Origin of the sequence: Clostridium paraputrificum AGR2156 (assembly GCF_000424025.1) — a bacterium.
GTDB lineage: Bacteria > Bacillota > Clostridia > Clostridiales > Clostridiaceae > Clostridium > Clostridium paraputrificum.
Genome location: NZ_AUJC01000008.1, coordinates 1 through 57,671 on the forward strand (window position 1 = coordinate 1; position 57,671 = coordinate 57,671).

The window sequence follows — 57,671 nt, forward strand, 5'->3', positions numbered from 1 at the left end:
TTAGGAAAGATAAATATTCTAAAGGTAGATAGTGCTGATGAAAATATTAAGTTACCAGGAGCAGTGTTTGAAGTTAAGGATTTCCAAGGAACTGTAGTAGATACAATAACTACTGATGAAAACGGAGTAGGAACGTCAAAAGAACTTCCATACGGAAGCTACACAGTAGCAGAAGTAAGTGCACCATCAGGATATGAATTATCAGAAGAATCTAAGAATGTAACAATAGATTCAAATGGACAAATAATAGAGTTAACATTTGAAAATACAAAGATTCTAGGTAAGATAAATATTCTAAAGGTAGATAGTATTGATGAAAGTATTAAGCTATCAGGAGCAGAATTTGAAATAAGAGATTTAGAAGGTAATACTTTAGATACTATTATTACAAATGAAGAAGGAGTAGCTAATTCTATACAACTACCTTATGGTAGCTATATTGTTATAGAAACAAAGGCACCAGAAGGATATGTTTTAAGTGATTTTTCTGAAAATGTTACTATAAATAATGAAAATCTTGAGATATTATTGAAGGTAGAAAATATAAAAGAAGAATTATTACCAGAAGACCCTAAAGAACCAGAAGTACCTTCAAAGGAAGATAATGAAAAAGAACCTGTAAATACTGGTGACGAAAGTGGTAATATTGGAGGCTTAGGCTTAATGTCACTACTTTCCTTAATAGCTATGTTGTTAATGCATAAGAAAAAATAAATAATTAAATTTAAGTCATGAAGGATATAAAATTCTTCATGACTTTCTTTGTTAATTGTATAAAAATATATTCTTTACACAAAATATAAGTAAACAATAGTATAATTTAATATCTTGCAAAGGAATGAGATTAATTATATTATAAAGTAAGAGATTATAAACGATTTTAAATAATATTAAAATAAAGCAATAAATTATAGAAAAGGATAGGAGAATAAATTTGCAAAAGTATAAGAGCATAAAAATTATCCCTTTAGGGGGACTTGGAGAAATAGGAAAGAATATAACTGCATTTCAATATGATGATGAAATTATAGTTGTTGATTGCGGGTTAGCTTTCCCAGATGAAGATTTATATGGAATAGATTTGGTTATTCCAGATATAACATTCCTTAAAAGAAATAAGGACAAGGTTAAAGGTATATTTATAACACATGGACATGAAGACCATATAGGAGCCTTACCTTATATATTAAAGGAATTAAATGTACCAGTGTACGGAACTAGATTAACTTTAGGATTAATTGAAACTAAGCTGACAGAGCACAAAATGTTAAATGATTGTACTTTAAATGTTGTTGAACAAGGAGAAACTGTAAAACTAAACAACTTTAAAATAGAATTCATAAGAACAAATCATAGTATAGCTGATAGTTGTGCTTTAGCTTTACATACTCCAATAGGAGTAATTATTCACACTGGTGATATAAAGGTTGATTATACACCTATAGATGGAAAGGTTATCGATTTAGGTAGATTTGCTGAATTAGGTAAAAAGGGAGTTTTACTTTTAATGGCAGATAGTACAAATGTAACTCATCCAGGTCATACTATGTCAGAAAGTTCTTTAGGTGAAACCTTAAACAGGTACTTTACTAAGGCATCAGGAAGAATAATAATTGCAACCTTTGCGTCAAATATTCATAGGTTACAACAAATAATTAATGCTTGTGAACTTACAAAGAGAAAGATTGCATTTAGTGGGCGTAGTATGGAGAAAATATCTGAAGTTGCTATAAAGCTTGGATATTTAAATATACCAGAAGGTATGTTAGTTGGTTTAGATGAAGTTAAAAATTATGCAAATGATAGGATTACTATTGTAACTACTGGTAGCCAAGGAGAACCTATGTCTGCCTTAACAAGAATAGCTGCTGGAAATCATAGAAGTATTCAAGTTGAAAAAGGTGATATGGTAATAATATCAGCTACACCAATACCTGGAAATGAAAAGTCTGTTTCCAATATAATTAATGAATTAAGTAAAAGGGGAGCAGATGTAATTTATAGTTCGATGGAAGCTATACACGTTTCAGGGCATGCTTGTGAAGATGAATTAAAGCTAATCCATGCTTTAGTTAAACCTAAATTTTTCTTACCAGTCCATGGTGAGTATAAGCATTTAAAGAAACATGCTCAACTTTCAGAAATAATGGGAGTTAGACCAAACAATATAGCTATTCTAGAAAATGGTGATGTGTTTGAATTAACTAGAAGATGGGGTAAAGTTGTAGGAAAAGTACCATCGGGAAGAATATTAATTGATGGTAGTGGTGTTGGAGATGTAGGTAACATAGTTTTAAGAGATAGAAAATCTCTTTCTCAAGATGGAATTATTACAGTTGTAGTTGCTATAAATAAAGAAAGTAAAAGCATTACATCTGGACCTGACATAATTACAAGAGGATTTGTTTACGTAAGAGATTCTGAGGAACTAATGAAGGAACTTAGGAATATTGCAACAGATTCAGTAGAGAAATGTCTTGATAATGATATTACAGAATGGGCAGAAATAAAGAAAAATATAAGAACTGATATAAATAGTTATGTTTATGAAAAGATAAAAAGAAGACCTATGGTTGTGCCTGTAATTGTAGAAATCTAATATTAAAAGGAGTTTAGCTTTAATGTTAAACTCCTTTTAATATATAATAAATTTTGATATAATTAATAAAAAATATGTGAGGTTAGAAATGGATTATATATATAACATGGATATTACTATTTTAGATTGGATTCAAAGTGTTTTTAAGTGTACTTTTTTAGATTGGTTTATGCCTATTGTAACTTCTTTAGGGAATGCAGGTATAGTTTGGATAATTATTTGTGTATTACTTCTTATTTATAAAAAAACTAGAAAATATGGAGTTATGATGGGATGTGCATTGATTCTATGTTTATTAATAGGTAACTTATTTTTGAAACCAGTAGTTGCTAGAGTAAGGCCTTTTGATATTAATACAGCCATAGATATTTTAATTAAGAAGCCTTTAGATTTTTCTTTTCCATCAGGACATACAATGTCTTCATTTGCAGCTGCTACAGTTTTAATTTATATGGATAAAAAAATTGGAGCAATTTCATTAATTTTAGCTACTATAATTGGATTTTCTAGATTATATTTATATGTGCATTATCCATCAGATGTAGTTATAGGATTATTAATAGGTGTTTTATTAGGAATAATAAGTATTAAATTATGTTCTATAATAAAGTATCAAAAAAATAACGTTTAAACTTAAAGATTGATAAAAATACATAGAAATGCCTAAGAATATATTTACTTTTTTCTTATAACAGAGTATATTATAGAAAAAAGAATAAAGAAAGGATAGAGTATATGGGTAGGCAAGATAGAATAAGCAATGGAGCTTATAATGGAATGTACCGTCCTGAGTTTGAGCACGATAATTGTGGGATTGGTGCTATAGTAAATATCAAGGGCTTAAAAACACATGATACTGTTGAAAAAGCCTTGAAGATAGTTGAGAATTTAGAGCATAGAGCTGGCAAAGATGCCGAAGGTAAGACTGGTGATGGAGTAGGAATATTACTTCAAATATCACATGACTTCTTTAAAGAAGCAGTTAAACCTTTCGGCATCTTTTTGCGTTCTGAGAGAAGTTATGGAATAGGTATGTTCTTCTTCCCTCAAGATGAGCTTAAGAAAAATCGTGCAAAGAAGATGTTTGAGGTTATTGTAGAAAAGGAGGGGTTAGAATTTTTAGGTTGGAGAGAAGTTCCTACAGTACCAGATGTTTTAGGAAGTAAGGCAAGAGAGTGTATGCCTTGCATTATACAAGGATTTATACAGAAACCTAAAGATATTAATGAAGGATTAGATTTTGATAGAAAACTTTATATTGTAAGAAGGGTATTTGAGCAAAGTAATGATGACACTTATGTTGTTTCTTTATCAAGTAGAACTATTGTTTATAAAGGAATGTTTTTAGTTGGGCAATTACGCTCATTCTTTTTAGATTTACAAAATCCTTTATATAAGTCTGCAATAGCTTTAGTCCATTCTAGGTTTAGTACAAATACAAATCCAAGTTGGGATAGAGCTCATCCAAATAGATTTATGGTTCATAATGGGGAGATAAATACGATTAGAGGTAATGTGGATAAAATGCTTGCTAGAGAGGAAAACATGGAATCTACATACTTAAAGGATGTGATGGACAAGATACTGCCTGTAGTAAATAGAGGTGGTTCTGATTCTGCAATGCTAGATAATACATTAGAATTTTTAGTAATGAGTGGCATGCCATTACCTTTAGCAGTTATGATAGCAATTCCAGAACCCTGGGAAAAAAATAATACAATAAGCAAATCCAAGAGAGATTTTTATCAGTATTATGCAACAATGATGGAGCCTTGGGATGGTCCTGCATCAATATTATTTAGTGATGGGGATATAATGGGAGCAGTTCTTGATAGAAATGGACTTAGACCTTCTCGTTACTATATAACAGAAGATGATTACTTAATTCTTTCATCAGAGGTTGGAGTATTAGACTTAGATCAATCCAAGATAGTTTTAAAGGATAGATTAAGACCAGGAAAAATGCTTTTGGTGAATACAAAAGAAGGTAAACTTATAGATGATGATACATTAAAGGAATATTACGCATCAAGAAAGCCTTATGGTGAATGGATAGATAAAAATCTTGTAAGTCTTAAAAAGTTACAAATACCTAATAAAGGTGTTTTGGAATATTCAAAGGATGAAATAGCAAGGCTTCAAAAAGCTTTTGGTTATAGTTATGAAGATATAAAGACATCTATATTACCTATGGCTAAAAATGGTAGTGAACCTACAGCTGCTATGGGAATAGATAGTCCATTAGCTGTTCTTTCTAAAAAACATCAACCACTATTTAACTATTTTAAGCAACTCTTTGCTCAAGTTACCAATCCACCTATAGATGCAATTAGAGAAGAAATTGTAACTTCAGCATCAGTTTATTTAGGGGAAGATGGAAATCTCCTAGAAGAAAAAGGAGAAAACTGTAGAGTATTAAAAATCCACAATCCAATATTAACTTCTACAGATTTATTAAAGATTAAAAATATAAATGCTCCTGGATTTAAGGTGAAGGTAGTACCATTAATTTATTATAAAAATACATCCCTTAAAAAAGCTATAGAACATTTATTTATAATGGCAGATAGGGCTTATAGTGAAGGAGCTAATATACTAATACTTTCAGATAGAGGGGTGGATGAAAATCATGTTGCAATACCTTCATTATTAGCAGTTTCTTCACTTCAGCAACACTTAGTAAAAACAAAAAAGAGAACATCTTTAGCTATGATTCTTGAAAGCGCAGAGCCAAGAGAGGTTCATCATTTTGCAACATTATTAGGTTATGGTGCAAGTGCTATTAATCCTTATTTAGCTCAAGATAGTATTAAGGAACTTATAGAAGACAAGCTTCTAGATAAAGACTTTTATGCAGCAGTTAATGATTATAATGAGGGAATTTTAAAGGGAATAGTAAAAATAGCATCTAAAATGGGTATTTCAACTATTCAGTCATATCAAGGGTCACAGATTTTTGAAGCTATTGGTATAAATGAAGATGTTATAGAAAAGTACTTTACAGGTACTGTAAGTAGAATTGGTGGAATATCTTTAAAAGATATAGAAGAAGATATTGATGCATTACATTCTAAAGCTTTTGATCCATTAGGGCTTAAAGTAGATTTAACATTAGATAGTTTTGGAAGTCATAAATTTAGAAGTGATAAAGAAGAACATTTATATAATCCTAAAACAATACATCTTTTACAAGAAGCTACTAGAAAAGGTGACTATAGTTTATTTAAAGAATATACTCATTTAATAGATAATGAAATGAGTGAAGTAAATTTAAGAGGGCTATTTGACTTTAAATATCCATCTAATGGGATTCCTATAGAAGAAGTAGAAAGTGTAAGCTCAATTGTTAAGAGATTTAAGACAGGAGCTATGTCTTATGGATCAATTTCAAGAGAGGCACATGAAACTTTAGCTATTGCTATGAACAAGCTTGGAGGTAAGTCTAATTCAGGTGAAGGTGGAGAAGATTTATATAGACTTAATATTTGTGAAGATGGATTAAATAGATGTTCTGCTATAAAGCAAGTTGCATCTGGAAGATTTGGTGTTACATCTAGATATTTAGTGAGCGCTAAAGAAATTCAAATTAAGATGGCACAAGGGGCAAAACCAGGTGAAGGTGGTCATCTTCCTGGTGGAAAGGTATATCCATGGATTGCTAAAACAAGACACTCTACAACAGGAGTTGGACTGATTTCACCACCACCACATCATGATATTTATTCAATTGAAGACTTAGCGCAATTAATATATGACTGTAAGAATTCTAATAGAGATGCTAGAATATCAGTTAAATTAGTATCAGAAGCTGGGGTGGGTACTATAGCTGCCGGTGTAGCAAAAGCAGGGGCACAGGTAATACTTGTATCAGGTTATGATGGAGGGACAGGAGCAGCACCTAGAAGCTCAATTTATAATGCTGGACTTCCATGGGAACTTGGACTAGCTGAAACTCATCAAACTCTTATAATGAATGGATTAAGAGACAAAGTAATACTTGAAACAGATGGTAAGTTAATGAGTGGTAAAGATGTTCTTGTTGCAGCACTTCTTGGGGCAGAAGAATTTGGGTTTGCAACAGCACCACTTGTAACTATGGGATGTGTAATGATGAGAGTATGTAATTTAGATACTTGTCCTGTAGGTATTGCAACTCAAAATCCTGAACTAAGAAAGAGATTTAGAGGTAAACCAGAGTACGTTATTAACTTTATGGAGTTTATAGCAAAAGAGTTAAGAGAATATATGGCTAAACTTGGGGTTAGAACAGTAGATGAATTAGTTGGAAGAACAGATTTATTAAAGGAAAAATCAGTAATATTAAAAGAAAAGGGTAAAAATATAGATTTAACTAGAGTATTAAACAATCCTTATACATCGGAGAAGATTGAATATTGTAAAAAGAGTGTTTATGACTTTGGATTAGAGAAAACAGTAGATGAAAGTGTTTTATTAAAGGAATTTAAGGATGCTATAAAGAGCGGGAAAAAGAAAACAGTAACTCTAAATATAACTAATATAGACAGAACATTAGGTACAATTTTAGGTTCTGAAATTACAAAAAATAATGAAGATGGACTAGAAGAAGATTCGTTAAAGGTTAAATGTAATGGAAGCGGTGGGCAAAGTTTTGGTGCATTTATACCTAAAGGATTAACATTAGAGATTGAAGGGGATAGTAATGATTACTTTGGTAAAGGGTTATCAGGTGGTAAGCTTATTATTTATCCTCCAAGAGAAGCTAAATTTAAGAGTGAAGATAATATTATAATAGGAAATGTTTCTTTATATGGTGCAACTAGTGGTAAGGCATTCATTAATGGTGTTGCAGGGGAAAGGTTCTGTGTAAGAAATTCAGGAGCAATTGCTGTAGTTGAAGGCGTAGGAGAGCATGGCTGTGAATATATGACAGGAGGACGTGTTGCTATACTTGGAAAGACAGGTAAGAATTTTGCAGCTGGTATGAGTGGCGGAATAGCCTATGTATTAGATGAAGATAGAGATTTATATATGAAGCTTAACAAGGAGCTTATTGTATCTGAAGAGATTACTTCTAAGTCTGATGCTCAAGAGTTAAAAACTATGATAGAAGAGCATGTTAATGCTACTAACTCACCTAAGGGTAAGGAAATTTTAGAAAGCTTTGAAGAATACTTACCAAAGTTTAAGAAGATTTTACCTAAAGATTATGATAGAATGCTAAAATCTATAGCCTCATTCCAAGCTAAAGGCTTAAGCTATGAGGAAGCACAAATAGAAGCTTTCTATGAGAATAAATGTAAATAGGGAGGTATTGTCTATGGGTAAGTCAACAGGTTTTTTAGAATATAATCGTGAAACAAGTGAGGAAATTTCAACTTTAGAGAGAATCAAAAACTTTAATGAATTTCATATCTCACTTTCTAATGAAAAACAACAACTTCAAGGTGCTAGATGTATGGAATGTGGAGTTCCCTTTTGTCAATCTGGTATTTTAATAAAGGGGGCAGTTACTGGCTGCCCACTTCATAATCTTATTCCAGAGTGGAATGACTTGATTTTTAGTGGAAACTTTGATAAGGCCTATGAAAGATTATTAAAAACTAATAACTTTCCCGAATTCACATCAAGAGTATGCCCAGCACCCTGTGAAGTAGGTTGTACATGTGGACTTAATGGAGAGTCTATATCTATTAAGGAAAACGAAAGGTGCATAATTGAGAATGCTTATTTAAGTGGATTAGCAAATTCCAAACCACCAACTATAAGAACAGGTAAGAAGATTGCTATAATAGGTTCTGGTCCTTCTGGTCTTGCAGCAGCAGATCAATTAAATAGAAGAGGGCATAGTGTAACTGTTTTTGAAAGAGAAGATAGAATTGGTGGACTTTTAACGTATGGAATACCTAACATGAAGCTTGATAAGAGTGTAATTGATAGAAAAGTTAAGGTTATGGAAGAAGAAGGAGTAATATTTATAACTAATACTAATATTGATACTAAAGCTAAGGCTTCTAAGATTTTAAAAGAATATGATAGTGTGGTTTTAGCTTGTGGTGCATCAAACCCTAGAGATATTAAAGTTCCTGGTAGAGAAGCTAAGGGTATATATTTTGCAGTAGATTTTTTAAAGTCTACAACTAAGAGCCTTTTAAACTCAAACTTACAGGATGGAAATTACATTTCAGCAAAGGGAAAAAAGGTTGTAGTTATAGGTGGTGGAGATACAGGAAATGATTGTGTAGGAACATCTATAAGACATGGAGCAGTATCAATACTTCAGTTGGAGATGATGCCGAAACTTCCAGATGAGAGAACAGAGGATAATCCATGGCCAGAGTGGCCTAGAATTTTAAAGACTGATTATGGACAAGAAGAAGCCATAGCTGTCTTTGGAGAAGATCCAAGGGTTTATCAAACAACAATTAAAGAATTTATAAAAAATGAAAAAGGTGAGCTTTGTAGATTAAAGGTTGTTAAACTAGAAGCTAAGAAGGATGAAAAGTCTGGTAGATTAAGTATGGTGGAGATTCCTTCATCAGAATATGAAGTTGAAGCTGATATGGTTTTAATTGCAGCAGGATTCTTAGGTTGTGAAGAAAAGGTAACTAAAGCATTTGGTGTTGAATTAAATGAACGTACTAATGTTTTAACGGCTAAGGATTCTTATAAGACAACATTAAAAAATGTATTTGCAGCTGGTGATATGCATAGAGGACAGTCTTTAGTTGTATGGGCTATTAGAGAAGGTAGAGAAGTTGCAAGAGAAGTGGACTTTAATCTTATGGGATACACTAACTTATAATAAAAAATATAAATAGTGCTGAAGTAATAACAGAAGAAGTATTTATAGGTAAGATAATTAAAATTATAAATATTAGCTAGAGTTGACCTTAGCGTAGTTAAAAAAGCCAATGATCTATTGATTATTGGCTTTTATTTCTTTTTTAAGTATAAAAGTATGTAATAACTTGGCTATAATAAATATAAGAGGTGTTAGTATGAGAGGAAATCTAAGAAGAGTTATCTTAATGATATTTATTGTGATTATGAATATGGGAATTATAGCATGTAATATAACAAAGGAAGAAGTTGGTTTTAGTGATAATGAAATCAATGAGGGGTTAGATGTTATTAAAAATTCATTTAAATATGAGAATGATAGAAATGAAGAAGAGTTTAAAAAATGTTACACAGAAGTTTATAAAGATACAAATTTTATGTTAACCAATATTAATAGTGCAGAAATTAAAGAGGTTGCTTTATTAAAAGATAAGAGAAACTACCATAATTATTTAAATGATGGTAGAGGAAATATGAGGAATATTGATATAAACAATGTGATAATTTTTAGGGTGAAATATGATAAAAAGTATGTAGATGACTCTATTATGCCAATTGATAGTGGTATTGACGAAAAAGGATTTATTTTAATAAGAGAGAGTAGTAATTCTCCTTGGAAAATAGATGGAACTGGAGAACCATATTTCTGTGAAGATGAAGAAATATTACTGTAAAGTTTATGCTGTTTCTTAACGAGAATATATTATACTTACAAGTGAGGAGAGGTAATATGACTAGTGATATTTTATTAGAATCAGGTACTGGAGAAGTAGAAGTAATCGAATTTAGAGCTAACGACGTTAATTATGCAATAAATGTAATAAAGGTTAAGGAAATTATTGATATGCCAGCAAGTGGTGTAACTAAAATGCCTGAAAGCAAAAAAGAAATAGCTGGATTAATTTTATGTAGAGATGAAATACTTCCAGTAATTGATTTGAAATATATTTTAAATAGAGAAAAGTCTAGCGAATTAGGACAAAGATTAATAGTATGTGAATTTAATAAGGTTAAGGTATCATTTAATATTGATGATATTATAGGAGTTCATCGTATTAAGTGGAGCGAGATAAGAAAGCCAAATAATATGTTTGATGAGTCATTAGCAGTTGGAAATATTGTTTTAAATGGAAAAATTATAGTTATGTTAGATTTCGAAAAGATAGTAACAGATATTAGTCCTAAGTCTGGTATTAGTGAAGATAGACTTGTTTCTGTAGAATATAAGGATAGATCTGACCTTAAGTTAGTTTTAGCTGACGATTCCCCATTAATTAGGAAGCTGTTAAAGGAAACTTTAACTAAAGCAGGATTTACAAATATGAAGATATTTGATGATGGAGAACAAGCTTTAGACTATCTTGAAGGATTAAAGAAAGACTTAGGAAAATCCTTTGTTAAAGAAGTTCAACTTCTTATTACAGATATTGAGATGCCACAAATGGATGGATTAACTTTAACTAGAAAGGTTAAAGAAGATGAAGTGTTAAAGAGATTACCAGTAATTATATTCTCATCATTAATTACTGATGATTTAAGGCACAAAGGAGAATCTGTTGGAGCTGATGCTCAATTAAGTAAGCCAGAGATAGAAGAACTTATAGGAGTTGTAGATCAACTTTTAGGTATATAAATTAAATAACTAGCAGTTTAGAAGAGAAATAAAAATTATATTTCTCTTCTTTCAATTATATAAGGATTAACAAATGTTTTATTGAATAAAATATTAGTATAATATAAAGTGGAGATGATATTATGGTGGGATTTATTGTATCAGCTATATTAATTATAGGTGGAGTTATCATGTATCTTTTTCCTTCAAAAAATTCTAATTGGGTATATGGGTATCGTACAAGGTTATCAATGAAGAACCAAGATACATGGAAGGTATCACAGAAAATTGGTGGATTTAGTATGATAGTTTTTGGTATTATATTTCTAATTATCACTTTGGTATTGGAATTATTTTTAGAAAATTTATTTGATGAATTTTTAGTTATTATATTATTAATAGGATCTATATTAATGTTAATATTTGATGAAATGTATTTAAGAAAAATATTTAATAGGGATGGAAGTAGGAAGTAATACAAAAAAATAAAAATTATAGTGTCATCACAGAACACAAAAATGTGGTATGGCTGAAAAAAGTGACCTCTTGGCTAAAGCGTTCAAGGTCACTTTTTTATTTTAAATTAATTTGTAATGCTTAAGTGCATTAAAGATTCCATCATTATTAATATGAGTTGTAACATAAGATACTAATGGAAGTAGTGCTTCATTACTATTCCCCATTGCAATACTAGTATGTGCGTATTCTAGCATTGATAAATCATTGGTACTATCGCCAATAGCAAAAGTGTTTTTATGAGGAATATTTAAATGATTAATTAAAAACTCAATTCCTGTTGCTTTAGAAAAACCTTTAGGTACAACTTCGTAGAAATCATCACTTCTTTTTATAAAGTCAAGCTTATCTTTATGTTTATTATAGAAGCCTTCAAAATTACTGTCTTGGTTTAAGAAAATCACAAATTTATCAAAATAAAGTTCATCTAATTGAGAAAGTGATTTGAAAGAAAAACCTTCTTCAGCTAAATCAACAGTAAGTTTTAAAACTTCTTTATGTTTTATAGTAGATTTTTCTGGAAAGTATATAAAGTCCCTTCCTTCACCTATTGCATCTAATTTAAACTCTTTAAAGTCTAATGCAATTTCTTTTGAAAGGGCATGTCCAAGTTCGTTGTCTAATAAAACTTGTCCATCGCATTCTATATAAGTTCCGCAACCACAAATATACCCATTAAAGCCTGAGTTCTTAATTAATTCAGGTAGTATAACTTTGGTTCTCCCAGTATTAATAATAGCTAAATGACCATTTTCTTTAAGTTTTCCTATTGCTTCTAGTGCACTCCCTGGTATTTTATTTGTTTCCTCATCTAAAATTGTTCCATCAATATCAAAAAATATTATTTTTCTATCCATAGTTTTCTCCTATCTTTTGTTATATATAAACTAATTATAAATAAAAAAAATGAAATTTTCTATTATTTATTTGAAACAAAATTGGATTAATATACACTAATAATATGAGAGGGGGATAAGATGGAGGATTTTAATAAGCTTTATAAACTTTACAATAAAAAAATTTATAGTTATCTTCTCTATTTATGTAAGGATTCACTTGTAGCAGAGGAGTTGTTACAGGAAACCTTCTATCTTGCTATTAAAAATATAGAAAAGTTTAGAGGAGAATCTATGGTATCTACTTGGATATACTCTATTAGCAAAAATGTTTACCTTTCATGGCTTAGGGATAAAAATAAGAGAAATCATATACATGATTATGATTTTAATAATAAATTAGTACAGCAGGATAAAAGTGATGAAAGAATTATACAGGAGGAAGATCTTAGAGATTTATTTAAGCTTATAGACAGGATAGAAGAACCATATAGAGAAGTAATTTTAATGAGGTCAGTAAACAAGTTATCTTATAAGGAGATAAGTGAAATAATGAAAAGAAAAGAATCTTGGGTTAGGGTTGTTTTTCATAGAGGAAAAGTAAAACTTAAAGCTTTAATTGAGAATAAAGGGGAGATATAGTATGAGTATGGTTGACTGCAAAGTTATTAGGGATTTAATGACTTTATATATAGATGGATTATCTTCTGAAGAGAGTAATGAAATAATAGAACATCACATAAAAAAATGCAGTGAATGTAATGATTATTTAAATAGTTTATCAGATGAGTGTTTTTTAGATAAAAATGTAGTTGATAATTATGAGGTTGACGATAAGGTAGAACAGAAAATAGTACAGGATATTAAGAGGAGCAATACTAGTAAGCTATTAATTTATTCTATAGTTGGAGGAGTATTAGCAACCTTATTAACCTCTGGAAGTTTAATATTTAATGGATTTTTCTTGTTACCTCTATTTGGAGCAGTTATATATTTAAAGTTTAAGAATAAACTTATAGCACCAATTTCAATATATATTATTCAATTTCTAAACCTATCAATTGAGATGGTGATTGATTTAAGCATTCAAGATGAGAATATAGGGGTTACTCTTTGGGATTATATAAGTTATACCTATGGCAATGCTATATTTGCACTATTTTTTATGGGATTCACCTTTATAGGTGTTGTTATAGGAATATTAATAGAAAAAATTTTTTTAGATAAATAGGAGGTAAAATGAAAGTAAAATTTAATCTTAAAAAGATAATTTATTTTGTTATTTTAGTTGGAATATTAGCTTTACTATTTTCTATATATAATGCTTTTAATAGTAATCCCATAAGTAAGGGAATTGCTAAAAATAAGCTAAATAAATATATAGAAGAGAATTATAGTGACAGGGATTTTATAATAAAAGATGTAAGATATAATTTTAAGTTTAGTGAGTATTACGGAAGGGTTATATCAACAGAGGAAGGATTAGATTACAATATAACCTTAAGTAAGAATGGAAATATTATAGACTTATACAAAGAAAATGGATTTATAGAGGATGTTGAACTTAATAATAGGTTTAATAAAAAGATTGAAGAGGATTTTAAAGAATGGTTTAAGGATAAAGTTTCTTTTAATAAAGATGGAAATAAGAATGATTATTTATTTGCATATTTCAATATAATCCAAGGAAAATACAAGGATAGAGATATCCAATATTCTAAGGAGCTAGATGATAAATTCTTGATACAATTAAATATACATGATGAAAAGGATGGAGATTATAGAGATAGGTTTGTGGATTTAGCCTCAGAAATTATTAAGTATGCAGAGAGTAATGGATATAAAGGTCTTAGTGCAATATCAATAAGTACGTATATAAATGATGTTGAATATTCAATTTTAGTTAAAAGAGATGAATTTTCTAAAGATATGGAAGAACTTTACAATAACATAGTAAAGGGTGGCTATGAGGTTAATAGAAATTCAAAGGGTGAGCTACAATTTAAGTATATTGAAAAAGAAGAAAAGAAATAAAAGACTAATTATATTAATTGTATATTGTTTTGTGTAAATGGTATAATTTATTTGGGTAAATAAAGATTTTGGAGGGGATAATATGGATTCTGGTATTTTTTTGATGGTGATTATATTGGGGGTTGCACTAAATGTTGCAGTTTTATATTATGTATTAAGTTATATACCAAATAAGCTAAAGGAAATTGAGTTTAAGCAAAAGGCGTATTTTGAAGAAATGAAAATAAGATTAGATAGGCTTGAGGATATTATAAAAGAAAATAAAAACTAGGATAAAAGAAGGAGATAATTAACTCCTTCTATTTTTATTTGGAGTATAAAAAGTAGACACATAGTATATAAGATATAGAATTTATGTGTGTAGGAAGGACTATAATCATATAAATTAGGAGAAAGTAGTATAGAAAATATTTTTATTATTGAACAGGAGATGAGAATATGAAAAACTTCGATTTAGGAGCTACATACAATGAATATTTGAGCTTAGCAGATGAGGAGCAAAGAGGAATAATTGATAGACTTAATGAACAAAGCCAATTAATTAATAAAGATTTACATAAGGTAAGAAATATTAAAAATAAACTTAATATACTAGTTTTTGGAGAACCATGCTGTAAAGATGCTGCAACAGAAATACCTTTTTTACTTAAATTAAGTGAACTAAACAAAAATATAGAAGTTAAGTTCTTAAGAAGGGAAGGAAATGAGGAATTATTAGAGGAACTTTCAGGGGAGAGAAAAGTTCCAACATTTTTAATACTTGATGAAAAAGGTAATACTGTAAGAAAATATATTGAGTTTCCTATTGGGGTTAAAGAAATTCTTTTAAATACCGAGAAGGAAAAAGTTCAAGATATTATAGATAATATGAGAAAAGGTAAATACGATGACCTTATTCAAGAGGATATTATTAGATTTCTAACAGGAGAAAATTATAGATATATTAACTTTACTAAATAAATTTAAAAAAATAATTTATTGACTATTGACTTTAACGTTACGTCATAGCTTATTCTATTTTTAGGAGGTGATTTTATGGAGTATACCGTAAAAAGTTTAGCGAAGTTAGCCGGCATTAGCAGCAGAACTTTAAGGTACTATGATGAAATTAATTTATTAAAACCCTGCAGGGTTAATTCTTCAGGTTATAGAATTTATGGTGAAGAAGAGGTAGATACTCTTCAGCAAATTATGTTCTATAAAGAAATGGGGTTGCCTCTAGAAAAGATTAAGGAAATAATTTCGAACAAGGATTTTAATCAAAAGAATGCTCTTATAGCCCATAGAAATAAGCTTAAAGAGGAGCAGCTTAGAATAGAAGCCTTATTAAGAAATGTAGAAAAAACAATAAAGTCAATGGAAGGTGATTTAGTAATGTCTGATAAAGAAAAGTTTGAAGGATTTAAAAGAAATCTTATAGAAAAAAATGAAAAACAATATGGTAAAGAAATTAGAGAAAAGTATGGTAATAAGGCTGTAGATGAAAGCAATAGAAGAATATCAAAGTTAAGTGAAAGTGAATGGAATGACTTAGAGAGTCTTTCCAAGAAAGTTAATGAAAGCATAAAAAAAGCAATGATATTAGGAGATTCTAATAGTGAAGAAGCAAGAGAAGCAGTTAAGCTTCATAAAGCATGGCTTGATCATTATGGAAATTATTCCAAGGAAGCTCATATTGGGCTAGGTGAAATGTATGTCTATGATGATAGATTTAAAAAGTATTATGATGATAATGTTGGGGAAGGTGCAGCAGAATTCTTAAGAGATGCTATAAAAAATTATTATAACCAATAATATAAAGGTGGTTTATAATGCTGCCTTTTATATAAACAAAAGAGGCATAGATAAAATCTATGCCTTAAAAAATAGGGTAATGAGGTAATTTTAATATGTATTAAAATGTTTCATTTAAATTATTGACTCATTATTAAATTTCTAAACATAAAAAAATAAAATTTTATGCATTAGTCGGTGGAGTATAAACCCTGCTAGCTAGTTCATCATCCATTAAGTATAATGCAGCAGGATTTCCTTCAGATCTTCTTACTTTCTTAAGTAAAGCATTAAAGCTATTTTCTTCTTCAACTTGCTCATCTATAAACCATTTTAGTAAGCTCATAGTAGCATGTTCTTTTTCATCATGAGCAATATCAGCTAGGTTATATATTTTCTTAGTTACGAGTTGTTCATGCTCGTAGCCCTTTTGGAATACATCAATAACACCATCATATTTAGCTGTTGGCATAGGAATTTGTTTTAATTCTACAACACCATTCTTTTGGAAAATATAATCATAAAGCTTCATTGCATGAGCTAATTCTTCTTGAGCTTGAACTCTAAAGAAGTTAGCAAATCCACTTAGATCAATAGATTCACAGTATCCTGCCATTGCAAGATAAGTATAAGAAGAATAGAATTCAAAATTTACTTGTTCATTAAGTTCATTTAATAACTTTTCACTTAGCATATGTTCATCTCCTTTAATCTTATGTTATACACAAGATTATTCTATATACATAATGGAGAAATATCAATTATTTTATGGAAATAAAATTAATATATGAAGAAATTATAGTATAATGTATACTATAAAAAAATTTTGGAGGAGTAAAATGAAGCACGATTTCCTTTTAGATAAATTTGAAGGCTTTAGTAAAGCATTAGCTAAAACATTATTTGATGTTAAAGAAGATGTAGATCCAATACAGTTTGATAATCTATCAGATAAAGACATACTTTATATAGTTTTAAAGAAACTACTTAAAGAAGGAGAATTTAATAAGGGAGAAGATTTATTCTATAAGGAGCTTTATAAAAATAAGACTCAAGAGTTTTATGAGTTAGGACAATGGTTCTATAATTATTTATTAAATCAAGATGATAAGTTACTTGAAGAGAAAAATTTTCCTAGAAGAGAAATATATCAAGGATTAGAAGATTTACAAGAGTTTAAATATAAATATTTGATAAAAGGATAATAGTATTACCTTATAGCTAGTTAAGCCACTTAGTAATAAAAAATCTATATTAGTGGTACTTTGATTTTAACTTTAAAATAATTAGAATAATAGTATAAGCACAAGGGAAAAAGAGGGGATCTTTACATGGAAAAGATATACAGACCAGTATGGGCAGAAATAGATTTAGATAAGATTGAGTTTAATATAAGAAATATAAAAGAGTTAGCTAAGGATAAAGAAGTCATAGGAGTTATTAAAGCAGATGCTTATGGACATGGTGCAATTGATATTGCTCCAGTTTTATTGAAAAATGGTGTTTCTAGATTAGCAGTGGCAACACTTACAGAGGCAATGGAGTTAAGAAGAGAAAATATAACTGCACCAATAATTATTTTAGGTTATACTCCAACAGAATTTGGTGAAGATTTAATTAAATATGATATAGAACAAACTGTTTATACCTTAGAAGATGCTGAAAGGTTTTCCTCTATAGCAGAAGATATAAAGGGAAAAGTTAAGGTTCATATTGCCATTGATACAGGAATGGGAAGAATAGGGTTCCTTCCTAATGAAGAAAGTATAGAGGATATAGTTAAAATAGATAAATTAAAAGGAGTAGATATAGTAGGTTTATTTACTCATTTTTCAACAGCAGATGAAGAAGATAAAGAATATACAAAAAAACAGTATAAAGTATTAGAAAACTTTTATGAAGAGCTAAATAATAGAGGAGTTAATATTCCATTTAAACATGCGGCCAACAGTGCTACTATAATGGATTTACCTAATATGTACTTAGATGGAGTAAGAGCTGGCATTGTAATGTATGGTTATTATCCTTCAAATGAAGTTAATAAAGGTAGATTAAAAATTAAGCCTGCCATGACAATTAAGGCTAAAATTGCTCACATTAAGACTTTAGAAAAAGGAGCTTTTGTAAGCTATGGCAGAACCTATGAAGTTAGTGAATCTACCAGGGTTGCTACTATTCCCATAGGATATGCAGATGGCTATTTAAGAGCTTTAAGCAATAAGGGAAAGGTTATAGTAAATGGTAAACTTGCACCTGTAATAGGAAGAGTTTGTATGGATCAACTTATGATTGATGTAACTCATATTAATAATGTTAAGGTTGATGACGAGGTTATACTCTTAGGAGAATTTGATGATATTAAATATAATGCTGATGATATGGCAAATGCTGTTGGAACAATAAATTATGAAATAATATGTATGATTAAAGGAAGAGTACCTAGGGTATATGTTAAAGATGGTAAGGTAGTTGAAATTAGAAATTATATTTAAATAAAGAGTAGAATAATTAAAAACTTAATAGAATATTTTTAAGAGGAATTAGAAATAATTTCTCTTTTTTGATTTCTGGGAAAATATTTGATTTTTAATGTTTGACAAAAGATAAAAAAAGATGTACTATTGTATTAAGCTATTAATACAATAGTACAAAGGGAGTGAAAAAATGGCTTGGGAATTAAAAAGTGACAGACCAATTTATAGTCAGCTTATGGAATATATCAAAATAAGTATTGTATCAGGAAAATACAAACCAGGTGCAAAGATGCCATCTGTAAGAGAATTAGCTAGTGAAGCATCAGTAAATCCCAATACAATGCAAAAAGCCTTAACAGAGTTAGAAAGGTTGGGGTTATTGTTTTCAGTAAGAACAAGTGGAAGATTTATTACGGAGGATTCAAAGATGATTGAAGAAATGAAGTGTAATCTTGCTAAAGAAGAAATACAAGCTTTTTTAAAGAAAATGGAACAAATAGGTTTTACTAAAGAGGAAGCTATAGAAACAATAAAAGAAATTGCAGAGGAGATGAAATAATTGGGGGAAAATATTCTAGAGTGTAGAAATCTTGTTAAATCCTATGGTAATAAACTTGCCTTAGAAGGAATTGACTTATCTATGAAGAGGGGTAGAATAGTAGGACTACTTGGCCCTAATGGAAGTGGAAAAAGTACTTTAATTAAGTTAGCAAATGGATTGTTAACACCAACTAGTGGAGAGCTTCTTATAAATGGTAATAAACCTGGGATAGAGACAAAGAAGATAGTTTCTTATTTACCTGAGAGAACTTATCTTGCTGATTGGATGAAGGTATCTGATATAATTAACTTTTTTAAAGATTTTTATGAAGATTTTAATGTTGAGAAAGCTTATGATATGCTATCTAAGTTGAATATTAATGCTAATGATAAGTTAAAGACAATGTCAAAAGGGACTAAGGAAAAGGTTCAGCTAATACTAGTTATGAGCAGAGAAGCAGAACTTTACTTTTTAGACGAACCAATAGCAGGGGTTGACCCAGCTGCTAGAGATTATATATTAAATACTATTATTTCAAATTATAATGAAAATGCAACAGTAGTTATATCAACTCACTTAATATCTGATATTGAACAGATTTTAGATGATGTAATTTTTATTTCATATGGAAAGATATATTTATCTAAGAGTGTTGATGAGATAAGGGAAGAAGAAGGTAAGAGTGTAGATGCCTTATTTAGGGAGGTGTTTAGATGTTAGGAAAGTTATTAAAGTATGAATTTAAAGCAACTGGAAGATTAGTACTTCCTTTATATGGAGCATTATTAGTATTTGCTCTAATAAATAAGATTTTCCTTGAAACAGAAATAGGCTTTGGTAGAGCATCAGGAACTATCGGAAATATAGCATCTCTTATAACTATGTTTGTATATGGATGCATAATGGCAGCAGTATTTATAGTGACATTTTTTATAGTGCTACAAAGATATTATAAAAATCTTTTAGGAGATGAAGGTTATTTAATGAATACTCTTCCAGTTCCTGTATCTAAAAATATATGTAGCAAATTAATTGTTGGTATAGTATGGAATATTTTAAGCGTTATTGTTGCAGTTATATCGATAGTAATTTTAGCCTATTACCCAGGTATGATTGGTAATGCTTTTGAGTTTATGGGAGAAGTATGGAGAGTTGGAATAAGTGAGTTTGGATTTAGAATTCCTTTAGTAATATTTGAAATTATAGTATTAGGTATTTTATCTTGTGCCTCTTCAACTTTATTACTTTATTCATCTATGTCAATTGGACATTTAGCAAACAAGAGAAAAATACTTTGTTCATTTGGAGCATTTATAGGAATAAGTATGATAACAAGCTTTGCTACATCAGTATTTAATACATCATTGATAAGTTACAATTATGGTTTCGAATTTATGGAGTTTCAATGGATTCTATTAAAAGTAGCAGCTAATTTAATTATTACTTCTGCAATATATTTTGTTATATCTAGCTATATTATGAAAAATAAATTAAATTTAGAGTAGTGTTTAAGATAGTATATCAATATGATTTTTGATATACTATTTTTTTATGCCATAGTAAAATATAAAATGATAAATAAATTAAGTACTATTTACAAATACTTATTTTAGGTAGCTTAAGGAGTGTACAAAAGATGATGTCAGATATGATTAAAAAATGGGATGAAGATATTTTATATTTAATAAACAAATATTGCAGAAATAGATTTTTAGATAAGGTTATGCCATTTGTAACATCTCTAGGGAACTTAGGGATGTTATGGATTATTCTTGCTATATTAATGATTAGGAAAGTAGATTATAGAAGAGTTGGCATTATAGTATTGGTAACATTAGCTTTTACAACAATTATGGGGGAAGGAATAGTAAAGCATATTGTCAAAAGAAAAAGACCATTCATAGGCAAGAAAAATAAAGAATTATTAATAAAAGAACCATCCTCATTTTCTTTTCCATCAGGTCATACAGCATCTTCTTTCGCAGTAGCTGTGGTTTTTTTGAAAAGTAATAGTAGTATTAGCACAATTATAGTATTAATAGCTCTTGCTATTGCATTTTCAAGACTATATTTGAAAGTGCATTATCCATCAGATGTTATTGGGGGGATAATATTAGGTTTAATTTGTGGAGGAATTGTATTTAATTATCTTTATATTTAGAAAGAAGATGATATATTTGAGTAAACCTAAAGTAGTTATAAGTAAATGCCTTGGATTTTCCAATTGTAGGTATAATGGTGGAACTGAAAATAATGAATTTGTAACTAGATTAAAGGATTATGTGGATTTCATCACAGTATGTCCAGAGATAGGTATGGGGCTAGGTACACCAAGAGAAGCTATTAGAGTTGTAGAGATAAATGGAGAAAATAGATTATTACAATCTAAGACTAAAAGAGATTTAACAGAAAATATGAATGAATTTGCTAAGGATTTTTTATCAAGTTTAGACGAAGTAGATGGATTTATATTAAAAAGTAAATCCCCTTCTTGTGGAATTAGAGATGTTAAGATATATCCCTCAATTGAAAAAGGAGGAATTTCTAAAAGAGGAGAGGGGAGATTTAGTTCAATTATTAGAGAGGCTTATCCCAATATTACTATTGAAGATGATGGAAGACTTAAAAACTTAAAAATAAGAGAGCATTTTTTAACTAAGTTATTTACATTAAATAGGTTCAAAAAATGTAAAGAAAGCAATGAAATAAGTGAACTTTTAAAGTTTCATAAAGAAAATAAATTGCTATTTATGAGTTATAACCAAAGACAGCTTAAAGCTCTTGGACAGATATTAGGTAATATAGATGGAAGAGAAAAAAGAGATGTATTTAACGAATACTCTATAATTTTAAATAATATTTTTTCTAAGGTTCCTAGATATACAAGTAATATTAATGTATTAATTAAAAGTATGGGTTACTTTAGTAATTACATAAGTCACAATGAGAAAGAATTTATAATAGATACTATAGAAAAGTATAGAAGCAATAAAGTTCCGTTAAGTGTTCCTCTAAATTTAATTAAAGGATATGCTATAAGATTTGAAAAAGAAAATCTATTAAAGCAGAGTTTTTTTAATCCATTTCCTGAAGGTTTAATAGAGTTAAGTGATTCTGGAAAGTAAAAGAAAATCCCTCCTGCATTAATACAGGAGGGTTTGTTATATTGATTTTAGCCAAATTGTTCGATTTTATCTAGGCACACAATTATAACTCTATTATCATCATTAATTAACCAGGCAATATTATTAGTTACAGTAATGACAGTAAATCCAATAAGTGGTTCTTCAAATGCTGATGAAGATATTTTTAGGTTAACAGGTCCTATTGAGTCAGCTAAGAATAATGCTTTACTTGAATTACAACAGCAAGAACCGTCCTCAACACAGCATAATGATCTAGGATTTATAGGAGGAATACATCTTGTTATAGCACGAATAAATCTATCTCTATTAAATCCTTGAAAGCAATTGTTTCCATCGTCAGGTTGAAGAGAAAATGCAACTAAAACTAAATCACAAATTGTAGTTGAGTTAAATAATGGGTTGCTATCAGAATAAGTGACTAGTCCATCACTGCAATTAGATACAGTTTTAAGGGTTGTTGCACCATCCTCAGTATTAAAGTTATTACCTACTAATGTAAAGCTTGATAAGTCTATTAAACTCCTTATTAAAGGATTTAATAGAATATCTAATGATCTTCTTAAAGCTCTTTTGCAACAGCAGGTATTTCTGTTACATTCATTTCTTTCAAAAGTTTGAGGTAAAACCTCTTCATTAGCTACTGTAAGATATCTTGAAGAATTATTATTTTGATTCTCATTACATCTACAATCCTCATTTCTACCCAAGTAGTTTCTATTATCCATTTCTAATGTTTCTCTAATGTTTCTTTCTTTGCTCATACTTGTTCTCCCTTCATATAATATGGGGGGTCACTACATTATATTTATCAAGATTGGTAAATGCTACTTAAATATTGCACCTTTTTTCCCTTTAGATAATAAAATATCGTAAAGGGGCGATTACTATGGATTTGTTAACTTTATTTGTTTTAGCAATATTAGCTGAAAGTGTATGGGAAACTTTAAAAATGACTTGGCAAAAAGGAAAGCTATGTATTGATAGAATTGGAGCATTAGTAGTTTCAATTATAATAACTTTTTCAACAGGATTTGATATATTAAATTGTTTCAATATACCTATTAAAGTTCCACTAATAGGCATGGTGTTAACGGCTATTCTATTAAGTAGAGGATCAAACTTTATTCATGATTTAATAGGAAAGATAAGCCAAGCTGAGGCGTTAATAGAGGATGTAAATGAAAATAAAGGAATGTTAGAGAGTAATAAAGAAGAAAGTACAACTGAGAATAACAAAGAAGATAATACTAATAAAACAGAAAATTTGGATTAATTTAAATAAAAATTATAGGAAGGAAACACTGCTATGGCTGGTGTTTCCTTGAATTTATATGTAGGAGTTATAAACACCATTATTTATTAATACATTTTTCATCTTTAACTAATAAGTTATCTGATAGAATATCTTGTTTTTGCCATTTATTTGACTTATAAATAATATATCCATAAATACATATTACAAGATTACTAAAACTCATGGAAAACCATATCCCAACTGAGCCTACTTGCGTAAAGTTTTTAAATAATAAAATCATTGGAAGTCTTACAAACCAAAGTCTACCTATCTCCATATTCATGGAATATTTAGTATGACCAGAGCCTTGAAAAATACCTTGGAATACGCTAAACATACCCATTAGTGGCATTGAATACAGGATATAGTTTAAGTATGTAATTCCCTGATCTATTACAGTTAAGTCATCCTTAGATTGCATAAAGAAGTTAATAACCAATTCATTATTAAAAAATATAATTAATGAACCAACGGTAGTAAGTAAAATTGTAATAATTGACCCTTTATTAAATGCTTCAGTAACTCTTTTAGGATTATTATTTCCTAAGTTTTGTCCTGTAATTGCAACTAATGCGGAACCAATGCCCATAGCAGGTTGTGATATTACAGATGTAATTTTATTAACCATTCCAAAGGCAGCCATTGTTGAAGTACCATAAGAAGCTATAAATCCATTTAAAACTATAAATCCAAGTGCTGAGCCAGACTGGCCTATAGAAGAAGGCAGGGCAACCTTTATTACTTTGTTTAATATATCTCTATCAAATTTAAAATTCTTGAAGTCAGGTTTTAAAGGTGATTTACTTTTATTTAGAATTAAATAAGCAAAGAGAGATAATATTATTTTTGATAAAAGTGTTGCATAAGCTGCACCAGCAATACCTAAGTTCAATGGAAATATAAAAATAGGATCTAAGAGTATATTTAACACTGCACTAATTCCACTTAAAACAGTAGGTAAGGCTGTGTTACCTTGTGCAACCATAATAGAATTGAAAATAAAGAAGTAAAATGTAAAAGGCATATTTAAAAATATTATTTTTAAATAAATGTTACTATAATATGCTAAATCCCCTGTAGCTCCCATAAGTGTAATAACAATTGGAGTTATTAATACTCCCACGAGGGCAAAAGCTATAGACACTATAATTGAAATTACAAAAAGTTGAGTTGAGTACTTACTACAATCTTTAGAATTTCCTGCCCCAATTAGTTGTGAAAGTAGAGAGGTACCAGCAATTGAAATACCAGATCCAATAGAAATAAATAAGAATTCAACTGGCCATATAAAAGATGTGGCTGCAAACTGAACCGAACCAATCATACTAACCCAAAATCCATCTGCAAGGTTATAAAAGGTTTGTATCAAGTTGTTTAGCATTATTGGTACGGCCAAGGTTATTAAAACCTTATAAATATTACCATTCAAAATGAGTTTTTTTCGAACTTTCATGTCCATATGTCAATCCCCCTCTTGTTAAAAACGAAAATATTCTATTATATACAAATTTATATATAATTCCAATATTGAAAATAAATTAGTTTATTTTCCTGTAAATAATACTATGATACAATGAAATAAAGGAGATGATTTAATGAAATGCTTAAAAGATGGACATATGCATTCACACTATTGTCCTCATGGAACTAAAGACTCTTTTCAAATGTATATTGAAAGAGCTCTAGATGTTGGCCTTGATGAAATTACATTTACTGAGCATATGCCACTTCCAGGAATCTTTATGGATGAAAAGTTACTTAAAGAATGTTCTCCAAATGAAGAAGAAATATTATTATATTTAAAAGAAGCTACTAAAATAAAAGAAGAATATAAAGATAAAATTAAAATAAATGTGGGTCTTGAAGTTGACTATGTAGAAGGATATGAAGAAAAGATTAAGAAGATGTTAGACAATTATGGAGAATATTTAGACGAAGGAATTCTGTCTGTTCATTTTTTAAGGTTAGATGATGTATATCATTGCTTAGATATGAGTGTTGATGAGTTTGGAATTATAGCAAAAATCTTAGGTGGAGTAGAAAAGGTTTATGATAAGTATTTTGAAACTTTAATTAAGTCTATAAATGCAGACCTTGGAAGGTATAAGCCTAAGAGAATAGGACATCCAACTTTAGTAAGAATTTTTAATGAAAAGTATCCTATGGATTATAAAAACGAAGCTTTGATTGATAAGGTTATAAAAACGATAAAAGAAAATGGATATGAAATAGATTTTAATACAGCAGGTCTTAGAAAACAATATTGTAAGGAAACCTATCCTTCAGGAGTATTTTTAGATAAGGCAATTAAAAATAATATTAAGATGGTTAAAGGGTCAGATGCACATAGTGCAAAGGATGTAGGAAAAGTATTTTAACAAAGGTTTAATATAGTGATAGAGAGTATTTAATATACACAAGGTAAAATTACATTAAGGAGGCTAGTAATGGAGTCAAAATATATGGTTGTAATATCTTTTGATGCTGTATCGTCAGAAGATGTAGAAGTTCTAAAGAATTTACCTAACTTTAAAAAGCTAATAGAGAATGGTTCATGGATTAAAAGGGTTGATTCTATTTATCCAACTCTTACTTATCCAGCTCATACAACAATAGTTACTGGAAAATATCCTAGTAATCATGGAATCATTGATAATACGGTATTTAAAGTTGGAGATTTCTTACCAAACTGGTATTGGTATAGAAATAAAATAAAGGGGGATACCCTATATGATTTGGCAAGAGATAAAGGATTAACTACCTGCTCTCTTTTATGGCCAGTAACAGGTAAAGCAAAAATAACATATAATATGCCGGAAATATTTGCAGTGAAACCTTACCAACATCAATTATTTATGTCCGCTGGTGCAGGATCATTAGGTTTCCAATTGGATATAAATAAGAGGTTTGGTAATCTTAGAAAGGGAATAGAGCAACCTTACTTAGATAACTTTGTTATAGAAGCTGCAAAATATACAATAAAGAAATATGCTCCAAACTTAATGTTAATACATTTTACTGACGTTGATACAAATAGACATCATTATGGATATAGTAATAAGGTTATCGATGATGCACTATTAAGACATGACAGTAGGTTAGGAGAAATTATAGGTGCTCTAAAGGAAAGAGGAATTTATGATGAATGTACTATAGTAGCCCTAGGGGACCATAGTCATCTAGATGCATCAAAGGTTATTAAACTTAATGCATTATTTAGAAAAGAAGGTTTAATTAAAATAAATGAAAAAGGCAAGGTTTTGGATTATAAGGGTATTTGTAAAAGTTTAGATGGATCATGTTATATTTACTTAAAAGATAAAAATGATAATAAAACAATAGAAAAGATTAAAGCATTGCTTAAGAGTTTACCTGTAGATTTTATTTTAGAAGGTGAAGAAATAGGAAAATCAGGTGGAGATATGGAGGCAAGTCTTATGATAGAGGCCAATTTAGACTATTATTTTGTTGATGACATCGATGGTGAAATCATTGATGAAATAAAGGATGAAGAGGTTGGAGTAAAAGCCCATAGACATAAGGCAACTCATGGATACTCACCAAAGAAAGAAAATTATACTACATTTTTTATTGGTTCAGGAAGAGGATTTAAAAATGGAGTAGTTATAGATAAGGGAAACCTTATAAATCATGGACCTACATTAGCAAAGGTTTTAGGTCTAAAATTTAATGACATCGATGGAGAGGCAGTTGAAGAAATCCTTAATATTTAGAAGGGGTGTTTTATGAAGGGATTAAAAAAAGAAGAGTTAAGCTGGGCACTGTATGACTGGGGCAACTCTGCATATTCAATGACTATTACTTCAACTATATTGCCAATTTACTTTAAGATGGTTTCAGAAAATGGCGGGATGAGTTCTTCAAATTCTACTGCTTTTTGGGGGTACACAATTTCAATTTCTACTTTATTTGTATCTCTTATGGCACCAGTTCTAGGTACAATAGCAGATTATAAGGGGAATAAGAAAAAGTTTTTTAAGTTCTTCTGTGGATTAGGAATTATTGCAACAATTATGTTAGCATTAGTACCAGCTGATATGCCAATGTTATTGCTATTAAATTATGGCTTTACTGTTTTGGGATTTTCAGGTGCTAATATTTTTTATGATTCATTCCTTGTTGATGTAACATCAACTGAACGTATGGACAAGGTATCTTCTGCTGGATTTGCCCTTGGATATATAGGAAGTACGATTCCTTTTATAATATCCATAGCTATAGTTATGCTTACACAAAGTGGTATACTTGGTATCCATATATCTTTAGCATGTAAGATTGCTTTTTTAATTACAGCTTTATGGTGGGGAAGTTTTACTATTCCATTATTAAGGAATGTAAATCAAAAATACTACATAGAAAAAGAACCTAATCCAGTTAAGAATTCTTTTGTGAGACTTGGAAAAACCTTTAAAGACATTAGATACCATAGAAAAATATTTACGTTTTTAATTGCTTACTTCTTTTATATAGATGGTGTTGATACCATTATAGGAATGGCAACATCGTATGGGACAGACATTGGAATATCAATGACTTCATTATTAGTTATTCTTTTGCTAACACAGTTTGTTGCTTTTCCGTTTACAATTCTTTATGGGAGACTAGCAGAAAAGTTTGGTGGAAAGAAAATGCTGTATGTTGGAATTATAACTTATATTATCATCTCTATATATGGATATTTCTTAAAGACTACTATAGATTTTTGGATACTTGCAATGGCTGTAGGATCAGCGCAGGGAGGAATTCAAGCAATATCAAGAAGTTATTTTGCAAAGCTTGTACCGAAAGAGAAGTCAAATGAATTCTTTGGATTCTATAATATATTTGGAAAGTTTGCAGCTATTATGGGACCATTCTTAGTTGGAATAGTTACACAAATAACTGGTCAGTCCAATAAAGGTATTATAAGCTTAATAGTATTATTTATTATAGGAGGATTTATATTAACAAGAGTAAAGGAAGAAGAAGAAGAAACTATAGAGGTCCCTGAGCTTGTTAGTGAAAGAATATAATTTAGCCATAGATAAAGAAACTGCGCTTGCAGTTTCTTTTAATTTAATAAAATATATTGCTATTTTATTAAATAATTATTTATTTTAGAAGACTTAAATTCAGAGGCAAGCATGTCCATAAGAATTAAATCATACTTCTTTCCAGCAATAATTTTTCCTTCTCTAATTTTACCTACCATTTTAAAACCAACTTTCTCATAGCATCTAATAGCTCTTTTGTTATAGGAGAAGGCGGTTAGTCTAATATTATTTAAGTTTAGTATATTAAAACCATAGTCTAAAAGTAAAGTTATAGCTTCACTTCCATAACCATTACCGTGATAATTCATATCTCCAATGAAAATACCAAATTCAGCTGTTCTATTTATATGATCAATATGAGCTAAGCTTATTGATCCTAATAGTTTATCTGTCTTTGTTTCAATAATTCCAAAGTTATAATCATTAGTTTTAGACTCCAAATATTCTTTTTCTTTAATTTCTGTTTTTATAATATGAGCAGAACCACTAAGAGTAGATATTTCTAAGTTATTAATCCATTCTGTATATTGTTTATAGTCTTCGCTATTTCTTGGAGAAAGATAAACTTTTTCCCCAACTAAAACCTTATGATGCATAGTAATAACCTCCTATTTAAATAAATATAATTCTACCATTTATAAATCTTATAGTAAATATATAGGTTATTTTGTATAATAAGGATGCAGAGAGGAGTGTAAAAATGAATAAAAGGTATAAATGGATAAGTATTATTTCTATTTTTTTAGTCTTAGTACTGTCTTTCTATAATTTGAAGTCTATTGAAAATGCTACAAAGATAGCTGATGGGGAATTTTGTGAGTACTTAGATAATGCATCTAAGAGCTTAGTATATAATGAACAGAATATTAATGATGAAGAGCTACTTATTATCAATAATTCTGTAGTAAAAAACTTATTTGCTGCACTAGAAGTTTATGATTCTACATCATACAAAAGTGTTTTTGGTGAAGATCTAAAAGAATGTATTGTTAATTTTGAAGCTGCTATGAATGATCTGGAAATAAGTACCACTATATTATATAGGGATAGACAAAAGGTTCTTGATAGTTTTAGTTATGTAGTTAGTGATGTTATTAAAAATGAAAAGAATATTAACCATATTACTGACTTTTTAGATGTTATTAAAGGGTTATAATTTAGAAATCCTTTCATTTATCTTAAAAGTGACTTAAGTAATTGTTAAAAGTGACTTTCAGTTATTTCCATACCCTCATAATAAAAGTAGAATATAATTAATGAAGTAGCAATAAAATCTTTTTTAATAAAAAGTAATTAATAACTCTTTACAAGGTTATTAATAAAATGTATAATGGTTTTAAAGTTACTATAGTAATATTTACTAATTTGGAGGGGAAAAGAATGAAGCTAGAAGTGAAAAACATAAAGAAGACTTTTGGTGAAACAGAAGTGCTTCATGGAATTTCATTTTCTATATCAAGTGGAAAAGCTTTAGGGTTACTTGGTAGAAATGGAGCAGGCAAGACAACAACAATTAGAATTCTAATGGATGTTTTTAAAGCTAATGAAGGGGAAATAATAATTGATGGTAAGAAGTTTAATCCTAAAGATTTTCAAATAGGTTACTTACCAGAAGAAAGAGGGTTATATCCTAAGAAAAAAGTAATTGATCAGTTAATGTATTTAGGAAACTTAAGAGGGATATCGTTAAAGGAAGCGAAAACAAACGGGAAGTTTTGGCTTAAGAGATTAGGAATTGAAGAATATGAAAATAGATTATTAGAAACTCTTTCAAAGGGTAATCAACAAAAGGTTCAATTAGCACAAACTTTAGTTTGTAATCCTGAAATTGTAATCTTAGACGAACCTTTTAGTGGTTTAGATCCAGTTAATGCACAAATTCTTAAGGATGTAGTAACAGATCTTATTCAAGATGGCAAGCTTGTAATCTTCTCAAGTCACCAAATGAATTATGTTGAAGAGTTCTGCGAAGACATAGCTATAATAAATAAAGGTGACGTTGTATTAAGTGGAAATCTTAAAGATATTAAAAAGGACTTTGGTAAAAATAAGCTTATGTTAAGTGCGAATAACTATTCTCCTATAGAACTAAAAGAAAAGTGTGAAGAATATTTTGGAGATATAATAAGAGTAGATGAAGTTATGAAAGAATTCGTAATTTTAGAGCTTAAAGAATCTAGAAGTAAAAATGATTTATTGTCTGAGATTATCAAGAGTGATATTGATGTAGAAAAGTTTGGGGAATATGAACCATCCTTAAATGATATATTTGTACTTAAGGCAGGTGACGAATAATGAAGGGATTTTTATCTGTACTAAGATTTGAATTAACTAATTATTTTAAGAATAAAGGATATCTTATAACAACAGGAATAATTGCAGCAGTTTTAATAGTTGGATTAAGCTTACCATCATTTTTTGATATGTCAGGTTTATTTGGTGGTGATGACAAAAAGACTGAATCAAGTGAATCTGTTAGTGATGAAGAAAAGAAAAACTTTATAATCTTCGATAAAGAAAATATAATTAAAGATGTTAAAGGTCTAGAGAATGTATTTATTAGTTCAAGTTGGAAGGTTGCTACAAATGAGCAAGAGGTAAAGAATGCTGTAAATAATGAGGAAGTTGAGGCAGGATTTATATTAAATTCACCAACAAGCTATAAATATATAGTTCAAAATAGCAGCTTTAGTGATGGAAATCAACAAATGTTTGATTCATATTTATCTAGATTAAATAGAGAAAGTTATTTGAACAATAAAGGTATAGATGTTAATGAAATAGATGCTTTATATAATACCCAAATAAATTCAGAGGTTGAATTGTTAGGTAAAGATACAGTAAGTAACTTTGCTTATACTTATGGATTAATATTTGTTTTATATTTTATGATTATTTACTACGGTCAATTAATAGCAGTATCTGTTACAACTGAAAAGAGTAATAGAGCTATGGAGATACTAGTGACTAGTACAAGTAGTAATGCATTAATTTTTGGTAAGGTAATAGCTGCTACAATTGCAAGTTTAGCACAAGTAGGTGTAATATTAGCTTCTGCTTTAGTTACTTACAAAGTTAATAGTGCAGCATGGGGAGGAAAGCTTGACTTTATATTCAATATTTCAGGTGAAACCCTAGCTACATTTGCTATATTTGGATTACTTGGATACCTATTCTATGCATTTATATTTGGTGCTTTAGGTGCTTTAGTTTCTAAGACAGAGGATATTGGTAAAAGTGCATCTCCTGTTACAATGATATTTGTAGTTGTTTTTATGGCCGTAATGTTTGGATTAAACAATCCAGAGTCAATGCTTATGAACATATTATCATATGTACCATTTAGTTCTTGTATGGCTATGTTTGTAAGAGTTGCAATGGGAAGTGTTAAAACTATAGAAGTAGTAATTTCGTTAGTAATATTATCTGTTTCAACAGGATTTGTTGGAGTTTTAGGTGCTAAGATTTACAGAATGGGAACATTAAGATATGGTAATCCAGTAAAACTTACAAATGCTTTGAAGTCATTAAGAAAAGATGGGTAATTAAGACAATATAGATAACAAGGATTAGGAGAGAAATTGCAATTGCAATTTCTCTCTTTTTTCCTTATATTTAACATGAATGGAGTGGATATTTATTTTGTGATTACTTGAAGTTTTGTGACGGAACAAGCAAAATAAAATATCCACTCAACTTTTATAAATCTGAAAGTTCCTCAGATGCTTTTACAACACATTTCATTAAGGCTTCTATTTTTTCTTTACCTTGGTCATTAGTTTTTGAATGGGCTTCTGTTAAAGAAGCTTTAATAGAGCTAAGTTCATTTTTAACTGAATTTATACTAGAATTATTTTTATCCAAATTAATCACTCCTTACAAGATTATATTTTCCTATAGATAAAAATCTAATTCATATTTATAAGTAAAATTAAGTATGTTATAATATTAACAACTTAGTTAAGAGAGAAATCTTTTAGGTGAGTTGAAGTTTTGAATAATATCTAACAGAAAAGAGCAATCTAATCTGAAAGAGGCCAAAATTATTATAAGACTTACTTAGCTTTGCTAGGTTTATTTTGCGTAAATCTTAGAGGTCTCTATTAAAGAGACCTCTTTTTGCATTATAGGAGGTATAAAAATGGCAAGAATAGCTGTAATCGGATGTATTTTAGAGGACCCAAGAGAATGTCAAAGTGAATTTAATGATGTTGTAGCATCATTTAGAGGAAGTATGAAAGGTAGAATGGGAATTCCATTTGAAGGTGAAATATCAGTAATATCTTTGACAGTTGTTGGAGAGGTTGATGATATAAATACTTTAACAGGAAAGCTTGGTAATATTTCAGGAGTTACTGTAAAAACAGCAATTGCTAAAAAGGAGATTTAAGGTGAATATTAGAGACATTATTGACAAGTTATACAATGAAAACAATGCCTCTAGGGAAGAGCTTATTTATCTATTAGATAATCTAGATGAAGAGTCTAGATCTTATCTAATAGATAAGGCTCATGATACTAGAATGAAAACATACGGAGATAAGGTTTATATGAGAGGCCTTATTGAGTTTACTAATTACTGCAAAAGAAATTGTGAGTATTGCGGCATTAGAAGAGGAAATAAAGAAGCTGATAGATATAGGCTTTCTGTAGAGGAAATATTATTATGTGCAGAAATAGGAGACAAGCTTGGTTATAAAACCTATGTTCTTCAAGGTGGAGAAGATGATTATTTTACAGATGATATAATGGTTGAAATAATAACTAAGATTAAAGAAAGATTCCCCAAGAATGCAATAACTCTTTCTTTAGGTGAAAGAAGTTATGAATCTTATGAAAGAATGTTTAAAGCAGGTGCAGATAGATATCTTTTAAGACATGAAACTGCAACTAAAGAACTATATAAAAAATTACATCCAGGAGCTAGTTTTGAAAATAGAAGAGGGTGTTTATTAAATCTTAGGAAGATAGGATACCAAATAGGAGCAGGATTTATGGTAGGACTACCTAACCAAACTACAGAAGATTTAGTAAATGACTTACTTTATGTAAAAGAGTTAACACCAGAAATGTGTGGGATAGGTCCTTTTATACCTCATAAAGACACAAGTTTAAAGGATGAAAAGGGTGGTACTTTAGAAGATACAATAACTATTTTGGCCATAGTTAGATTACTTTTACCAAATGTTTTATTACCAGCAACAACTGCGTTAGGAAGTATAAATCCAATAGGAAGAGAACTTGGAATTAAGGCAGGAGCAAATGTAGTAATGCCTAATCTTTCCCCAACAGATGTTAGGGACAAGTATTCTCTTTATGATGGTAAGATTTGTACTGGAGATGAAGCAGCAGAATGTAGAAGGTGCATTGAAGGTAGAATTAATAGAGCAGGATTTCAGGTTGAGGTTGGTCGAGGAGATAATATTCAATGGGTTAAGGAGGAAAAATTATGTTTATAAATAAGGACTACATTGAAAGACTTCTAGAGGAATCAAAAAAAGCTACTAAAGAACAAATACAAGAGGTACTAGAAAAGGCTAAAAGAAAAGATGGTTTAAAGCATAGAGATATAGCAATATTACTTCAAATAGAAGATAAAGAACAAATTAAAGAAATGTATGAAATAGCTGGAAAAATTAAAAAAGATATATACGGTAAAAGAATAGTTATGTTTGCTCCACTTTATGTAAGCGATTATTGTGTAAATAATTGTGTTTATTGCGGATACCATAGATGTAATAGCTTTAAAAGGAGAAAGTTAACTCAAGAAGAGGTTGCACAAGAAGTGAGAATTCTTGAAAAGATGGGGCATAAGAGATTAGCGCTAGAGCTTGGAGAAGACCCAGTAAATGCACCTATTGAATATGTTTTAGAAACTTTAAAAACTATTTATAGTACACAAAGGGATAATGGGGAAATCAGAAGAGTGAATGTTAATATAGCAGCTACTACAGTTGAGGAGTATAAAATGCTTAAGGAAGCAGGTATTGGAACGTATATTCTGTTCCAAGAAACTTATCATGAACCTACTTATGAAAAAGTACATCCAAATTGCTTAAAAAGTAATTATGAATATCATTTGACAGCTTTTGATAGAGCAATGGAAGGTGGAATAGATGATGTAGGGGCAGGAGTTTTATTTGGATTATCTGACCCTAAATTTGAGGTTCTTGGACTTATGATTCATAATGAACACTTAGAAGAAAAGTATGGTGTAGGATTCCATACAATTTCAGTTCCTAGACTTAGGCCAGCAGAAGGTGTATCATTAGAAAATTTTCCTCATTTAGTGGATGATGAAACCTTTAAGAAGATAGTTGCAATAATTAGAATTGCAGTACCTTTTACAGGAATGATTATATCTACAAGAGAAGATGCTGAAATGAGAAGAGATTTATTAAAGCATGGTATATCACAAATGAGTGCAGGTTCAAGTACAGGAGTTGGTGGCTACAAGGAAAGAGAAGAAGAAAAGGAAATTACACAATTTAAGCTTTCAGATGAAAGAAGTCCTTTAGAAATATTAAAGGAATTAATAGATGATGGTTATATTCCAAGTTATTGTACAGCTTGCTATAGAAGAGGAAGAACTGGTGATAGGTTTATGGAACTTGCAAAGTCTGGAGAAATTCAATATTGCTGTGAACCTAATGCATTATCTACTTTAATGGAATATGCATTAGATTATGGTGATGATGAGTTTAAGAAAAAAGCAGAAGCTTTAGTTAGAAGAGAAGTAGAAAAAATAAATAAAAAAGAGACTAGAGATTTTGTAATAAGAAATATAGATAGATTAAAAAATGGTGAAAGAGATCTGTATATTTAGGAGGAATTATGAATAATACGCCTAGAGGAAATAGAAAGCACGTAGTTCTATATGGAAAAACTAATTCTGGAAAATCATCTCTTTTTAATAAGCTTTGTAACTCTAATATTTCAATAGTGTCTGAAATAGAAGGAACCACAACAGATCCAGTTAGTAAAGGGGTAGAGTTTATTCCAGTAGGACCAGTTTTATATATTGATACAGCTGGTCTTGAAGATAATACCGTCCTTGGAGGGGTAAGAGTAAATAAAACCTTAAATTTACTAAAAAGGACAGATATTGCTCTTTACATTATTGATGGGAAAGATAAAGATTTATCCTCATTTAATAAAATGAAAAAAGAGTTTAAGAAATATAATATCCCTTACTTACTTGTAATAAATAAAGTAGATACCTTAGAAAATGGTGAGATAAAAGAGCTGAAGAAAGCTTATGGAAATGGAATATTTATATCTACTAAAGAGGATAGTGATATAGAAGAAGTTAAAGAAAAGCTTATTGAACTAATAGAAAAAGAAGAGGAAGAATTACCGTTGATAGGAGACCTACTGCCATATGGTTCAAAGGTGATTTTAGTTGTTCCTATAGATTCAGAAGCACCTAAGGGAAGGCTAATACTTCCACAAGTTCAATGCATAAGAGATTGCTTAGATCATGGCATAAAGAGTTATGTTGTAAGAGATACAGAATTAAAAGAGGCATTAGAAGAGGTAAAAGATGTTAATTTAGTAATAACAGATTCTCAAGCTTTTAAGTTTGTAGATGAAATTGTTCCTAAAGATATAATGCTTACAAGCTTTTCTATGCTTTTTGCAAGACAAAAAGGAGATATAAATGAATTTATCAATGGAGTATGGGGGGTAAGAAATCTTAAGCCAGGTGATAAAGTACTTATTTCAGAAAGTTGTAGCCATAATGTCTCCCATGAAGACATAGGAAGAGTAAAAATCCCAACACTATTAGAAAAGTATGTAGGTGGTAAATTAGATTTTGAATTTAAAATAGGATATGATTTTGCAGAGGATATAGGAAATTATAAGTTAATAATACACTGTGGCGGGTGTATGATTAATAGGAAAACTATTTTAAATAGAATTAACGTATGTAAAGAAAGAAAAGTATATATTACTAATTATGGGGTTTTACTTTCATTTCTTACTAATACCTTAGAAAGAAGCAAAGTGATTTTTAATTAATAAAAGAGTAGCTAATGCAACCTAATAGTATGTGCATTAGCTATTTTTTTATATATAATATTTGTAGTATTGATGTAATTAATATAGAAAAGTATTGTAATATATAGGAGGTATTACGAATTTAATAATGTTTTTTCTTTATTTGTATAGATAATAGTGGAAAGGTATACAAAAAAGTGTTTTAATGTAATTAGGGTTATTAATATTTAGAGGTGATTAATATGGATAAAAGTGTAAAAGATCGTATAAGAGATGGGGAACTATTTAGACCTGGAGATCCAGAAATGCACAAAGATATGTGCAATGCACGTAATATACTTTATGAGTTTAATGCACGAAATGCTTTAAATGTTGGAAGAAACGAACCTATGTTAAAGGAGTTATTTAAAGAGAGTGGGGATGTACATATATTACCACCTTTTAATTGTGAATATGGTAAAAATATTTCCTTTGGTCATACGTGCTTTGTAAATTTTGATTGTATTTTTTTAGACACAGCTCCAATAAATATTGGAAATCATGTTTTATTTGGGCCAAGAGTTACCTTAATTACAGTTGGTCACCCTGTTGATCCTAATTGGAGAAATGAAGGAGATATGTATGCTTTTCCTATAAATATAGAGGATAATGTATGGATAGGAGCAGGAGTAATAATTAATCCTGGGGTAACAATTGGAAAGAATACTGTAATTGGTTCAGGAAGTGTAGTTACAAAAGACATTCCATCGGGAGTTGTTGCTGTGGGTAATCCTTGTAGAGTTCTTAGAGAAATAAATGAAGAAGATAAGGTAAGATATTTTAAAGATAAGAGAAGATAATAATCAAGATAAATAGGATAAGAAAGATAATGAGGAAACACCACTGTTGATGGTGTTTCTCTTAATGTATAAAAAGCATTGCGGGTAATTATGTGGGGGATAAAATGAAAAAGATACTAATAATAGAAGACGACAGAGCATTAAATAAAGGAATCACTTTTAATTTAAAAGAAGAAGGTTTTGATGTAAAGGGAGTATATTCACTTTTTGAAGGAAGATTAGAAATAGAAAAGGACTATGACTTAATAATTTTAGATGTTAATCTTCCAGATGGAAGTGGCTTTGATTTATGTAGTGAGATCAGATTAAAGAACAAAAATACTGCAATTATATTTTTAAGTGCTTGTGATATGGAGTTTGATATAGTTAATGGTTTTAAACTTGGAGCAGATGATTATATAACTAAGCCATTTAGCTTAAGTATTATGAAAGAAAGGGTACAAGCTGTACTAAGAAGGTATGAAGGCAATAAAAAAACTTATATTTATAAGATTAATAATTTAGAGATTGATTTTGATAAATTTATACTTAATAAAAATGGAGAGAGAGTTGATATTACTCCAACAGAGTTTAAGCTTTTAAAGGTTTTTGTTAATTCAAAAGGAAAAGTTCTTACAAGAAATAATCTTTTAGAGGAGCTGTGGGATAAAGATCAGAACTTTATTGATGAACATGCCCTAACAGTAAATATAAATAGATTGAGAAGCAAAATTGAAAGTAAGGATGATGGAGTGAAGTATATAAAGACAATATATGGTATAGGTTATATGTGGATTGGAGAGGATGCATAAAATGAAACTATTTTCCCAAAAGCTACTTTACATTTATATATCCATTTCTGCCTTCATGTTACTTATAGGATATTGTTTTATGTTGGATAAAGAAAATGAATACTTAATGCTTGTGTTTGCCATAAATGTTTTCATTTCACTTATAACAGTTTTAATTACTTTTATGTCCATAAAGATAAGCATAGTTAAATTATCAGATAAAAGGTGTGATTTCTTAGAAGAAGTAATGGATAAGAAGATGGATGCTAAATTTAATATTACAGAGGATACAATATCCTCAAGGGAAGATAATAAACTAAAGGAATTGATATCCATACTTCAATCTGAAAAGAATAAGTATGAGGAAGAAAAGAGTAGAATTCAATCCTTTATTACTGATTTGTCACATCAAGTAAAAACACCTTTAACCAATATTTCTATGTATAATTCTACTTTAATAGAAAAGAACTTAGACGCTAATCAAAGTAGGGAGTTTTTATTATTAATGGATGGTCAAATTAATAAGTTAAAGTGGCTTATTGATGGACTTATAAAAATATCTAGACTTGAAAGTGAGCTGATTTCATTAAGTGAAGGTGAGTATTTTATTGAAGAGGTTTTAGCATTAGCCTTAAGCGGAGCTTTTTCTGAAGGAGAGAAGAAGAATATTTGCATAGAGGTGGTATGCGATAGAACTATTAAAGGAATATTTGATTTAAAATGGACATCTGAAGCTTTACTTAATTTAATTGAAAATGCAATTAAATATTCTAATAAAGGAAGTAATATTAAAGTTAAGGTAATTCCCTTAGATATGTTTGTTAGAATTGATATAATTGATGAAGGAATTGGAGTACATAAGAGTGAGATAAACAACATATTTAAAAGATTTTATAGAAGTGATGATGTTAAGGAGGTTAAGGGACTTGGTGTTGGCTTATATTTAGCTAGGGAGATAATATACAAGGAGGGTGGATATATTAAGGTATCATCACAAAAAGGAGTTGGATCTACTTTTTCAGTATTTTTATTAAAGAAATAGTCAGTTTAAAGAGGTGTTTATCACCTCTTATTTTACTGTCTAGTAAATTATAAAATTTCAATTAGCTATAAATCAAAGGTATTATTACATTTTCATATTAAAAAATATAAAATAAAGGATAGTAACTTTATAATTTCCTTACCTTTAGTACGCGTGAGGTGAATATTTGTTTCCATGTCACTTGGAGCTTGCGACGGAATAAGGGAAATAAATATCCGCCACACCTTTTTTGTAAAAGTAACAAAAGTGTGATATTTAATTTTATTTTGAGATTAGAATGTTATTTTCATTTTATAAAATATAAATGAGGGGAAAAGTTATGATAGAGGCAATTGGTTTAAAAAAGTATTTTGGTAGTGGAGAAAAATTAGTAAAAGCAGCGGATAACATTAGCTTAGAAATAAAGAAGGGAGAGTTCGTAGCAATTATAGGTTCTTCTGGCAGTGGTAAAACTACGTTACTTCATATTTTAGGTGGTTTAACCAGGCCAGATGAGGGCAGGGTAGTAATTGATGGTGAGGATATTTATTCTTTAGATGAAGATAGACTAACAGTTTTTAGGAGAAGACAAATAGGTTTTATATTTCAAAATTATAGTTTAATTAATGTGCTAAAGGTCTATGACAACATAGTTTTGCCAATAGAACTTGATGGACTTAAAGTAAATAGGGAGTATATTAGTGAAATTATAAAGACTTTAGGACTTGAAAATAGAATCAACTTTTTACCTTCACAGCTTTCTGGAGGACAGCAGCAAAGGGTTGCAATAGCAAGGGCCTTAGCTTCAAAACCAGCTTTAATTTTAGCTGATGAACCAACAGGTAATTTAGATTCTAAGATGAGCCAAGAAGTAGTTGGCTTGTTAAGGTATTCAGCTCAGAAATATAATCAAACTATTGTAATGATAACTCATAATGAAGATATATCTCAGTTAGCTCATAGAACCATAAGAATAGAAGATGGGAAAATAGTAGAGGATTAAAATATGATTGATAGTAAGAATAGAAGGATTTTATTTAAGTTATGTAATGAAATATCTAGTAATTGTAAGATGAGAAATATATTTTTAACCTTAGCAATTATGTTTTCTACTTCTCTTATAATGGTTACTTTTATTATTGGTTACAATGCTAAAGAAACTATTAAGTTTTATGAAAGCCAAGAGTATATACAAGGAGATGTTGATGGAGATGTAAATGAATTCATAAATGGAGGTAGTATACCTTATGAAGTTTCAAAGGTTAAGAACATAATCTTTACTGCCCAAGATATATATAATGGTTTAAACAACCAAACTTTAATATATGAAAAGGATGGAATAGTCCTAAAGAAAACTTCATCACCAGAGTTTTTTAAAAAGGAAGGAATAAATCTTTTGGTAGGAGACTTTCCCAAAAACTCAAATGACCTATTGCTAAGTTATGAGGCGTATAACATCTTAAAAGGTGTAAAAGTAGGAAGTAAGATTAATGTTGGTGTTATGATTGACGAAAAAGGAAGTGTTCTACAGAGTAATGAATTCAATGTTGTAGGTATTATTAAAGATAGTAATGATAAATTAAGTATATATTCTGGTAATATGACAATGCTTACAAATTGTACTATGGTAATTACCTTTCTAATAATCTTAATATCCTTTGCATCATATCTCATAATATACACTATTTTATATATTCATGTAATTACAGAAAGAAGTACTTATAAATTATTAAGAGTTGTTGGAATGAAGGGCAGGAATGTAAGGAAACTATTATTCTATCAGGGAATGAAGTGTAGTATTATAGGAATTCCTTTAGGTATAGCAATTGCATACTTAATAAGTAATTTTATATGTAAAGATGTAGTTAATATTACTGGGTATACATTAATAGGAGAAGTAAGGTACCCCTACTTTTTAATAGTATTAACTTTAGTTGTTATTGCTATGATAATTAATTTTAGTAGCAGTAAACCATCTGATACAGTTGAAAATATAAAATCTGACTACAGTGATAGTTCTCAGACTTTAGATAAAAGTAGGAGTATTTCTTTAACAAATGGAAGAATTAGATTAAAAGATATTGCTATTTCTAATATACTTAGTAATAAAAATAGAAGCACATTAACTATAGGATCTATTATTTTTGCATCTATAATTATAATATTTGCAATTAATGCTTATTTATCTTTGGATGTAGAGAAGTGTTTAAGTATGTTTTTTAATGAAAATGGAGATGGATTTTCTAGTATAAATATTAGAAGTGATATTATAAAATTTCAGAATGGTGTTGCTAAAATAGGATTAATAATATCTATAATCATAGAAATTATAGCTATTTTAAATATTACTAATAGTACTTTAACAAGCCTTATATCAAGAAGAGTAGAGTTTGAAACCTTAATGGCAATAGGTATGCACAGGAGAGATGTTAAAAAGCTAGTTGTAATGGAAGGATACTATACATTTGTTATATCTTCTGTACCAATACTTATATTTGGACCATATATAGGAAGTTATATTATTATGTTAGTTCCCTATAATGTTGTTATTAGTGCTGTGAATATTTTTATACCTCTAATATTTTCATTAGCGTTAGGTTTAATAATAAATATTACAGTTCCGTATTTATCTTATTTATTTTTATCTAAGAAAAACTTTTTTTATGACACAGATATATAAACTTTAAAGGGGGAGAAAAAAATGGGAATGTTAAGATATGCTTTATTAAATATAAAGAAAGATTTAAAAAATAATTCTATTTATGCATTTGCTATAGTAATTTCATTTATTACTGTATTAATGGTATTAAATTGTTTTACAAATGCTACTTATTTTGAAGGTGTAGATACTGTAATTGTTGATGAAAGCCAAAATGAAATAGTTCAACTTGATGCTAAGTTGCAATTTTTTATAGAGGAACCTACCTTGCTTCATGGACAAAACTTTTTAATATTATTTTTAGTAGTTTTAATATTTACTTATTTTTGTAATTTATATTTTATAAAGAATAAAGGTAAAGAGTTTGCATTCTTTACATTAAATGGTGCAACTCTTGGAGATAGAATAAAGTATATAATGTTTGAAAATAGTATATTCTTTCTTATAGGAGGGGCTATAGGAACAGTACTTGGATTTATCTTTGTTCCTTTAAGTAACATTTTAATGTATAGCATTTCAGGACATTGGGGAGATATTTGGACAATTAATTTTTATATGTTTAAGTATACTTTACTAGTATTTTTATTCGAATTTGGATTATTAGCTCTTTTAAACTTAGGTGATGTTTATAGAAGAGAACCTGTTGAATTATTAAATCTTAATAATAATAAGTCTCAAATAGATTCAAGACATGTTAAAGTTCCTAATATAGTTTTTGTGATTTTATTTTTAATTCCAATTATATTTGCAATTTTTGGGGGAAATACTCAAGGTGCTGAATATGCTGTATATGTCCTATCCTTCGGTGGGCTATTTGGATTATATGGAATTATAAAGTATTTTGTCCCAAGCATAGGGAAAAAGCTTAGCAGAATGAGCTTTACTTATAAGGGGTTAAGAAAAATTTATATAGGAAACTTTATAAGTACCTTAAGAGGTTCATTATATTTCATACTAGGTTTAGTGCTATCCCTTCTTTATTACAGCATGATTACTGTAAGATATAGTATAGTAGAGGGTGCTATATCAAGTTCTCTTTATTGTTATGTTATAACAAGTATGTTAGTTGGATTAGCCCTACTTTATAAAACCATTGTAGAGTGGGAAAGAAAAATAAAGGAATATAGACAATTAAAAATTCTTGGTTATAGTAAAGAGGAAATTATAAATATTATATATAAAGAAAATATACTTTTCTTTGGAGTAGGTTTAATGCTACCTGTTATACTACTTTTATCAAATTTTATTGTATATATAATAGCAGGTTATTTTTCATCATTATTCTCATTATTTTTAATTATAAGTGCTGTTGGGCCTATAACTATTATAGGTATTCTAGCTACAATTAGAAATAAGAATAAAATTATAAAAGAAATATATCCAGTAGAATAAATATTAAGAAAGAGAAATTGCAAAATAAAATGCAATTTCTCTTTTAATTATTATTTATATAGAGCTATAATTATTTTGGGTGATTGTATGGAATTTTTAAAGGAAAAAGCGATAGATCTTAAAAGTAATATAAAAGCTCTGTATCTCGTTTGTAGGAAAAAGAAAGTTCCTATAATAGCCAAAGTAATGGCTATTATAGTGGTTGGATATGCACTAAGTCCTATAGATTTTATTCCTGATTTTATTCCTATATTAGGATACCTAGATGATTTTATCTTATTACCTCTTGGAATTTATTTATGCCTTAAGCTTATTCCAAAGGATTTATTTGAAGAATGTAAAAAGGAATCTGAGAATTTATTTAAAGAGGGAAAGCCTAAAAATTATGTAGCTGGTGGCATTATAGTTTTTATATGGATTATGATTATTATAGTTATGGCAAAGCACTATTTTTAGCTACTTAGTAAAAATATTTTTTGCTTTTATAAATACTCCTTGATAACTAGGAGCAATATATCTTTCCTTTGGCTTTATATCTTCTACTGCTCTAATATATTGGGCTACTATAGAAGAAAAATTTGAAGAAGAAGTTATTTTAAAGTATCTAAATTGCTTCTTTTCTAACTTTCTAATTTTATTTTTAAAATATGAGTTTACCTTCATCCATTCAAATTGTTTACTTATATTTTTTTCATTAAAGCCTGTAGAATAGGCACCTGGTTCTATTAAAATCACAGGGATATTAACATTATTTAATTCTTTAAGCTCCATATTTAATGCAGGAACTATACCTTCTAGGGCAAATTTGCTACCACAATAAGGAGATAAAAATGGAATAGGAGAACGTCCAGCAAGGGATGATAAAAATATAATTCTTCCATATCCTTTAGAAATCATATCTTTTAAAACCTCTTGAGTTAATTCAATGGCAGAGAAAACATTAGTTTCGAAGACATTTCTATATCTATTAACATCAATTTCACAAACAGAGCCTGAATCACCTATAGCAGCATTATTAATAAGGATATCTAAGTTAAGCTTCCTTACTTTATGTCTATCATCCAGGTTTCTAATATCTAATTTAAATGCATGCATAGGGAGACACCACTTTTTATTTAATTTATTTAAGTGGTCAGCTTGTTCTTGAGTATGAGTAGTTGCATATACAAAATGTCCTCTATTTGCTAGTGCAATTGCAGCCTTTCTTCCAAGGCCGGATCCACATCCAGTTATAAGTATGTTTTTCATTATATCTCACCTCTTATGAGTATTTTTTCACTTAAAGGCATAATAATAATAGGAAATATAATGAAACTAAATAGATTATAACTTGAGAATACATCTTCTCTTATGTATACTAATAGAGTACAACACAAGATGAGAGGAGAAAAAATGAGGAGTAAATCATTGAAAACAGTTACAGTTCTAACTGTATTAACTTATATAGTATTAAACATGGCTCATCCAGTAACGCCAATGTTTATAACTCAGAATAAATTACCTTCATATTTATTTGGAGTTTTTTTTGCAGCTATGTCTATAGGAAATTTTATTTTTTCACCAATTTGGGGAAAGTTATCTGATAAAGGTGGGAGAATTAAATTCATGATTTTAGGTATTTTGGGATATGGGATATCGCAGGTAGGTTTTGGATTTAGTAGTAATCCAGTAATTATTGTTTTTTGGAGATTTATAGGTGGAGCATCAGTTATAAGTTTTTTAACAGTAATTCTTGCTTATATTGCTGATATTACAGATGAAGAGGGAAGATTAAAAGGTATGACCTATTATGCTGCTGCATCAACTTTTGGTGGAGCTATAGGGTCTCTTCTAGGTGGAGTTATAGGAAATAATAATTATAAAATAACTTTTTCTGTACAATTTGTTTTAAGTGTAGTTATATGCATACTATTTTATTTTTTCTTAGAAGAAACTGTTACTAAGAAAAATATAGATAAAGTAGAAAAGGAAAAAACATATACTAAATCTATAAATGCACTTAGTCCAAAAGTTGTTTTTATAATGAGTCAGGTAGGAGTATTTTTCTTTGCTGTAACTAGTTACAATTCAAGCATTAACTACTATATAGAGTCAGTATTATCACTTCCGCCAACAGTTAATGGTATATTCTTAGCCATAGCTGGAATATTTGGATTCTTAATTAATATATTCTTTACTGGAAAGCTTGCAAAAAGGTTTGGAGAGGTAAAAGCTTTAAGAATTTCAGGAATTTCAATGGCTGTTTGTATAGGAGGAGCAACATTATTTAATTTAGTTCCGTTATTCTTCCTATTTATTTTACTTTTTGTAGGAAGTTCTGCTGTTTATCAACCTATGCTTCAAAATATTATTTCAAAGGTATCAAATAAGGATAATGGAAAGATAGCTGGAATACAAAACTCAGCAAGAGCAATTGGAATGATAGTTGGCTCATTATACTCAGGATTTATATTTGTTTATGGAAGTAAGTTACCATTCTTAACTGCCTCAATAGTTATTATAATAGGATACTTAATATTTAAATTTGGTTATAAAAAGTATGAGATAATTTAATTAATAGATGATATGAAGACTATGAAATAAATGATAATAATTTCATAGTTTTCTTACCTTCAGTATGAGGGGAGTGGATATTTGTTTTACTATGACTTGGAGTCTTGTGACGGATCAAGCCAATAAATATCTACTTCTCTTTTTTATTGTAACAAAATTGTTATATTTTGTCTTGAATTTGAGATTAGATTGTGATTTTTCTTTTATAAAATATAGTTAGGGAGGGTAACAATGGGATTTCAAAATACCCATGTCTTATAGGAAAAGAAATTTATGGAGGGATATAAATGGGAAAAATAATTGAAGCAAAAAATGTAATTAAGGAGTATGGAAGTTTTAAGAATCCATTCCAAGCCTTAAAGGGGATTAATCTTGATATTGAAGAAGGAGAGTTTCTTGCTATAATGGGCCCTTCTGGTTCTGGTAAAACAACTCTTTTAAATTTATTAGCCACAATTGACCAAGCAACTAGGGGGAAAATATATATTGATGGTAAATATATTAGATCTTATACAGAAAAGCAATTAAGTCTTTTAAGAAGAGAGTATATTTCTTTTATATTTCAGGATTGTAATCTATTAGATAACCTAACCATAAGGGATAATATAACATCTCCATTAATAATTATGGGAGCTGAAAAGAAAGAATGCGATAAAAGAGTAGAATCTGTTTCTAAAAGGTTAGGAATTGATACTATACTAGATAAATATCCTTCAGAATGTTCAGGAGGACAAAAACAAAGAGTAGCAGCATGTAGAGCTTTGATTACTGATCCTAAAATTATAGTAGCAGATGAACCTACTGGTGCATTAGATACAAAGAATTCTGATGAGTTATTATCAATATTAAGAAAATTAAATGAAGAAGATAATATTACAATAGTAATGGTTACTCATGACCCATATATAGCAAGTTTCTCTAATAGAGTAATCATGATAAGAGATGGACTGTTAGATGCAACAATAGAGAATAAGGACAATAATCAAACTAGATTTTATAATAGTATATTAAAGGAGTCTGCAAGACAGACAATTTTTAAAGATGAAGAGGCAGCTTTATCTATTGATGATTATGAAGAATTGCTTAATGAAAACAAGAGGTTAAAAAAGAGAATTATAGAACTAGAACATAAAGAAAAGTTAAATTCGATATAATATAAAGATAAGAAGTAATAGAAGCTTAAGGCTTTTATTACTTTTTTCTTTCTAAAATTAGTGAAAAGTAAAGAAATAAGATGATTTAGAGAGAATAAGTTTGTAATTTAAATAATTTGATTATCAAACTAATTGATTTTTTTTAAGGTATCATTTATACTATCTGTAACACTATGAAAAATGGAGGAATTAATAGTGAGTATTAAAATTTTTACAGATTCAGCAAGTGATTTACCTTTAAATATAGTTAAGGAAAATGATATTGGTTTAGTTTGTTTAACAGTAAATATTAAAGGCGAATTCTTAGAAGATGATTTAGGACAAACTATAAAGTATGATGACTTTTATAAATCTTTAAGGGAAGGTGAATTAACATCAACTGCACAGGTTAATGTATTTACTTTTGAAGAAACTTTTAGGAAAGAACTAGAAAAGGGAAATGATATAATTTATATATCTTTAGCCAGCGAACTTAGTGGTACATATAATAGTGCAAGAATAGCTAGGGAAAATCTTTTAGATTTATATAAAGATAGAAGAATTGAAGTTATTGATTCTAAAGGTGTAACTTTAGGTCAAGGATTATTAGTTTATTATGCAAATGAGCTAAAAAAGAGTGGGAAAAATATAGATGAAATTGTAAAGTGGATAGTAGATAATAGAACAAAAGTACAATATGCTATTATTCTTGATGATCTTCAACATTTAAAAAGGGGAGGAAGAATATCTGGAACAACTGCAGCAATTGGGGGATTACTTGGGGTAAAGCCTACACTAAAACTTACTAAAGAAGGTAGGGTTGTGCCTGGAGTTAAGTTAAAGGGAAGAAAGAAAGCAATAAATTATTTATTAAATGAGATAGAAGAAAAAGCTGTTAATTTAGAGGAGCAGATAGTATTTATTGCTCATTCAGACTGTAAAGAAGATGCTAATGCTTTAAGGGAGAAGGTAACTGAAAGATATAAATTTAAGGATGTAATTTTAAATAATATTGGTCCTGTTATTGGTACACATGCTGGTCCAGATGCATTAGCTGTAATATTTATTGGAAATGAAAGAGATTAATTAAAAGGAACTGATGCAAATATTTGCAACAGTTCCTTTTTAAAATATATCAGAGTATTCAAGATTTGTCTTTTGGATTGAATCAGAGGAACTTCCATTTTGTTCGGTTAAGTTTTTTACTTTATATATTGGTAAGATTACAATAAATTCAGAACCTACCCCAGGCAAACTATTAACCTCTATATGGCCGTTATGTAGTTCTACAACAGATTTGATTAAAGCTAATCCTATACCACTACCTTTCCCCTTAGAATATTTATCTGTATCTAGCTGGCTAAATCTATCAAATATAAATTTTTGCTTTTCTCTTGGAATACCAATACCGGTATCTTTTACACTAATACTTAAGTATTTAGAGTTATATGTTAGTGTTACAAAGATATTTCCATTAGCTGGAGTAAATTTTAAAGCATTAGAAAGAAGATTTAAAATGACTCTTTCAATATTATCTTTATCAAATAAACAATAAAGTTCTTCTATATCTGTATCAAAAATAAGGGTTATATCTTTATATTCTGCGTAAGGAACAGTACTTAAGGTTAAGTTTTCTACCACACTTACAATATCATAATTATCTTTAGAAATATTAAAAAAACCTGCATCTATTTTAGTTATATCAATTACGTTATTTACTAGTTTTAATAGTCTATTACTGTTATTTTTTAGGTATTCGAATTTGTTTTTTATAGTAGGATCCTTTAAAACTATTTTATTTTGCTTTAAATATAAATCAAAAAGTTGAATTGTACTTATTATAATATTTAAAGGATTTCTTAGCTCATGTGAAAGATTAGCTATAAAATTATTTTTCATTAAATCCAATTTTTCTTTATCTCTTAATCTTATCTTGTTATGTACATATATAAATAAAATAAACATTGAAAATATAATTATTGCAGAGAAAATAATATTTCTTTTATTAGAATCTGAGCTTTCAATTAAGGTTTCACCTGAGCCAATTTTTATGTAAGACGTATTAGGTAGGTCAGTAGGTAGATGATATTTATCATTCATGTAAGTATTTATTACAAAATCATTATCAAGCGAAACATCCCTGTAACCAACATCTTTTATAGATAAAGTATTATTTATAATTGAAACTGCTGTATCTGAAATTGCTTTGGCAAGAACAGTAGCATCATAATTATATCCTCCAATATTAAATCTAGTTATAAATTCTCTATAACCACCATAAACCTCATTAGTTGTCTTCCGACTAATAGCTCTTATAGTAGAATAAGAAGAGCCTGATGTTAAGTATTTTCCCCAATTATTACTTAAAAGGGAATCAAAAACTATTGTTATAGTATTTTTTTCACACAATAGAGGAGTAATTTCATTTTCTTCTCCAGTTGTTATAAAATTAAATTTTATATCTTTAGGGTTTTTAGATATATAAGAATTTATACTTTTATATATGCTTGAGCTTTTAAAGTTTGATCCGATTAAAAGATTAACTTTCTTTAGGTTAGGATGTATATTTAGCAAGAAGTCCATATACTTTGAGAAGTCATAATTCATATAGTATCCACCAAAGTTTTCAGGTAAATTAAACTTTTTTTCTTCAGTTAAACCAATGATTACTGGTGTGTCATCAAGGAAATTAGAATAATTATTTTCAATATATTGAAGACGGTTGCTATCTAGACAGATAATTAGGTCGAAATCTGTTAAATCAACGCTTTCATTTGAAGGATATAAAATAGAATTCTCAAAAAAGACTGTGTTAGGTAATTTTGAAGATATATAGCTTTTCAAAGTTGATAATAGTGATTCATCAAAACTTGTTTTATTATATGGAGTGAGTATAAGTATTGAATTAATTTTATTATCAGTTTTTAAGGCAGATACGTTTTGCGTAGGTATTAAAAAAAGTATTAAAACTAATGTGATTGATATAGTTTTAAAAAACTTGTTATTCATAACAAAACCTCCTATATTACAAGTAATATTTTACAATTATGTATATAAGTAGTCAAGAAATGATATAATATTTTGCCTGTATTAGAGAAGTTTGATTTATTAGAAATATTGATATAGAATAAAGATAAAATTATGTTAATAAGGAGGATAAATGCGTAAATTATTAAAGTTGATTTTTAATAGAATATTTATAGTTGGAGTATTAGTACTTATTCAATTAATAATTTTAATATTAGGAATATGGAAATTAAGCGAATCCTTTGTATATATGTATGTGTTATTTGTAATATTAAGTTTAGTAGTTGTGGTGTATATAGTTAGTAGAAAAGATAATCCATCCTATAAATTAGCCTGGACAATTCCTGTTTTATTAGTTCCTGTTTTTGGGGGGCTATTCTATCTTTTATTTGGTGGTAACAAAATTGGAAGAACCTTAAAGAAGCAAATAGATGCTGAGTATTACGAAGCAAAAGAATTGCTAAAACAAGATGAAGCCGTTATTGAAGAAATAAAAGCCATAGATAAGAGTGTATATAATCAGGTGAAATATATTAATGATTATGCAGCTTACCCTATATATAAGAACTCTACCACTGAATTTTTATCTCCAGGAGAAGTATTTTATGAAAAGCTATTAGAAGAACTTAAGAAAGCAGAACATTACATATTTATGGAATACTTTATTATTCATGAAGGTAAGATGTGGGATAGTATTTTAGAAATATTGGTGGAGAAGGTAAAAGAGGGAGTAGACGTAAGACTTCTTTATGATGATATGGGGTGTATAACAACATTACCTAATAAGTATCATGAAAAGATGGAGAAGCTAGGTATAAAGTGTCAGGTGTTTAATAAGTTTATTCCTATACTTTCCGTAATTGTTAATAATAGAGATCATAGGAAAATTACGGTGATTGATGGACATACGGCTTTTACAGGTGGTATTAATCTAGCAGATGAATATATTAATGAGATTGTAAGGTTTGGTCATTGGAAGGATGCTTCTATTATGATAAAAGGTGAAGCTGTGTGGAATTTAACTGTAATGTTTCTTCAGGTATGGAATTTCGTTGGATTTAATAGAGAAGATTATAATAAATATAGACCTAAAATGTATCATCCAGATGATTTTGTAACTGATGGATATGTACAACCATATGGTGATAGTCCTTATGATAATGAGCTAGTAGGAGAAAATGTATATTTAAATATAATTAATAAAGCTAAGGATTATATTTATATCAATACTCCATACTTAATAATAGACAATGAGTTAGTAACTGCTCTAACTTTAGCTGCAAAAAGTGGAGTTGATGTAAGAATTGTTACACCATTCATTGAAGATAAATGGTATGCACATATTGTAACAAGGGCATATTACGCTCAGCTTATTGAGTCAGGAGTAAAAATATATGAATATACCCCAGGATTTATTCATTCAAAAACTTTTGTCTGTGATGATGAGATAGGTGTAGTAGGAACAATTAATATGGATTATAGAAGTCTTTATTTACATTTTGAATGTGGAGTTTTCTTATATAAGACCAAATCAGTAATGCAAATTAAAGAAGATTTCTTAAATATATTAGAGGTATCACAAAATATAACTTTAGAGGATACTAAGAAGGTTAAATGGTCAAATAGATTCCTTAGGGCAATACTTCGAGTATTTGCACCACTTATGTAAAATTAATGTTTATAACTTAGAAAAGCTCCCTTTTAAAGGGAGCTTTTTTTGTGGAATTTTTTATAATACATGGTTATCAATGCACTTAATGCATAATCGTATACTAAAAATACTGGCTGAGCTAAAAGATACATAATTCCAACTGAGAATTTCATATCTATATTAATTCCAAATAGCTCTAAGGTTAGTAGTCCAATAGTCAAAACTACATTAAAGAATACAAGTTTAATAGCTATTTCAACAGGTATTTTATTTAACCTCTCTATAAAATGCTTAACTAATCCATATATCCCCAAAAATAAGGCATACATTATGGAATAGTTAATAGGTAATATAAATAATGATACTATAGTTGAAGCAACATAAACAAAAATAGAAGTTTTAATATTACTTCTTATTAAACAAATAGGTATATATAAGGATGCAAGTGTCATAATTGCTATTGTGTTTGTTGGAATAAGAAGTGTCAAATATAATGTGACAATAGTTAATGCAACTAAAACTCCTCCAAGGGCAATATCCTTAGCTTTCATAATAAACCTCCATTATTTTACTAACAACAAGATATTAAATCTCCACCCATTGCTTCACAACAACAGTCTAAGCAAATTAAGTTGGCACAACAATCTGCTGAGTTACCACCAGTTGTTCTGTAGTACGGTTGGCCATATCCTCTAGCTCTTGAACTTAATTGCTGTAATGTTTGTCTATATTCAAAGTTATTTGGATCCATATTTGCAGCAGTTGTTATATTTTGAAGAGCAGAATCATACCAACCTTTATTAGAGTGAACAACTCCCATTAAAAAGTACCATTCAGCATTTCTATCAGAAACTCTATTTAATATAGCTTCTGCAGCTGCTGTATTTCTTCTTTGAAGGTAAGCTCTTGCTTGTGATAATTCAGAAGCAGAGTTACTATATGAATTATTATTTGAATAAGAACTTGATGTATTTGAGCTATAATTTCCTGAAGATTTACCGCTTGTTAATTGGTTATAAGCATCATTTACTTCAGCTAGCTTTTGTTGAGCTAATTCTTGAAGAGGGTTATCTCTATATTGATCTGGATGATATTGCTTTACTAATTTTCTATAAGCGCTTTTAATCTCCTCTTGTGATGCACCTGGTTTTATACCTAAAACTTCATATGGATTCATTAAGAATCACTTCCTTTCATCTTTTTGCAGTTATTTATTATGGCAAGATATTTGTCCATCATTCCAAAGTTAATTATATTTTCTAAAATTTCTTTGTTTTTATGTAAACTAAGTTTATCTAAGGACTCCTTACATCTACAACCACAACTTAAAATATTAAATTCAATTCTATCCCTAATTTGAATAATTAATTCCTCATATGAAAGATTATTTGTATTATATAAATAATTTATTGGATTAAATTTATTCTTTTCCATATCTTCTTTAAGGTCATCTAAAGCGTCAACTAGATAAATCCATTTTCCAAGACCATATCCTAAATCGTAGAGAGTATTTCTTGATTCTTCTGAATCATTTAATATTTCATTTGGGTAGTTCTTTAGAATTTCTCCAACAATTACACTAAAAGGATGACAAATCTCATCAATAGAAGAAAAGTTTTTATTATCTTCATAGTTAGACAAAATTGATAAATTTTCTTTTATTATAGCATTAATTTTTTGTATAGAGTGTGAAAATTTTCTTTTATAAGGTAATAAAGTAAGAGATAAAAATTTACTTTTTAAATCCTTATCATCTTTCACATCATCCAATACTTTAAAATAGAATAGTGATATATTCATTGCAGCAGCATAAGCGGTTGCTTCATTTTCAATTACTATATTTCTTTTTTGTAGTGGGTGAGCTATACAGTTTTTATGAACTATATTTATCTTATTTTTATTTAAACTATCTAATAATATAGCTAAGAATGTCATATCATAGTTTAGAGTCATTCTAGGTATATTGCCAAAGTCTCTTTTTATGCTGTTACAAACACCACAGTAATATGCTCTAAAAAGTTCATATTCCTTAACTTTTAATTCACCCTTTAGAGGAGTTACATATCCAAACATTAATATCTCCTTTTAAATAAATTTTTTGAAGAATGCTTCATTTAATAATTATTATTATACATAATAGGTAAAAATGGTACAATACAAACATTGAGATTATTATGAAGCTTTAGTATACTTTAAATAACATAATAAATAAGGGGAATAATGTTAGAGATTAGTAGATTATTTGGAGGCGATTTTTTATTGAAGGATTATATTCAGTTTAAAGATGTAAAAAAGATTTATAAAATGGGTGAAGTTGAAATAGAAGCGCTAAGCGGCGTTGACTTTTCTATAAATAAAGGGGAATTTGTTGTTGTTGCAGGGGCAAGTGGAGCTGGAAAATCAACAATATTAAACATATTAGGGGGAATGGATTCTCCAACAAGTGGTGAAATAATTGTTGATGGAGTTGAAGTTAGTAAGTACAGTTCTAAAGAATTAACTACATATAGAAGATACGACATTGGTTTTGTATTTCAATTTTACAATTTAGTTCAAAATTTAACTGTTACTGAAAATGTTGAGCTTGCAACTCAAATTTGCAAAAATCCATTAGATGTAGCTGAAACTGTAAAAGCAGTAGGGCTTGAAAAAAGAAAGGATAACTTTCCGGCTCAATTATCAGGAGGAGAGCAACAAAGGGTTGCTATAGCTAGGGCATTAGCTAAAAACCCTAAACTACTTCTTTGCGATGAACCGACTGGAGCATTAGACTATAATACTGGTAAGGCTGTATTAAAGCTATTACAAGACACATGTAGGGAAAAAGGAATGACAGTAGTAGTTATTACTCATAATCTTGCATTAACTCCAATGGGGGACAAGGTTATTCAAGTTAAGAATGGTAAAGTTCACTCAATCAAGGTTAATGAAAATCCAGTTCCTGTAGAAAGGATTGAGTGGTAGTATGAAAAATGCACTGGTAAAAGATACAGTAAGAGAGATAAAAAAATCTTTTGGTAGATTTCTTTCTATATTTGCCATTGTAGGTATAGGGGTAGCTTTTTTTGCAGGAGTAAAAGAAGGTGAGCCTGTAATGAAATCATCGGCAGATAAATACTTTGATGAATATAACTTAATGGATATAAGAGTTGTATCGCCTATAGGCTTAACTGATGATGATGTAGCTGAAATTAAAAAACTTGATGGTATAAAGGGGATTTTTCCAACTCATAGCATTGATGTGTTAACGGAGATAAATTCATCTGAATTTGTACTAAAGGTGCATGGAATACCCTTAGAGGATGCTAAAAATGATACTGAAAACTACATTAATAGGGCAGAAATTAAAGAAGGTAGACTTCCTGAAAAGTCTGGAGAGTGCATAGTAGGTGCAGGTAATTTTAATGGTATGGGGGTAAAGGTTGGGGATAAGATTAAGCTTACATCTGGAACAAAGGATGATATAAGTGAAAATCTTAAAGTCAGTGAATTTACAATTGTAGGTATAGCTAATACACCTAACTACCTTTCTTTTGAAATGGGAAGTTCCAATATTGGACATGGTTCTATTAATAATTTCATCATGATTCCAGAAGAAGATTTTAATATGGATATATATACAGAAGTTCTTCTTACTGTAGAAGGTGCTAAAGAGCTTAATAGTTATGCTAATGAATATTTTGATGTTACTGATAAGGTGACTAAGCCTTTAGAAAACTTAAGCCATGAAAGAAGTCCAATTCGTTTTAATGAGATTCTAGAGGAAAGTAGAAAAGAATTAGAAAATGGTAAAAAGGAATATGTAGAGAATAAAATAAAGTATGAAAATGAAATAAAGTCAAATGAAGAAAAGCTTCAAGATGGAAAAATAGAGCTTATTATTAGTGAAAAAGAATTAGATAAGCAAGAAAAGGAATTCCCGAATCAAATTAAAGAAGGTAAGGAAAAATTAGTAGCTGCAGAGAAAGAGTTACAGGCTGGTGAAGAAGAGTATAATAAAAATCTTAAAGCTTTTAATGATTTAAAAGAATCTACAGAAAGTAGTATAAAGGACTTTGAGGAATATTTAAATTCTCATAAGACAGAAGTTGATAATTTAAGAGTAGAAGTAGATGCTTTAAAGGAAAGGCTTAAAGATACTAACTTAAGTGACGAAGAAAAAGATTATATTAAATCAGAAATTACCCGTAAGGAAAAAAGTATTCAAATATATGATTTTTCATTATCAGCAGTGTCTGAAGGGAAGAATCAAATAGCTAATGCAGAACAGAAATTAAAAGAGGGAAGAGCTACATTAGACTCAGGATGGGCTACTTTAAATAATGAAAAAGCAAATATCCAAAAAGCCGAGAGTGAGGGGGAAAATGCTTTTGTTGAAGGAAGAAAAAAGATTGAGGAAGGAAAACAAGACATAAAGCAAGGTGAAGAAGAGCTAGAGAGAGCTAAAAAGCTTGGTGAGGAAGAACTTGCTCTTGCAAAAGAGAAGCTAGATAAGGCTGAAAAAGACCTTCAAGATGCAAAAGCACCAGATTGGTATGTTTTAGATAGAAATAGTCACTATAGTTATATGGATTATGGTGCTTCAGCTAATAAAATGGGAGATATTGCTAATGTATTTCCAGTATTCTTCTTTTTAGTTGCAGCATTAGTCTGTTTAACTACTATGACAAGAATGGTAGATGAGCAAAGAGGAAATATTGGTACATTAAAAGCACTTGGTTATAGTAAGTTAAGTATTTCTTCTAAATATATAGTTTATGCAGCTGTGGCAAGTACATTAGGAGCACTGGTAGGGTTAGCTATTGGGGTAGTTCTTTTCCCAACAGTAATATTCTATGCATGGGGAATTATGTACACAGTTCCAAAGGTAAAATTATTATTAGATCTACCTTTAAGCATAATATCTATTTTGGTAGCTGTATCAGTTACAACTTTAGCAGCTGTACTAGCGTGCTATAAAGAGCTTATTGAAACACCATCACTTCTAATGAGGCCTAAGGCTCCAAAGGAAGGTAAGAGAATTTTCTTAGAAAGAATATCTTTTATATGGAAGAGGATGAACTTTACAGAGAAGGTTACAGCGAGAAATATATTTAGATATAAGAAGAGATTCTTCATGACAGTAATAGGTATATCAGGGTGTACTGCATTACTTTTAGCTGGCTTTGGAATAAAGGATTCTATTAGCACAATTGCTTCAAAGCAATTTGGAGAAATTATTAAATATGATAGTCAAGTATCAATTGATAAAGACTCTACTTTAACTGAAAAAGAAGATTTGTTTGATAAGTATAAGAATGATAGTAGAGTTGAAGATATTTCCGAAATGAGCACTTTTAATAGTAAGGCAATAGATGATGGAGAAGATAAGTCAGTAAAATTAATTGTACCTAAGAATATAAGTGAATTTAAGGACTTTATATCTCTTAGAGAAAGAAGTAGCCAAAAGGAAATACAGCTTGATAATAGTGGAGTTGTTATAACTGAAAAACTTTCCAAGTCCCTTGGTGTTAAAAAAGGTGATAAGATCACTATAGAAAATGAAGATGGAGATAGAAAAGAAGTAGAAGTATCAGCTATTAGTGAGATGTATGTTGATCACTATGTATTTATGTCACCTGAATATTATAAGTCTACTTTTGGTGTAACTAATGAAATAAATGCACTAGCTTTAAAACTAAATGATACATCAACAAAGGTAGAAGAAGTTTTAGGTACAGAGCTTATGGATAATGATATAGTTAAGTCCGTTTCTTTCTATAGTGGATTAGTTAATAATTTTGATAATATGATTAGCAGTTTGAATATTGTAGTAATAGTACTAATTGTTTCAGCAGGGGCTTTAGCCTTTGTTGTACTTTACAATTTAACAAATGTTAATGTAAGTGAGCGATTAAGAGAAATAGCTACAATTAAAGTTCTTG

The 57,671-nt window shown here is 29.2% G+C and carries 56 protein-coding genes (1 of these 56 running past the window's edge); 45 read left to right on the forward strand and 11 right to left on the reverse strand.

Annotation, left to right across the window (positions count from 1 at the left end; genetic code table 11):
- From G594_RS20315 to G594_RS0109080, 8 genes are all read left to right on the forward strand, one after another.
- A partial coding sequence (locus G594_RS20315) for an MSCRAMM family protein (RefSeq protein ID WP_034866304.1) occupies positions 1 to 714 on the forward strand: 714 nt, incomplete at its 5' end.
- A 220-nt stretch (positions 715 to 934) separates the two neighbouring features.
- On the forward strand, positions 935 to 2,599 hold the full coding sequence (locus G594_RS0109050) for a ribonuclease J (protein ID WP_207734591.1): 1,665 nt from the start codon (positions 935 to 937) through the stop codon (positions 2,597 to 2,599).
- Positions 2,600 to 2,687: 88 nt separating this feature from the next.
- Positions 2,688 to 3,230, forward strand: coding sequence for a phosphatase PAP2 family protein (locus G594_RS0109055; RefSeq protein WP_027098292.1), 543 nt, complete (start codon positions 2,688 to 2,690; stop codon positions 3,228 to 3,230).
- 104 nt (positions 3,231 to 3,334) lie between these two features.
- Positions 3,335 to 7,885 carry a glutamate synthase large subunit gene (gene gltB / locus G594_RS0109060; protein WP_027098293.1) on the forward strand — a complete coding sequence of 1,517 codons (4,551 nt, stop codon included), beginning with the start codon at positions 3,335 to 3,337 and terminating at the stop codon, positions 7,883 to 7,885.
- A 13-nt stretch (positions 7,886 to 7,898) separates the two neighbouring features.
- Complete coding sequence (locus G594_RS0109065) at positions 7,899 to 9,383, forward strand: glutamate synthase subunit beta (RefSeq protein ID WP_027098294.1); 1,485 nt, start codon at positions 7,899 to 7,901, stop codon at positions 9,381 to 9,383.
- Between the two features lie 196 nt (positions 9,384 to 9,579).
- Positions 9,580 to 10,095, forward strand: a complete 516-nt coding sequence (locus G594_RS18665; RefSeq protein WP_051195959.1) for a DUF4829 domain-containing protein — start codon at positions 9,580 to 9,582, stop codon at positions 10,093 to 10,095.
- Between the two features lie 56 nt (positions 10,096 to 10,151).
- Positions 10,152 to 11,054: a chemotaxis protein gene (locus G594_RS0109075; protein WP_027098295.1), complete on the forward strand. Its 903-nt coding sequence runs from the start codon at positions 10,152 to 10,154 to the stop codon at positions 11,052 to 11,054.
- Positions 11,055 to 11,176: 122 nt separating this feature from the next.
- Positions 11,177 to 11,509 carry an SdpI family protein gene (locus G594_RS0109080; RefSeq protein WP_034866305.1) on the forward strand — a complete coding sequence of 111 codons (333 nt, stop codon included), beginning with the start codon at positions 11,177 to 11,179 and terminating at the stop codon, positions 11,507 to 11,509.
- Positions 11,510 to 11,611: 102 nt separating this feature from the next.
- Here the strand turns inward: G594_RS0109080 and G594_RS0109085 are convergent, their stop codons facing one another.
- Positions 11,612 to 12,406, reverse strand: a complete 795-nt coding sequence (locus G594_RS0109085; protein ID WP_027098297.1) for a Cof-type HAD-IIB family hydrolase — start codon at positions 12,404 to 12,406, stop codon at positions 11,612 to 11,614.
- A gap of 120 nt (positions 12,407 to 12,526) precedes the next feature.
- Here G594_RS0109085 and G594_RS0109090 point away from each other — a divergent pair, with 120 nt between their 5' ends.
- From G594_RS0109090 to G594_RS0109115, 6 genes are all read left to right on the forward strand, one after another.
- Entirely contained in the window at positions 12,527 to 13,027 is a 501-nt protein-coding gene (locus tag G594_RS0109090) for an RNA polymerase sigma factor (protein ID WP_027098298.1), read from the forward strand.
- A 1-nt stretch (position 13,028) separates the two neighbouring features.
- Positions 13,029 to 13,616: a zf-HC2 domain-containing protein gene (locus tag G594_RS0109095; RefSeq protein ID WP_027098299.1), complete on the forward strand. Its 588-nt coding sequence runs from the start codon at positions 13,029 to 13,031 to the stop codon at positions 13,614 to 13,616.
- A gap of 8 nt (positions 13,617 to 13,624) precedes the next feature.
- Positions 13,625 to 14,419, forward strand: coding sequence for a YfjL-like protein (locus tag G594_RS19615; RefSeq protein WP_027098300.1), 795 nt, complete (start codon positions 13,625 to 13,627; stop codon positions 14,417 to 14,419).
- Between the two features lie 82 nt (positions 14,420 to 14,501).
- The gene (locus G594_RS18675; RefSeq protein WP_034866306.1) at positions 14,502 to 14,690 is read left to right on the forward strand and encodes a hypothetical protein; all 189 of its coding nucleotides are present in this window, start codon (positions 14,502 to 14,504) and stop codon (positions 14,688 to 14,690) included.
- A 167-nt stretch (positions 14,691 to 14,857) separates the two neighbouring features.
- Positions 14,858 to 15,379, forward strand: a complete 522-nt coding sequence (locus G594_RS0109110) for a thioredoxin family protein (RefSeq protein ID WP_027098301.1) — start codon at positions 14,858 to 14,860, stop codon at positions 15,377 to 15,379.
- A gap of 75 nt (positions 15,380 to 15,454) precedes the next feature.
- Positions 15,455 to 16,213, forward strand: coding sequence for a MerR family transcriptional regulator (locus tag G594_RS0109115; protein WP_027098302.1), 759 nt, complete (start codon positions 15,455 to 15,457; stop codon positions 16,211 to 16,213).
- Between the two features lie 163 nt (positions 16,214 to 16,376).
- Here G594_RS0109115 and G594_RS0109120 read toward each other — a convergent pair whose 3' ends face one another.
- Positions 16,377 to 16,886, reverse strand: coding sequence for a ferritin (locus G594_RS0109120; RefSeq protein ID WP_027098303.1), 510 nt, complete (start codon positions 16,884 to 16,886; stop codon positions 16,377 to 16,379).
- 145 nt (positions 16,887 to 17,031) lie between these two features.
- On the opposite strand from G594_RS0109120, the gene G594_RS0109125 reads away from it, so the two are divergent.
- The 7 genes from G594_RS0109125 to G594_RS0109155 all read left to right on the forward strand — a co-directional run bounded on the left by G594_RS0109125 (position 17,032) and on the right by G594_RS0109155 (position 22,332).
- Positions 17,032 to 17,397, forward strand: coding sequence for a DUF6483 family protein (locus tag G594_RS0109125; RefSeq protein ID WP_034866307.1), 366 nt, complete (start codon positions 17,032 to 17,034; stop codon positions 17,395 to 17,397).
- Positions 17,398 to 17,523: 126 nt separating this feature from the next.
- Positions 17,524 to 18,684, forward strand: coding sequence for an alanine racemase (gene alr / locus G594_RS0109130; protein WP_027098305.1), 1,161 nt, complete (start codon positions 17,524 to 17,526; stop codon positions 18,682 to 18,684).
- 172 nt (positions 18,685 to 18,856) lie between these two features.
- Positions 18,857 to 19,225 (forward strand): GntR family transcriptional regulator, encoded by a 369-nt coding sequence (locus G594_RS0109135; protein WP_027098306.1) that lies wholly within the window; start codon positions 18,857 to 18,859, stop codon positions 19,223 to 19,225.
- Entirely contained in the window at positions 19,226 to 19,927 is a 702-nt protein-coding gene (locus tag G594_RS0109140; RefSeq protein ID WP_027098307.1) for an ABC transporter ATP-binding protein, read from the forward strand. It begins immediately after the preceding gene.
- Complete coding sequence (locus G594_RS0109145) at positions 19,921 to 20,712, forward strand: hypothetical protein (protein WP_027098308.1); 792 nt, start codon at positions 19,921 to 19,923, stop codon at positions 20,710 to 20,712. Before G594_RS0109140 ends, G594_RS0109145 begins: the two co-directional genes overlap by 7 nt.
- A 131-nt stretch (positions 20,713 to 20,843) precedes the next feature.
- Positions 20,844 to 21,368, forward strand: a complete 525-nt coding sequence (locus tag G594_RS0109150) for a phosphatase PAP2 family protein (RefSeq protein ID WP_034866308.1) — start codon at positions 20,844 to 20,846, stop codon at positions 21,366 to 21,368.
- Positions 21,369 to 21,384: 16 nt separating this feature from the next.
- Complete coding sequence (locus tag G594_RS0109155; RefSeq protein ID WP_207636989.1) at positions 21,385 to 22,332, forward strand: YbgA family protein; 948 nt, start codon at positions 21,385 to 21,387, stop codon at positions 22,330 to 22,332.
- 47 nt (positions 22,333 to 22,379) lie between these two features.
- Here the strand turns inward: G594_RS0109155 and G594_RS0109160 are convergent, their stop codons facing one another.
- Positions 22,380 to 23,114, reverse strand: a complete 735-nt coding sequence (locus G594_RS0109160) for a hypothetical protein (protein WP_027098311.1) — start codon at positions 23,112 to 23,114, stop codon at positions 22,380 to 22,382.
- 125 nt (positions 23,115 to 23,239) lie between these two features.
- Between G594_RS0109160 and G594_RS20520 the strand changes: the two genes are divergently transcribed.
- Positions 23,240 to 23,626 (forward strand): hypothetical protein, encoded by a 387-nt coding sequence (locus G594_RS20520; protein WP_027098312.1) that lies wholly within the window; start codon positions 23,240 to 23,242, stop codon positions 23,624 to 23,626.
- Between the two features lie 79 nt (positions 23,627 to 23,705).
- On the opposite strand, the gene G594_RS0109170 is transcribed toward G594_RS20520, so the two are convergent.
- The gene (locus tag G594_RS0109170) at positions 23,706 to 25,106 is read right to left on the reverse strand and encodes an MATE family efflux transporter (RefSeq protein WP_027098313.1); all 1,401 of its coding nucleotides are present in this window, start codon (positions 25,104 to 25,106) and stop codon (positions 23,706 to 23,708) included.
- Between the two features lie 136 nt (positions 25,107 to 25,242).
- Between G594_RS0109170 and hisJ the strand changes: the two genes are divergently transcribed.
- The 3 genes from hisJ (at position 25,243) to G594_RS0109185 (ending at position 28,680) form a co-directional block, all read left to right on the forward strand.
- Positions 25,243 to 26,025, forward strand: coding sequence for a histidinol-phosphatase HisJ (gene hisJ / locus G594_RS0109175; protein ID WP_027098314.1), 783 nt, complete (start codon positions 25,243 to 25,245; stop codon positions 26,023 to 26,025).
- A 69-nt stretch (positions 26,026 to 26,094) separates the two neighbouring features.
- A complete protein-coding gene (locus G594_RS0109180; RefSeq protein ID WP_027098315.1) occupies positions 26,095 to 27,381 on the forward strand; it encodes an alkaline phosphatase family protein in 1,287 nt (428 codons plus the stop codon).
- A 12-nt stretch (positions 27,382 to 27,393) separates the two neighbouring features.
- Positions 27,394 to 28,680, forward strand: a complete 1,287-nt coding sequence (locus G594_RS0109185) for an MFS transporter (protein WP_027098316.1) — start codon at positions 27,394 to 27,396, stop codon at positions 28,678 to 28,680.
- 59 nt (positions 28,681 to 28,739) lie between these two features.
- Here G594_RS0109185 and G594_RS0109195 read toward each other — a convergent pair whose 3' ends face one another.
- Positions 28,740 to 29,297 carry a GNAT family N-acetyltransferase gene (locus G594_RS0109195; protein WP_027098317.1) on the reverse strand — a complete coding sequence of 186 codons (558 nt, stop codon included), beginning with the start codon at positions 29,295 to 29,297 and terminating at the stop codon, positions 28,740 to 28,742.
- 104 nt (positions 29,298 to 29,401) lie between these two features.
- Between G594_RS0109195 and G594_RS0109200 the strand changes: the two genes are divergently transcribed.
- From G594_RS0109200 to G594_RS0109210, 3 genes are all read left to right on the forward strand, one after another.
- A complete protein-coding gene (locus G594_RS0109200) occupies positions 29,402 to 29,857 on the forward strand; it encodes a hypothetical protein (RefSeq protein WP_027098318.1) in 456 nt (151 codons plus the stop codon).
- Between the two features lie 224 nt (positions 29,858 to 30,081).
- Entirely contained in the window at positions 30,082 to 30,996 is a 915-nt protein-coding gene (locus G594_RS0109205; RefSeq protein ID WP_027098319.1) for an ABC transporter ATP-binding protein, read from the forward strand.
- Positions 30,996 to 32,246 (forward strand): ABC transporter permease, encoded by a 1,251-nt coding sequence (locus G594_RS0109210; protein WP_027098320.1) that lies wholly within the window; start codon positions 30,996 to 30,998, stop codon positions 32,244 to 32,246. The genes G594_RS0109205 and G594_RS0109210 overlap by 1 nt, the downstream gene beginning before the upstream one ends.
- A 154-nt stretch (positions 32,247 to 32,400) precedes the next feature.
- Here G594_RS0109210 and G594_RS20115 read toward each other — a convergent pair whose 3' ends face one another.
- Entirely contained in the window at positions 32,401 to 32,565 is a 165-nt protein-coding gene (locus G594_RS20115) for a hypothetical protein (protein WP_155849302.1), read from the reverse strand.
- 277 nt (positions 32,566 to 32,842) lie between these two features.
- Here G594_RS20115 and G594_RS0109220 point away from each other — a divergent pair, with 277 nt between their 5' ends.
- The 11 genes from G594_RS0109220 to G594_RS0109270 all read left to right on the forward strand — a co-directional run bounded on the left by G594_RS0109220 (position 32,843) and on the right by G594_RS0109270 (position 43,839).
- The gene (locus tag G594_RS0109220) at positions 32,843 to 33,091 is read left to right on the forward strand and encodes a TM1266 family iron-only hydrogenase system putative regulator (protein WP_027098321.1); all 249 of its coding nucleotides are present in this window, start codon (positions 32,843 to 32,845) and stop codon (positions 33,089 to 33,091) included.
- A gap of 7 nt (positions 33,092 to 33,098) precedes the next feature.
- Positions 33,099 to 34,160 (forward strand): [FeFe] hydrogenase H-cluster radical SAM maturase HydE, encoded by a 1,062-nt coding sequence (hydE, locus tag G594_RS0109225; RefSeq protein ID WP_027098322.1) that lies wholly within the window; start codon positions 33,099 to 33,101, stop codon positions 34,158 to 34,160.
- Positions 34,151 to 35,527 (forward strand): [FeFe] hydrogenase H-cluster radical SAM maturase HydG, encoded by a 1,377-nt coding sequence (hydG, locus tag G594_RS0109230; protein ID WP_027098323.1) that lies wholly within the window; start codon positions 34,151 to 34,153, stop codon positions 35,525 to 35,527. The genes hydE and hydG overlap by 10 nt, the downstream gene beginning before the upstream one ends.
- A gap of 8 nt (positions 35,528 to 35,535) precedes the next feature.
- Entirely contained in the window at positions 35,536 to 36,723 is a 1,188-nt protein-coding gene (hydF, locus tag G594_RS0109235) for a [FeFe] hydrogenase H-cluster maturation GTPase HydF (protein ID WP_027098324.1), read from the forward strand.
- 221 nt (positions 36,724 to 36,944) lie between these two features.
- Positions 36,945 to 37,541 carry a sugar O-acetyltransferase gene (locus G594_RS0109240; RefSeq protein WP_034866312.1) on the forward strand — a complete coding sequence of 199 codons (597 nt, stop codon included), beginning with the start codon at positions 36,945 to 36,947 and terminating at the stop codon, positions 37,539 to 37,541.
- A 104-nt stretch (positions 37,542 to 37,645) separates the two neighbouring features.
- Complete coding sequence (locus tag G594_RS0109245) at positions 37,646 to 38,332, forward strand: response regulator transcription factor (RefSeq protein WP_027098326.1); 687 nt, start codon at positions 37,646 to 37,648, stop codon at positions 38,330 to 38,332.
- 79 nt (positions 38,333 to 38,411) lie between these two features.
- Complete coding sequence (locus G594_RS0109250) at positions 38,412 to 39,353, forward strand: sensor histidine kinase (protein ID WP_051195960.1); 942 nt, start codon at positions 38,412 to 38,414, stop codon at positions 39,351 to 39,353.
- A 319-nt stretch (positions 39,354 to 39,672) separates the two neighbouring features.
- Positions 39,673 to 40,335, forward strand: a complete 663-nt coding sequence (locus G594_RS0109255; RefSeq protein WP_034866319.1) for an ABC transporter ATP-binding protein — start codon at positions 39,673 to 39,675, stop codon at positions 40,333 to 40,335.
- Positions 40,336 to 40,338: 3 nt separating this feature from the next.
- The gene (locus G594_RS0109260; protein ID WP_027098329.1) at positions 40,339 to 42,012 is read left to right on the forward strand and encodes an ABC transporter permease; all 1,674 of its coding nucleotides are present in this window, start codon (positions 40,339 to 40,341) and stop codon (positions 42,010 to 42,012) included.
- Between the two features lie 21 nt (positions 42,013 to 42,033).
- A complete protein-coding gene (locus G594_RS0109265) occupies positions 42,034 to 43,383 on the forward strand; it encodes an FtsX-like permease family protein (protein ID WP_027098330.1) in 1,350 nt (449 codons plus the stop codon).
- Between the two features lie 87 nt (positions 43,384 to 43,470).
- A complete protein-coding gene (locus G594_RS0109270) occupies positions 43,471 to 43,839 on the forward strand; it encodes a YkvA family protein (RefSeq protein ID WP_034866321.1) in 369 nt (122 codons plus the stop codon).
- Here G594_RS0109270 and G594_RS0109275 read toward each other — a convergent pair whose 3' ends face one another.
- Complete coding sequence (locus G594_RS0109275; RefSeq protein WP_027098332.1) at positions 43,840 to 44,631, reverse strand: SDR family NAD(P)-dependent oxidoreductase; 792 nt, start codon at positions 44,629 to 44,631, stop codon at positions 43,840 to 43,842.
- A 144-nt stretch (positions 44,632 to 44,775) separates the two neighbouring features.
- Between G594_RS0109275 and G594_RS0109280 the strand changes: the two genes are divergently transcribed.
- The 3 genes from G594_RS0109280 to G594_RS0109290 all read left to right on the forward strand — a co-directional run bounded on the left by G594_RS0109280 (position 44,776) and on the right by G594_RS0109290 (position 48,155).
- Positions 44,776 to 45,936, forward strand: coding sequence for an MFS transporter (locus G594_RS0109280; RefSeq protein ID WP_027098333.1), 1,161 nt, complete (start codon positions 44,776 to 44,778; stop codon positions 45,934 to 45,936).
- A 287-nt stretch (positions 45,937 to 46,223) separates the two neighbouring features.
- Positions 46,224 to 47,090: an ABC transporter ATP-binding protein gene (locus G594_RS18680; RefSeq protein ID WP_070098177.1), complete on the forward strand. Its 867-nt coding sequence runs from the start codon at positions 46,224 to 46,226 to the stop codon at positions 47,088 to 47,090.
- A gap of 195 nt (positions 47,091 to 47,285) precedes the next feature.
- Positions 47,286 to 48,155, forward strand: a complete 870-nt coding sequence (locus G594_RS0109290; RefSeq protein ID WP_051195961.1) for a DegV family protein — start codon at positions 47,286 to 47,288, stop codon at positions 48,153 to 48,155.
- Positions 48,156 to 48,194: 39 nt separating this feature from the next.
- Here G594_RS0109290 and G594_RS19620 read toward each other — a convergent pair whose 3' ends face one another.
- A complete protein-coding gene (locus G594_RS19620) occupies positions 48,195 to 50,078 on the reverse strand; it encodes a sensor histidine kinase (RefSeq protein WP_051195962.1) in 1,884 nt (627 codons plus the stop codon).
- A 151-nt stretch (positions 50,079 to 50,229) separates the two neighbouring features.
- On the opposite strand from G594_RS19620, the gene cls reads away from it, so the two are divergent.
- On the forward strand, positions 50,230 to 51,765 hold the full coding sequence (cls, locus tag G594_RS0109300) for a cardiolipin synthase (protein ID WP_027098335.1): 1,536 nt from the start codon (positions 50,230 to 50,232) through the stop codon (positions 51,763 to 51,765).
- 32 nt (positions 51,766 to 51,797) lie between these two features.
- On the opposite strand, the gene G594_RS20450 is transcribed toward cls, so the two are convergent.
- From G594_RS20450 to G594_RS0109315, 3 genes are read right to left on the reverse strand one after another with little or no spacing between them, the layout of a single operon-like run.
- Complete coding sequence (locus G594_RS20450; RefSeq protein WP_027098336.1) at positions 51,798 to 52,298, reverse strand: hypothetical protein; 501 nt, start codon at positions 52,296 to 52,298, stop codon at positions 51,798 to 51,800.
- 20 nt (positions 52,299 to 52,318) lie between these two features.
- Positions 52,319 to 52,924 carry a J domain-containing protein gene (locus tag G594_RS0109310; protein ID WP_027098337.1) on the reverse strand — a complete coding sequence of 202 codons (606 nt, stop codon included), beginning with the start codon at positions 52,922 to 52,924 and terminating at the stop codon, positions 52,319 to 52,321.
- Positions 52,924 to 53,820, reverse strand: a complete 897-nt coding sequence (locus tag G594_RS0109315; RefSeq protein WP_027098338.1) for a DUF5685 family protein — start codon at positions 53,818 to 53,820, stop codon at positions 52,924 to 52,926. Before G594_RS0109315 ends, G594_RS0109310 begins: the two co-directional genes overlap by 1 nt.
- Positions 53,821 to 54,006: 186 nt before the next feature.
- Between G594_RS0109315 and G594_RS0109320 the strand changes: the two genes are divergently transcribed.
- Positions 54,007 to 54,711: an ABC transporter ATP-binding protein gene (locus G594_RS0109320; RefSeq protein WP_027098339.1), complete on the forward strand. Its 705-nt coding sequence runs from the start codon at positions 54,007 to 54,009 to the stop codon at positions 54,709 to 54,711.
- Position 54,712: 1 nt separating this feature from the next.
- Positions 54,713 to 57,671, forward strand: the 5' portion of a protein-coding gene (locus G594_RS0109325; protein ID WP_027098340.1) for an FtsX-like permease family protein. The gene runs 278 nt beyond the window's last position; only the first 2,959 of its 3,237 coding nucleotides appear in the window; it begins with the start codon at positions 54,713 to 54,715; its stop codon lies off the right edge, out of view.

Coding starts and splice junctions, on each gene's coding strand:
- G594_RS0109055 (WP_027098292.1), top strand. CDS start 2,688: ATGGATTATATATATAACATGGATATTACTATTTTAGATTGGATTCAA.
- gltB (WP_027098293.1), top strand. CDS start 3,335: ATGGGTAGGCAAGATAGAATAAGCAATGGAGCTTATAATGGAATGTAC.
- G594_RS0109065 (WP_027098294.1), top strand. CDS start 7,899: ATGGGTAAGTCAACAGGTTTTTTAGAATATAATCGTGAAACAAGTGAG.
- G594_RS18665 (WP_051195959.1), top strand. CDS start 9,580: ATGAGAGGAAATCTAAGAAGAGTTATCTTAATGATATTTATTGTGATT.
- G594_RS0109075 (WP_027098295.1), top strand. CDS start 10,152: ATGACTAGTGATATTTTATTAGAATCAGGTACTGGAGAAGTAGAAGTA.
- G594_RS0109080 (WP_034866305.1), top strand. CDS start 11,177: ATGGTGGGATTTATTGTATCAGCTATATTAATTATAGGTGGAGTTATC.
- G594_RS0109085 (WP_027098297.1), bottom strand. CDS start 12,406: ATGGATAGAAAAATAATATTTTTTGATATTGATGGAACAATTTTAGAT.
- G594_RS0109090 (WP_027098298.1), top strand. CDS start 12,527: ATGGAGGATTTTAATAAGCTTTATAAACTTTACAATAAAAAAATTTAT.
- G594_RS0109095 (WP_027098299.1), top strand. CDS start 13,029: ATGAGTATGGTTGACTGCAAAGTTATTAGGGATTTAATGACTTTATAT.
- G594_RS19615 (WP_027098300.1), top strand. CDS start 13,625: ATGAAAGTAAAATTTAATCTTAAAAAGATAATTTATTTTGTTATTTTA.
- G594_RS18675 (WP_034866306.1), top strand. CDS start 14,502: ATGGATTCTGGTATTTTTTTGATGGTGATTATATTGGGGGTTGCACTA.
- G594_RS0109110 (WP_027098301.1), top strand. CDS start 14,858: ATGAAAAACTTCGATTTAGGAGCTACATACAATGAATATTTGAGCTTA.
- G594_RS0109115 (WP_027098302.1), top strand. CDS start 15,455: ATGGAGTATACCGTAAAAAGTTTAGCGAAGTTAGCCGGCATTAGCAGC.
- G594_RS0109120 (WP_027098303.1), bottom strand. CDS start 16,886: ATGCTAAGTGAAAAGTTATTAAATGAACTTAATGAACAAGTAAATTTT.
- G594_RS0109125 (WP_034866307.1), top strand. CDS start 17,032: ATGAAGCACGATTTCCTTTTAGATAAATTTGAAGGCTTTAGTAAAGCA.
- alr (WP_027098305.1), top strand. CDS start 17,524: ATGGAAAAGATATACAGACCAGTATGGGCAGAAATAGATTTAGATAAG.
- G594_RS0109135 (WP_027098306.1), top strand. CDS start 18,857: ATGGCTTGGGAATTAAAAAGTGACAGACCAATTTATAGTCAGCTTATG.
- G594_RS0109145 (WP_027098308.1), top strand. CDS start 19,921: ATGTTAGGAAAGTTATTAAAGTATGAATTTAAAGCAACTGGAAGATTA.
- G594_RS0109150 (WP_034866308.1), top strand. CDS start 20,844: ATGATGTCAGATATGATTAAAAAATGGGATGAAGATATTTTATATTTA.
- G594_RS0109160 (WP_027098311.1), bottom strand. CDS start 23,114: ATGAGCAAAGAAAGAAACATTAGAGAAACATTAGAAATGGATAATAGA.
- G594_RS20520 (WP_027098312.1), top strand. CDS start 23,240: ATGGATTTGTTAACTTTATTTGTTTTAGCAATATTAGCTGAAAGTGTA.
- G594_RS0109170 (WP_027098313.1), bottom strand. CDS start 25,106: ATGGACATGAAAGTTCGAAAAAAACTCATTTTGAATGGTAATATTTAT.
- hisJ (WP_027098314.1), top strand. CDS start 25,243: ATGAAATGCTTAAAAGATGGACATATGCATTCACACTATTGTCCTCAT.
- G594_RS0109180 (WP_027098315.1), top strand. CDS start 26,095: ATGGAGTCAAAATATATGGTTGTAATATCTTTTGATGCTGTATCGTCA.
- G594_RS0109185 (WP_027098316.1), top strand. CDS start 27,394: ATGAAGGGATTAAAAAAAGAAGAGTTAAGCTGGGCACTGTATGACTGG.
- G594_RS0109195 (WP_027098317.1), bottom strand. CDS start 29,297: ATGCATCATAAGGTTTTAGTTGGGGAAAAAGTTTATCTTTCTCCAAGA.
- G594_RS0109200 (WP_027098318.1), top strand. CDS start 29,402: ATGAATAAAAGGTATAAATGGATAAGTATTATTTCTATTTTTTTAGTC.
- G594_RS0109205 (WP_027098319.1), top strand. CDS start 30,082: ATGAAGCTAGAAGTGAAAAACATAAAGAAGACTTTTGGTGAAACAGAA.
- G594_RS0109210 (WP_027098320.1), top strand. CDS start 30,996: ATGAAGGGATTTTTATCTGTACTAAGATTTGAATTAACTAATTATTTT.
- G594_RS0109220 (WP_027098321.1), top strand. CDS start 32,843: ATGGCAAGAATAGCTGTAATCGGATGTATTTTAGAGGACCCAAGAGAA.
- hydG (WP_027098323.1), top strand. CDS start 34,151: ATGTTTATAAATAAGGACTACATTGAAAGACTTCTAGAGGAATCAAAA.
- hydF (WP_027098324.1), top strand. CDS start 35,536: ATGAATAATACGCCTAGAGGAAATAGAAAGCACGTAGTTCTATATGGA.
- G594_RS0109240 (WP_034866312.1), top strand. CDS start 36,945: ATGGATAAAAGTGTAAAAGATCGTATAAGAGATGGGGAACTATTTAGA.
- G594_RS0109245 (WP_027098326.1), top strand. CDS start 37,646: ATGAAAAAGATACTAATAATAGAAGACGACAGAGCATTAAATAAAGGA.
- G594_RS0109250 (WP_051195960.1), top strand. CDS start 38,412: ATGTTGGATAAAGAAAATGAATACTTAATGCTTGTGTTTGCCATAAAT.
- G594_RS0109255 (WP_034866319.1), top strand. CDS start 39,673: ATGATAGAGGCAATTGGTTTAAAAAAGTATTTTGGTAGTGGAGAAAAA.
- G594_RS0109260 (WP_027098329.1), top strand. CDS start 40,339: ATGATTGATAGTAAGAATAGAAGGATTTTATTTAAGTTATGTAATGAA.
- G594_RS0109265 (WP_027098330.1), top strand. CDS start 42,034: ATGGGAATGTTAAGATATGCTTTATTAAATATAAAGAAAGATTTAAAA.
- G594_RS0109270 (WP_034866321.1), top strand. CDS start 43,471: ATGGAATTTTTAAAGGAAAAAGCGATAGATCTTAAAAGTAATATAAAA.
- G594_RS0109275 (WP_027098332.1), bottom strand. CDS start 44,631: ATGAAAAACATACTTATAACTGGATGTGGATCCGGCCTTGGAAGAAAG.
- G594_RS0109280 (WP_027098333.1), top strand. CDS start 44,776: ATGAGGAGTAAATCATTGAAAACAGTTACAGTTCTAACTGTATTAACT.
- G594_RS18680 (WP_070098177.1), top strand. CDS start 46,224: ATGGGAAAAATAATTGAAGCAAAAAATGTAATTAAGGAGTATGGAAGT.
- G594_RS19620 (WP_051195962.1), bottom strand. CDS start 50,078: ATGAATAACAAGTTTTTTAAAACTATATCAATCACATTAGTTTTAATA.
- cls (WP_027098335.1), top strand. CDS start 50,230: ATGCGTAAATTATTAAAGTTGATTTTTAATAGAATATTTATAGTTGGA.
- G594_RS20450 (WP_027098336.1), bottom strand. CDS start 52,298: ATGAAAGCTAAGGATATTGCCCTTGGAGGAGTTTTAGTTGCATTAACT.
- G594_RS0109310 (WP_027098337.1), bottom strand. CDS start 52,924: ATGAATCCATATGAAGTTTTAGGTATAAAACCAGGTGCATCACAAGAG.
- G594_RS0109315 (WP_027098338.1), bottom strand. CDS start 53,820: ATGTTTGGATATGTAACTCCTCTAAAGGGTGAATTAAAAGTTAAGGAA.